This window comes from Chitinophaga varians (assembly GCF_014529945.1).
Lineage (GTDB): Bacteria > Bacteroidota > Bacteroidia > Chitinophagales > Chitinophagaceae > Chitinophaga > Chitinophaga varians.
Map to the genome: position 1 here is coordinate 57,672 of NZ_JACVFB010000005.1, position 57,671 is coordinate 115,342.

Sequence of the window (57,671 nt, forward strand, 5' to 3'; positions counted from 1 at the left end):
GGGCAGATCTGTGTTTTCTGGGCGTCAACGCTATCGACGTACAGGCGGGCCTTACAGACAATGACTGGGAGGTGGTGCAGGTAAAAAAAGCGATGGTGAGCACTGCCAAAAAAGTAGCGGCGCTGTGTATCTCAGAAAAGGTGAATACCGCAGAGCACCTGAAAGTATGTAATATAGAGGACATCGATATATTGATCACCGAGTTGCAGCCAAAATCGAAGAAGCTGCAGCCCTACAGTAGTAAAGGAATTAAGATTTTATAACAATCATTTTTATTATTTAACACGTTTATCAACAAATAGCCCTCCCGGGCTGTTTTTACAGGACAAAAACAAGTTTGAAGAAGCGTTGTGGGAAACGAATTTCGGGAATGGCCGGTGAGGTAGTATGACACCGTTCCGGTCTCTATTTTCAAAAGGCACAAAAAAGAGGATTCAATAAGCAATCAACCATTCAACAGTTGTTATACGGCTGTTTTAAGGGCTACCAACAACAGTAACCAACATTTAAAAATCACTTATGATCACGCGTGTATTTATGCGATTGACAGGGGGTGGCCGTGTGCTGCTTTTACTGTTGATGACCTGCCTGGCCGCCACCGTCAGTGCGCAGGTGAAAATATCCGGTAAGGTAACAGACGAAACCGGAACTCCCTTACCTGGAATTACCGTTACGCTCAAAAACACCAAACTAGGCGCCAATACTACGGTGGACGGGCTTTACAGCTTCGTGGCCAACGTACCGGCAGGCAACTACGTACTGGCTGTTACCGGTGTGGGTTTTACCACGCAGGAAATACCGGTTACGATTGGTACTTCCAACATCACCCGGGATGTGAAAATGGGTGTTTCCGTATCCAAACTGGATGAAATAGTGGTCACCGGTACCTCGCAGGGCACCACCCGCCGCCAGTTAGGTAGTTACATCAGCTCCGTGAAGGCAGAAGACCTTAATAAAGGCGCCACCGGCAACGTGCTGGCAGCGTTGCAGGGTAAAACAGCCGGTGCGCAGATCACGCAGAACTCCGGTGATCCTTCCGGCGGTATTTCCGTAAAACTGAGAGGTATCAGTACGATCGGTGGTTCTTCCGAGCCGTTGTACATCGTGGATGGAGTAATTGTGGATAACTCTACCACCCGTGTTACCAATGCCGATCCCAACTATGGTGTCAGCACGCAGGGAGGCAACAACTTTGTTGGCAATGTTGGTCAGAACCGTATGGCGGACATCAACCCGGACGACATTGAACGGGTGGAAGTGCTGAACGGCGCCGCTGCCGCCGCTATCTATGGCTCCCGCGCCAACTCCGGCGTAGTGCAGATCTTCACCAAAAGAGGCAGTGCGGGCGCGCCGGTGATCAACTTCTCCACCGGTATCTCCATCAACGAGCTGCGGAAAAAACTGGACGTGAACCGTGCTCCCACTAAGTTTGGCGGGAACCCGAACGATTCTACGCAGAACATCCTGACGCCGGCTGTTGTCAGCACCTTCCCGGTACAACGTTACGACTACCAGGATTTTATATTCCGTACAGGCGTGGGCACCGATAATAACATTTCCATTGCCGGTGGAAAAGATAAAACGAAATACTATGCCTCTGCCGGTTACTTCTATAATCAGGGTATTATCAAAAATACTGACTTCAACCGCGTTAGTTTCCGGTTGAACCTGGACCAGGAAGTGACTAAATGGCTGACCATGAACGCAACTGTTAACTATGTTTACAGTAAGTCGAACGAGAAGCCCGATGGTAACACTTTCTATTCTCCGATGAACTCCGTTACCATCCTTGGTAACTACTACGACATACAGAAAAGGGACGCGCTGGGCAACCTGATGAAAGTAGGTAACCTAGGCCGTGTGAACCCGGTGTCCATCATTGATGATTTCCGTCAGCAGCAGCAGGTGGGCCGTGTGATTGCCGGTTTGGGTTTTAAAGCGAATGCTACTAAAAACCTGACACTGGATTATCATGTGGGCATCGACAACTATTATCAGGACGGTACCACCTTCATTCCTCCATTTGCCTATAATGTGAGTACCGGGTTCTTTGGTGGCGGTACTGCGCTGGACCCCAGCCTGAACGGCTACGCCAGTGCCGGTAACAACACGTCCTTCCTGATCAACCATGATGCGAACGCCACCTACAACGCCCGTATCAATGATAATCTCGAATCCGTGACCCAGGTAGGATACTCTGTGCAATACTCCCGGCAGCACTATTCCGTGCAACAGGGAAGAGGCATGCCGCCCTTTGTGCAGACAGCAGATAAAGCTACTACCGCCATTCCCGGCAGTGACCAGCGTTCTGAGTATTCTATCTCCGGTGAATATATCCAGCAGAACTTCAAATACCGCAATCAGTTGTTCCTGACAGGTGCGCTGCGTGTGGATGGCTCTTCTGTATTCGGTAAAAATGAACGTAACCAGCTGTACACTAAACTGAGTGGCAGTTATGTATTGTCCGGCACTGATTTCTGGGCTAAATCGGCTGTCGCCAAATGGTGGACACTGTTTAAGCTGCGTGCTGCCTACGGTGAATCTGGTAATATGACCGGTATCCAACCATACGCCCGCTACAATACTTACCTGGCAAATGCTTTTGTGGGAGCTTCCGGCTTTCAGGGACAACTTATCTATACAGATCCTGATGTAAAACCAGAAAAACAGAAAGAACTGGAATTCGGTACAGACTTGTCTTTCCTGGATGACCGTATCGGACTGAGTGTGAACTACTACCGTAAGAAAGTACAGGACCTGTTGATTGACCGGGCGGTAGCACCTACCAATGGTTATAACTTTATACGGAGCAATATTGGTTCCCTGCGGAACAATGGTATAGAAGTCGTGCTCAATGCGGTGCCGGTGAAGACCAAAAATTTCAGCTGGAACCTTACCGCTATCTTCAACCGTAACCGCAATGAAGCGTTGGACATCGGGCAGTCGCTCGTGCTGCTGAATACAGTAGGTGGAGCACCTGTAGCGATTGCTGCTGGTTATCCGATTGGTTTCTTCTATGGCACCTTCTATGCCCGCGACGCCAACGGCAATATCCTGACTACGCCTGCCGGCATCCCGGTTACAGAAAGAGGTGTCCAGAAAGCGCCGTTCGACTATCAGCCGCAGCGTGATCCGGCTACAGGGTTGCCACTGGCTTCCGCTCCGGCACTCAACAAAAAAATCGGTGATCCTAACCCTGACTGGACCGGTACTTTCACTACCGACTTAAATTATAAAAAACTGGGACTGCATATACAGCTGGACGCCGTGCAGGGGGTGGATGTTTTCAACGCAGATTTCAGGACCCGCCAGGGCGTTGATAACGGTAAGATTGCAGAGCAGGAAGACCTTGGCCAGCTGCCAAGAGGCTGGATCGCCGGTGTGTATAACATCCAGGAATTCAGGATAGACAACGGCAGTTTCGTGAAGCTGCGTGAAGTAGCCTTCAGCTACGATTTCGGAAAAATAGGTAATACGGTGAAGAACCTGACCGTAAGCCTGGGAGGCCGGAACCTTATTTCATGGGACAACTACAAGGGTTATGACCCGGAAGTGAACGCCGCAGGACAAAGTACTGTTTTACGTGGTATAGACTTCGGAGCCGTACCTGTTCCGCGTACTTATAACCTGACCGTCCGCGCCAAATTCTAATCCTAAAAAGACAAATCATGAAACGAACTACTTTCTATACATACATGACCATGGCCACGTTCCTGTTGTCTGCGGCGGCCTGCAAAAAAGATTACCAGGACCCTTCCGGTCCTTCCCAGGACCAGGCTTACAGCTCCCCGCAGGCCATTACTGACGCCGCTGTGGGGTTGCAGGCCAACTATGTGAAGGACAGGACCGGCTTGATTTATACCACCATTACTTCGGGCAGCCTGTTGAGCGGAGAAACATTCGTTACCAACCCGGGCAACGCCGATGAAGGGCAGCTGGGCACCGGTGGCAATACGGTATTGAACAACAACGTAGTGGTGACCGGTATGTGGTCTTATACCAACAAAATCCTTTTTGATGCGGAAAAAGTACTGCGTGCCACCAATACCGTGATTACCGATAAAGGTTATGCCAGTGGCGTGATCGCGTATACTTCTATCTTTAAGGCGCTGGCGCTGGGCGTGCAGGCCAATTACTGGGAGCAGGTACCGGATACCATCGGCAGCCCGGATGCGACCACCCGGGTGGGTTTTATTCCGGGAAAACAAGGTTATGCAAGGGCGGTACGCACCATCGACAATGCGTTGAATGCAATTGCTGCCAACCCGATCAGCCCCTCTATCGCCCCTTTCCTGCCTAAAGGGATCAATGTGGTCAATACGCTGTACGCGCTGAAGGCCCGTTATGCCCTGTATGCCGGCGACTATGCCGCGGCGCTGGACGCTGCCAATAAAGTGGACCTGACCAGTGCAGGCATCAGCACGTTCAACTTCAATCCGCAGGTGGCCAACCCAATCTTTACCCTCGTATCTTCTACGAGCAATATTTACCAGGTAGTGGACTCCACGATGGGACTACCCGTGGCGCTGGCTCCTACGCCGACTGATGCCAGGATACCTTTTTACATGACAAGACAAGCTACCGGATTGAAATTTGTCATGAGCGGATTCTTTAAAAGCAATATCCAGTCTATTCCCGTGTTCCTGCCCGGAGAAGTGACGCTGATCAAGGCAGAATGTTATGCACGGAACAACGACCTGGTATCTGGTCTTACGGAGCTGAACAAGGTGGTGACCAAAAAGCCGTCGGATGATCCTTTCGGAATCGGGGCGAATCTGCCGCCGGTTGCTGCCGCTACCATACCGGACCTGCTGGCGCAGATTTACAAACACCGTCATATTGAAATGTTCATGTCAGGACAGGAGATTGAAGACCAGCGGCGTTTTGGCCGTCCTACAACCGAAAGGAAAAGGAATTTCTTCCCTTATCCTTTTGTGGAAAGAAATGATAATCCAAATACACCAGCCGACCCTACTTTTTAATTTAATAAGTTTTTTATCTTTACTAACGGCAGCCGGAAACTATTCCCGGCTGCCGTTCACATTTACATCCTGTACCCTAAATGTCCTATAGCCATGACAGAAATCGGCGTTGTTGCCCTGGTGATCATTATCCTGAACCTTGTGTTGTCTTACAAGGGATTTAAAGACACCGTTTTTTATGACAAATATGCTTTTGTGGTAGATGAAATACTGGTCCACAAAGGATACTACCGCCTTGTTTCTTCCGGCTTCCTGCATGTGGACTGGATGCACCTGCTTTTTAACATGATGTCGCTCTGTTTCTTCAGTTATGAAGTGGAAGTTGTCTTAGGGATTAAAAATTTCATCCTCATTTATGTGAGCAGTCTGGTGGGCGGTAACCTGTTGTCGCTATTCATCCACCGGCATCACGGCGATTATGGTGCGGTAGGCGCTTCCGGCGCTGTATGCGGTATTATCTTCGCATGTATCGCCCTGTTCCCCGATATGGAACTGGGCTTCTTTGGTATCCCGTTGTACCTGCCTGCATGGATATACGGGGTATTGTACATGTTGTTTACCATCTTCCGGATAAAAAACAATAATGATAACGTAGGGCATGAAGCGCATCTGGGTGGCGCTTTTATCGGGTTGGTTTTTGCCATATGCCTGGAGCCCATGGCGGTGAAGCAGCATTACCTGCCGATACTGGCGATACTATCGCCCTGCCTCGTATTCATGTACCTGTTGATACGTAAGCCGCATATTGTGCTGACCGGCAACACGCCAGGGCCGCAACGTTTCCTGAATATGGAAGACCGCTACAATCAGCAGAAGGCGATACAGCAACAGGAGATAGATGCCATACTTGAAAAGATTCACCAGCAGGGTATCAACAGTCTGTCTGCCGAAGAAAAACAAAAGCTGCAGAATTATGCAGAGCGATGATGTAGCACTATATTACGTAGCAAAATGTAACCCGTATATATGAAACTATCCAGTACTGTACTGTGTTTGGCCGTGTTGAGCCTGACCGCCTGCCGCAAAGATGATTCCGGAAACGATCCGGCATTAAATTACAACCATGTTAAAATCGCGGCCATTTCGGATATCCCTGCTTTTATCTATGAAGGCGACCGGCTGGTGGCCATGGGCAATGAGAAATTTTCCTATGATGATCAGGGCCGCATTGTTGGCAGTCGTATTGAACACAAGGACACGCTGAATAATATCATTACCGGTTATGTTTACAAAACATCTTTCACCTGGGCCAATGGCCTGTGTGCGGGCGGTATTGCGGATTCCCTGTACAGTTATGTTAAAGGCACAGATGGTAGCATCAAAGATGAACGTTTTGCCAGCGGTACCGTTCTCAGCAGTTATGATTATAACCTGTCTGCCGGTCGCCTGAGCGCCATCACCTTTACTCCCGGCAGGTGGAACACGGCCGTATACACTTCGATCAAATTTGAATACGATGGCAAAGGGAATATCATCCGGGCGGTAACCACGCAGCCTAACCTGTTTGGAAGACCCGGTGTGCCCGATCTGGTAGCAACGGTCACCTACCAGTACGACAACCATCCCAACCCCTATTACGCCATGTTTAAAAAATATGGTCTCATACTGCCGGCCCTGCAACGCTTCGCTGATTGTATCTCTCCCAATAACGTGATTAAAATGCAGCTGAAGATTGATAACATGGTGGAGTTGGTACAGCAATACACCTATGAATACAACGCAGCGGGGTATCCGGTAAAAATTACCACCAATGGTGGAAGTGTGACTGGTCAGACCACCTATATTTCCTACCGCTAACAGTCGTGTTGTCTGCACATTTTGCCGTGTTGTCGCTTCTTTGGGGATAAACTGCCCCGGAGCAGCGTGCTTTGCAGTATATTTATATTGTACATGAAAGCCATCCTGACCGCAAAATATATCAACATCACACTGCATGCACTGATCTGGGGCATGCTGTTATTGTTGCCGTATGTCGTATCATCTCCCGAAAATCAGTACAGTATTGGTCCTATTCCCGGCATTTTTTTTACCATTGCCGGTGTGATCCATATGGGTATTTTTTATGGTAATGCTTTTTACCTGTACCCGCGGCTGCTCAATCGCCGCTACTGGTGGCTGTATATCCCGGCAGCATTGCTGCTGTTGTTTATTTCTTTTCAGCTGAAGTATCATATCATGGCTGCCTGGTTTCCCGGGTTGTTGCACAATAAAGCGGCCTACCGCTTTGTTTTCGGGCCTTCTGTGGCGGTACTGGTGATCAGTATTTTATACCGTAAAATACTGGACCGCATATACGAAGAACGCCGGCAGAAAGAAAAACAAGCCGAGCAGCTGTCTACCGAACTGAAATTTCTCCGCTCACAGATCAGCCCGCATTTTTTGTTTAACGTGCTCACCAACATGGTATCGCTGGCACGGAAGAAGTCGGACCAGCTGGAACCGTCGTTGATCATGCTGTCGGAACTGATGCGGTATATGCTGTATAATACCGGCGGCGCAAAAGTATCGCTGCAAAAGGAAGCGGCTTATCTCGACAGCTACATTGCGCTGCAGCGGCTGCGTTTCGGTACTGACGTGGACATTCGCAGTGAGCTGCCTGCGCCTGCCGTTCTGGAAAATTATATGATAGAACCTATGTTGCTGATACCCTTTGTGGAGAATGCTTTTAAGCATGGTACAGGCGTAGAGCAGCCTGTTATCCGTATCCGGCTGTCTGTTCAGGAAGATGTACTTACCTTTGAAGTGGAAAATCATTTCGATCCGGTACAGGACACCAGCAAAGACGACAGTTCAGGCATAGGGCTGGCAAACGTGAAATCCAGGCTGGAGCTGTTATACCATCGGCATTATACGCTTGTGGTCAATACTGAGGGCAACCGGTTCTTTGTTCACCTAACGTTGACGCTTATATGATACGTTGCATAGCAGTAGACGACGAACATCTGGTGCGGGAGCTACTGGAAGACAGCATCCGTCAGGTGCCATTTTTGCAGCTGGTAGCCACCTGCAAAAATGCGATGGAAGCCATGGAAGTAATGCAGCGGGAGCAGATAGACCTGATGTTCCTCGATATACAGATGCCACGCCTCAGTGGCCTGCAGCTGTTACAATCGCTGCAACGCCCGCCGCTGGTAATTCTTGTAACGGCCTATGAAAAATACGCACTGGAAGGCTATGATCTTCAGGTGGTGGATTACCTGCTGAAACCCTTTAGCTTTGAACGTTTCCTGAAGGCCTGCCAACGGGCCAGCGACTTGTTCCGGCTTCAACAACCACCAGCCCCCGCCCGCGCCATCACCGATTTTTTTGTGAACGTGGAATACGCACAGGTGAAAATTGTGGTAGCTGATATTGAATACATCGAAGGATTAAAAGATTATATCAAAATACACCTCTCTTCCTCTCCCCGGCCTGTTCTTACACGCATGACCATGAAAGCCATCGCAGAGAAACTACCTGCCGATGATTTTGTTCGTACCCACAAATCCTATCTGGTGGCGGTGAAGAAGATCACCTCCGTGAAACGTGATCTGGTATGTATCGGTGAAAAAGAAATACCTGTCAGCGATTTCTTCAAAGAGAATGTTACCCGTTTAGTACAAGGCCCTCCACACTGATGTAAACGGACTTCCGCATTTTGTCGTCACAATTGCCTGTGTTGTCTACACCTCAAAATTCCGGTCGTGCTACCTGCTAGTTTTGTGGGTAAATAATACTTCCGGTGATGACCAGATACCTGATATGGATTTTTTTAGCGGCCCTGCCGGGCATTGTTTACGCACAGCAGGTGCCGAAAGACAGTGCTGCAAAAGCGGCGTCCGATACTATTCCCCGGGGCACCCCTAAAAACCTGAAGCAGGTCACCGTCAGCGCCGGCGCTTTTGAAGCCAGCGATAAAGCCAAAGGCGCCTCCCTCACACCGATGGACGCCGTTACCGTTGCGGGCAACAACGGCGACCTGTCGCAGGCGCTGCGTGCATTGCCGGGCGTGCAACAGATCGGGGAAACAGAAGGACTGTTTGTAAGAGGCGGTACCAGCGATGAAACCAAACAATTCATTGACGGTACTTTATTCAAATATCCCAACTATCCTTCTGTGCCGGGTATTTCACAGGGAGCCCGCATCAATCCCTTCCTGTTTAAAGGAATTCTTTTCAGCTCCGGCGGTTACTCCGCGCTGTATGGACAAGCCATGAGCAGCGCGCTGATACTGGAAAGCGTGGACCTTCCGGAGAAATCTTCTGCCAGTGTTTATGTGTTTCCTTCCAATCAGGGCGCCGGTATGCAGCGGCTGGGAAAAGACAACCGCAGCAGTTTCGGAGTGGGGCTCAACTACTCCAATCAGACGTTGTACAATGCCCTGGTGCCACATGTGCCCGATTATTTTCAGGGTCCTTCGTACCTGGAAGGCAATGCCAATTTCCGTATTAAAACAGGCCGTAGCGGTATGTTCAAGGTATACGCCGTATGGAGTAAAAGCTCCGTAGGACTGTACAATCAGGACGTAGACAGTGCCGCGCTGCGTTCCGGTTACCTGGTCAAAGGAAGTAACGTTTATACGAATATGAGTTACCGCACCGCGCTGGGGCAAGACTGGAAAATGGAAACAGGGCTGGCTTACAGCAATAATAAAGACAAACGTGTTGTCAGTCTTGTAGATGCTGCAGAGAAACCTGCTACCCTGCCGGAGGTACCGCTTACCTTAAAGCATAACCGTAGTGATATCCATGCTGATTTTGCGCAGGCCAGGGTGGTGTTTACCCGCTTCCTGTCCGGAGACCAGGCGGTCCGTTTTGGCGCCGAACATTTTTATGCCAAAGATGCCGGTGTGTACCGGGACAGCGCCGTGGCGCAAACTGATCAGCTGTCGGCCCTTTTTGCGGAGAGTGATATTTATCTGACAGGCAGCCTGGCCGCCAAAGTAGGGCTGCGGCTGGAGCATACTTCCCTGCTGGAGCAGTGGTCACTGGCGCCACGGGTCAGTCTTGCCTGGCGGCTGAACGACGAGAGCCAGCTCAACTTCGCCTATGGCCTCTTTTATCAGGAGCCACAAAATGAATTTCTGTATCGCAACCGCGACTTGTCGCTGTCCCGTGCGGCCCACTATGTGGTGAACTATACCAGGAGAGCGCACAACCGTTTCTTCCGGGTAGAAGCCTATTACAAGCAGTATAATGATCTGATACGGCTGTTGCCGCCGGATGCAAAGAGCATATCTACCGGTAACGGCTATGCGAAAGGAGTGGAGTTGTTTTATCGGGATAAAAAGACGTTTAAGAACCTGGACTACTGGATCACCTATACGTACCTGGATACCAAAAGAGATTACCTGAACTATCCGACGGAGCTGCGGCCGCCTTTCGCGGCGCCGCATACCATGACGATCGCCGTGAAGAAATTTTTCCCGGATTGGTCTACCGGTATCAACGTGTCTTACGCGCTGGCTGCGGGAAGGCCTTACTACAACATCCGGTACAGCGATGGCTGGCAGTTGGCCGACGAAGGAACGACCAGGCCCTATAACGTTGTGAACCTGCATATCTCCCATCTGATGACGTTGTTCCCGCGCTGGAAACACAAGGACTTTTCCGGCTTTGCCGTGGGAGTAAATAATGTGCTGGGGACTAAGCAGGTGTTTGGGTACAACTACAGCTATGATGGCCAGCATAAGATGGCCGTGTCATTGCCGGCCAATAGGACTTTTTTCATCGGCTTCTTTATGAGCCTTGGTATCGATCGCACAGATGATTTTATCAATAACAATTTATAAACAACAAACTCGCTCATTATGAAAAAAACAATCCTCTCTTTATGGCTGTTGCTGTCCTGCTCCGTTTTTGCGATGGCACAGTCGCTGGAAGACGCCGTGCACAAGCTCGACGGAGCCGCTTCGGTCAAAGATTATGAAGCGTTGGAAAAAACGTTTGTGACGCTGACAGGCCAGCAGCCTAATAACTGGCTACCCTGGTATTATGCCGCTTACTGCAATGCGAAAATTGGGTTCCTCTATCAGGAAGATGGGGATAAAATTGAACCCTATAGTGTGAAGGGCGAAGAACAGATCGGCCGGGCGCAATCGCTGCTGGACAGCACCAAACAAAAGCAGGAGTTGTCGGAAGTACTGACGGTAGCGAGTATGGTGAACCGCACCAAAGTGTTCATCAATCCGATGACTTATGGCCGTAAATACGGTATGATATCAGAAAAGTACCTGCAACAGGCGCTTCAGCTGGTGCCGGACAATCCGCGGGCTTTATATGTACGGGCATGGGTGAAATATCATACACCTAAAATGTGGGGTGGCGATAAACCATTGGCAAAAGAATTAGCAGAGAAGAGTCTGGGGCTGTTGGCGAAAGATAAAGCAGGAGCAGTTCCTCATTGGGGCAAGGCTGAAGACGAGGCATTGCTGGGCAAGTTCAGGTGATTATTCAACCTTTTAAAAAATCATGTTATGTTTTTTCCTTTTCTTATCCTTTTCAGGATACTGTTTGCGGCGAGTATGGTATTTATTATCGGTTACATCTTTGGTGGTTTTTCCAAAAGACCTGCGTTGGCGCGTGTCTCCAAAGTGGCTGCCATACTTGTTATTGTACTCTTTATCGGTGTAAATATCCTGTTGATGTGGGCCGCCTTCCACCGTGACGGGCACGGAGGATGGCGAGGTTGTGAACAGGTCAAAACAGAAAAGCAGGGCTGACCAACTGGTCAGCCCCTTTTTTGGTGTTATGATTTTATGCTTGCCAGGAATGTAATGCTAGTGACGTCCATGGCCTCCACCACCTCCGAAGTGGCCGCCGCCTCCTCCGAAATGTCCGCCGCCGCCAAAGTGGCCTCCACCACCGCCGTGGAAATTGCCTCCTCTGGAGATAGACGGCTGACGCGTGAAGTTGCCTTGTGAGCGGGCGCCTCTGTCCATGGCCATCGGCCGGTTCATGCCTGCCTGATGATTACCGTTCCAGGCGCTGCGGGAGGCATTCATGGTATTATTTCTGGTGAAATTATCCCGGTTGTTGTTCACCGTGGTATTATTACGGTTGAAGTTATTCCGGTTATTATTGATCACCGTATTGTTATTGTTTCGGGTGATGTTTTCGCGATTGTTATTTACCACATTATTGTTGTTCACCACATTGCGGGTATAACTGGTACGGTTGATATTGTTGTTGACGACGCTTCTGTTGATATAGGTGTTGTGCACTACCGTGGTATTCACACGGGTGATGGCTGTATTGTAATGGAAGGCATTACCTCTCCACATACCGCCGGAGAATCCTGTACCAAAGTAGCCACAACCATAGTTAATACCGCCATAGTAACCGATGTGCGGGCCCCAGTAGCCGGCATGCCAGCGGTAAACACCGCCAATAAAACCCCAATAGCCCGGCGTCCAGAGTGCGCCCACATAAGGCGCCCTTACCCATATGCCCGGCACCCAATAGTAGTGGGTGTTATAAGCCCAATAGCCGGGAACCCACATGTAGCCGTCGCCGGGGCAGGGAGGCTGTGTATAGACCGGTATCGCAGGTGGCGCGATGCCTACAGATACGCCGATGCTTACCTGTGCAGATACCTGCGGTGAGGCTGCAGCAACAGCCAGCAGGGTATATATTATCACGACAAACTTTTTCATGACCTCATGGTTACGTTCACTTCTTTGACGTTCGGGAGGGGGCCAGGTTTAACGCTGGCAGAGGTCGTTGGGAAAGCAGCCACGTCTGCTACCTTATCCCGGTTGAAGTTCTCCGTCAAAAAGCCGCTATCATGAATGGCCAGCCAGAAATGGCCGGCCTTACTCGTACGAAAATTTATTGCTCGTTGTAAGCAAGGGGATGTGGTGTATCCCCAGAATATGAAGGTAACACCTGCTTTGGCCAGGCATTTATTGAATCGGAAAAAAAAATTACGCAATCAGGAAAATCTTAATTCATTATATTTAAAGCAGTTAATCTACCTGTTACATGGAAGCCCATCCTTTAAGAAGCATGGTTTTAAGTGCGGCATTTGCGGCAATGATCAGTAGTGGCGTAATTTCACTGTTATGGTTCGAGACGATTGTATTGTCTGAGGCTGTCCGCAACAGTAATTTGGGTCATGTATTGATCGGTTTTTGCGTTATCTGTATGGCACTGTCTACTGTCACTATCTTTTTAAACAACTTAGCTGTTGTCAGGAACAATGTTATCCTGTCTTTGTTGTCCTTTTTTCTGCTGCCGCTCCTGGTAGCTGTCAGCTTTTGTATAACTGTTTTTGACGGAACTGAACTAGTCTTGTTTTTTTTGATGATCGCGTCTTTTAACCTGCCATTGGCATTTTATTTTGTACGCTACCGCAGGCTGCTGACCATCCTGGACGCCTGACATCCAGCGTATAGGCTGCACAGTTATATATTTTGGAAATCCGCGCCGGTCGGCACTTCCGGTGCATGGCATCAGTGTGTCCAGATCATTCCCTGCGGGTTGATGTTCCAGTGATATTTCTGGGCTTCTGCGAAGTTCAGGAAGTCTTGTTTTTTTCCGAGTACAATTTCTTCGAAAGCGGTGAACATTTGGCGGGCGCAGATAATGGGCTGCATTCGGCCTACCCCCGTGCATAAACCGGGAATGGCCACTGACTGAATCTCCGGATGCCGGTTGGCATGCAGTAAGATCGCTTTCATGGCGAGGTAGGCATTGATCGACGTATCAATGTTAAAGTTGGTGGGGATACGCATGGTAGGCGCCGAAATCAGCCATGGAATGTCGGGGTCGCCGGTTTCCAGTGTGAGCGCAGTGCCGATCAGCAGTTCTCCTTCGGGCAGCTGTTTGATTTGTTGTTGGAGCCGCTTTTCGAGGTCCCAGCCGAGTCTTTCCGAGATGGCATAGTCCAGCGAACCATCCATAAAACCAAAAGAGTTAGCGGGACTTACAAGGGCGTCTACTTTCAGCCGGGTGATGTCTCCTTCGGTAATGTTCACCTCCGGGATATCGGCGAAAAATTCCTGCCAGGCCGTAATGAGCTTGGGATTAGTGTCGGCAAGTATATATTTCATGGTATAAAATTACGGTACAACGGTCGTAAACAGATAAGTGGCCAGGATCACCAGCAGCACAATGCCCTGTAGGATATTGGTGCGGCCGGCATTAAAGGAAATACTGATTGTAAACAGGGATAATATCAGCAACAACGACGATTTGGTGTCTATGCCCAGGGTGACACTGAAGCCGGCAAAGACGGTCACGATAGCCACTGCCGGGATGGTAAGCCCGATACTGGCCAGCGCAGAACCCAGCGCCAGGTTCAGACTTGTCTGCAGCCGGTTGCGTCGTGCCGCCCGTATGGCGGCCAGCCCTTCCGGTAACAGGATCACTGCCGCAATGATAATACCCACCAGGCTTTTAGGCGCTCCCATGCTGATCACCATCGACTCGATCGTGGGCGATAGTTTTTTGGACAGCATGACTACCAATACCAGCGCTATTAGCAGGAACAACATGCTGATGGTGGTGGTCAGGTTGTTGGGCGGTGCGGAATGTGTTTCCCCCTCATCTTCCGGCAGGAAATAATCCCGATGGCGGCCTGTTTGTACGGATACAAAGCCACCATACAGGACGAGGGAAATAATTGCCACAAACAGCAGCTGACTATTGGAATACACCGGTCCGGGGGTAGTGGTGGTATAATTGGGCAGTACCAATGTTAGTATAGAGATGGCCGTTAGGGTGGTAAGAGCCGCGTTGGTGCCTTGTTTGATAAACACTTGTTCTTTGTAGCGATAGCCGCCAAGGAGCAGACAGAGGCCGATAATGCCGGTCAGCAGGATCATGATGGCGGCAAATACGGTGTCTCTGGCCAGCGTGGAGCCTTCGGCCCCTTCACTCAGCATCAGGGAAACGATCAGCGATACTTCAATGACGGTAATAGCCAACGCCAGAATGAGCGTGCCATAAGGCTCTCCCACGCGGTGGGCCACTACTTCGGCATGGTGCACGGCAGACAATACGATACTGATCAGCGACACCGCCATCAGCACGGAGAAAAACGGATTGTCCATGCCGCCGGCCAGCATCAGGATGACAAGTCCGATCAATGGGCTGACGAGGCTCCAGATGGGTAAGGCGATATTCCAGCGTTTGTATAGAATGTGTTTGTATGGCATATACGTAATTACAAAAAAATATTTAATTAGTTCATAAAAAATGCCATTCCACAGCTGACAGATAAAGTTTAACTTACAGCACACATGCTGAAAAATGAGAACGCAACTGATCACACCGCTTCCTGCGTTGGCCCATTATGTAAGCCACATCATGGTGCTGGAAAGTGAGCACCTGCCTTTCGGCACCACCCTGCCGCTGATCGCCAAGGGGTGCCCCAGCGTTGTTTTTCAGCTGACAGCCAGTCATCTTCCTGTAGACCATCTTGTACTATACGGACAGAACATACGGCCCATCTTATTGCCCGTATCCGGGCCCACCATGCTGATCGCGTATTTTCTGTATCCGCATACGCTGAAAGCCTTGTTTGGCTGGAGCGCAAAGGAACTAACAGATCTGAGTGTGGATATCAGCCTGTCTGAACCTGCTCGTGGCATGCGTTTAAAGGAACAGCTGCTGAATGCGCCATCGCCGGCACAGCGACTGACATTAATGAACGACTATTTCTTACAGTTGGTATCCCCTCGTAAACCGGACCTCAGTCAGCCTGTCCTTTTTGCTACGCAGATGATACAGCAGCATAGCGGAGCACTGCCTATGCTGAAAGTGCAGCAGGAGCTATATGTGACGGAGCGTACTTTGCAACGTATGTTCGAGATGCATGTGGGCGTGTCGCCTAAAACATATGGCCGCATTTGTCAGTTTGATGCCGCGTTGCGGCAATTGAGCGCCAACGGCTTTACAGACATGGCCGGTGTAGCCTTCCAGCACGGCTATGCAGATCAGAGCCATCTGATACGGGCGTTCCGGGATTTTACCGGCCTGACGCCGCTGGAATACCTGAAAGCGGCCACAGACTTCCCCTCCTGAAGATTGTCGGGTTTGTTCTATACCACGGACTACCGCCGTCGTTACTTTGTATAAAAAAACAACGTATGAGAAAGTTAATCGTTTCTACCTGGCTGACACTGGATGGTATCTTTGATGCGGAAAGCATGGGACAGTGGTTTAACCCTTACGACAGCCAGGCAAGGCAAGACATTATCCGCGAAGGTATTCTCTCGGCAGACGCCATTGTTTTCGGGCGTAAAACCTACGAAATGCTGGCCCCTTACTGGTCTTCCTTAAAAAATAATGAAATGGGCGTTGCCGCCAAACTGAACAGCGTAGAGAAATATGTGGTGTCTACTACCCTGAAAGAAGCCACCTGGGAGCACTCCACGATCATCCGGGATAATATTGAACAGGAAATAGCCCGGCTGAAGCAGCAACCGGGCAAAGAAATACAGATAGAAGGCAGCGCGGCGCTGGTCCAATCACTGACAAAGGCCGGGCTGATCGATGAATACCAGTTCCTCGTGCATCCGGTGATGATGGGCGGCGGCAAACGTTTCTTCGGAGAGGGTGTGCAGGCAGGCTTACAGCTCACCAACAGCCGCCAGCTGGATAAGGGGGTGATGTGGCTCTGTTATCAGCCGGCGTAACGGTACTGTAATACCACCATGCCGGAGCCATAAGCAGTGGCCTTGACTAATGACAGTCCCAGGATACCCTGCACCTTGTCGAATATGGGCATTCCCCTCCCGATAGCAGCGGGATTGATGATGAGGTGATACTCGTCGATCAGCCCCGCTGCTATCAGCGCGGATACGAAAGATACGCCGCCAAATACGATCAGGTTTTTGCCGGGTTGTTTTTTCAGCGCTTTCACTTCTTCTATAAGATCGCCTTTGGCCAGTACAGTGTTGGGCCAGTTGGACTGTGTCAACGTATGCGTAAACACCACTTTCCGTGCATCCCTGATATGCCCGGCAAATACGGATTGCGGATTAGCGGTATTAGTTGCCATCTTTTCCCAGTGGCCGATGAAACCTTCTTCGGCCATTTTTCTGCTTAACAGTATTTCGTCTGCTGATGCTATCAGCTCAGTATGATAAGCCTGCAGGGCCGGGTCCCAGGTCCAGTCGTCTCCGTAACTCCATACCATCCAGCTGCCGCTCCCATTGGCCGCCGCTGCAAAGCCGTCGATAGACAGCTGCATCTCCAGTATCAGTTTTCTCATGAAAGTTTTATTTTTCAACAAACCTACCCTCATTTTTTTAATGGGAGCAGGGGTGATTGAGACAAATTAGTGGTGAAAAGAGACAACGTGCGAATGATAATTGTTTTATCGTTAGCTTTATAGTAAATAATGTCACATGATACCCCGGGACAACAAGCCGTTGCTATGCCGTATGCTTTTATGAGAATCATGTCTTCGTAAATAATAATTATGATTGTTTAATAAAAAAAACGCTATCCAACTCAAAATCGATTGCTTATGGAAAAATTACAACGGGAAATCCGGTTGTTAAAAGTGTATTCACTTGTGCTCACCACCGTATTAATCGCCTTCTTTTTGATGGCTTTCCGCCATGATTTCGGTAAACAACGTTTTCAGGAGATCGATGTGGAAAGGAAGGTGGCTGGGGCACTGAAAGGCTCTTTGTAGGAAGGACTTTCGATGAAGAAGTCGGTTTGTCCGCGATACCAAAGGTAGCGTCAGGATTAAAAAACCAGACTAAAATAGAAACCTTTGATGAAAAAGGAAATTTGATCACTCAATAATCTAAACGCTACATGGAAAAATTACAACGGGAAGTTCGTTTTTTAAAAGCCTATGCTCTTATTCTCACCACTGTACTGATAGCCTTCTTCTTCATGGCTTTCCGCACTGATTTTGGTAAACAACGTTTTCAGGAAATAGATGTGGAAAGAATCAACGTAGTAGAAAAAGACGGTACCCTGAAAATGGTGATCGCTAATAGTGAAAGGCAACACCCGGGACTGATAGAAGGTAAAGAAATACCCGCAAGGGAGCGGTCGGCCGGGCTTATCTTCTTCAACAGCGCGGGCGACGAATGCGGTGGACTGGTATATGATGCCACCAAAAAAGATGGCGCCGGCATGGTGTATTCTGTGGACCAATACCGCAACGACCAGATCATGCAGCTGCAATATGCGCAGGAGCTGGACGGCAGCAATGCCCGCTCCTACGGCCTGAAAATCTGGGACCGCCCGGATGACTTTACCGGTGCGCGTTTTATGAAAATAATAGATTCTCTGAAGGCCCTGAAGAATGAAAAAATATATGAAGAAGTAACGAACCGACTGGCGTCAGAAGGGAAGTTAGGCACCGAAAGACTCTTCGTAGGCCGCACCTGGAAAGATGAAGTGGGCTTGTTCATCCGTGATCAAAAAGGAAAAGTAAGGATCAAAATTTATGTGGATAAACAAAACCAGACGAAGATAGAGACCTTCGACGAGGAGGGAAAACCGATCAGTAAATAATCATAGAAGAGCCGCTCTTATAAAGCGGCTCTTTTATTTGTATATTTTTTCGACGCTTAAAAAGCATCCGGAACAGATGGCCAGCGTGGAATTACGCTTTTTGATATGGCTGATCAGCCGCTTAACTGGCGCAGGTATCGCGTAATTCTTTTCTTTAAGCATATAAAAGCCAGCTACACCGAAGGCCTGCGTTTCACAATTAAAGCTCCGGAGCATGTCTGTCAATGCTGCTGTATTTTTTTCTTCCACAAGCCGTTTCGTGTATTTGCCTCCCTCGGTCTTTTGCATTCCTTCCCCGCAATAAAACGCATAGAATTCCTGCGTCGATAGCTCCGCAAAAAGCTCGTCTGCCGATTTGGATGATTGATAAAATTTATTCCGCTGATGCAGATAATCGTTTAATCGTGAAGTGTCATAGTTCCTGAAACATATAGCACTATCCGGGCCTGTGATGCAGGAAAGTACAATGGTGTCATTTTTTGTTAACACGTCTATGCAGTAGCCCATTCTGAAAAATCCCGGCTGTAGCCTTATGTGTCGATGTGAAAAATCTACATCCCTATTTAGAAAAACTCTGCCTGATATCAACTTGTTTAGTGTATCCAGTCTGTATTGTAACTGTTTGCAGGAAGTTTCTGTATGAAGGATATGTTTAACAGGTTCAATGGCCGACTGGATTTCCTGCTTTTCCTGTGAGAAAAGTGAGAAGCTGGCAAAGAGATAACATATGGTGATAAGGACCTTCTTCATAAAGACTTTCGTATAGTCTATGAAGGTAGTTAATATTGCTAAATTATAGCCCTTTCTCACTCTGTCTGGATTTTTGTATACTTGCGGACAGAACATTGTTGATTATGACCCGCAGTATGTACTTATGTAACCTGGACCATGTCCCGGCAACGATACAGGAAAAATATCTCCCATTGTCAGCTACGGAAATTGTTTATGCTTATACCCCGATGATGCGTTGGGAGAATGAATTCCCACTGTTGTTCCATCCGCTGTTTGCTGATGATATCGCTGTTGCCCCACCGGCCGATTATGGTACCGGGGGCGGTCTGTATGCCCTGGCGGAAAATGGAATTACCGCACTGCGTGTATTGTATGATTTTATTCAGACACACCAGTCCACGCTGCTGGATGACCCTACAGCTTTCCAGGTAGCCAGGGAGAAGCTTTTCCGGTACCTCGACGAAAGAATGAAACAAAGATTCTTCCGCCTGGCTCCCTGGGGAGAAGCAGTGGACGACGCACTGCCTGTAGATGGACATCTGTCCGAGGCGGTAGTATTGAAAGGCAGCATCGAAGCGAACAATGCCATCATCGTTCGGGCAATAGCAGCCAATGATCCGTCGCTGTTGAATGAATGCCCATTTTTAGGCGAACGGACTTTCCGGCAATATCTGAATGAACGGGTATATGATTATGGCTGGGCATTGATCAGATCATCCGTCAACCCTTTTATACTGGACGTTTTTAGTGAAAACGGACTAAAAGGAATGAAGGATACGCTGGGCGAGGTAATAGTGCCGGCGGAGTATGATACGATCGGTGAGTTTTTTATGACGGAAGCGCTGGCCGTCGTTTCGAAGCAGGGTAAATGGGGATATATGAATCGTCGCGGTGTGGAGGTGGTGCCTTGTGTCTACGATCGCGCTGATGATTTTGAATATGCTTATGGTACGGTTACCCTGGATGGTAAGTTTGGTGTGGTAGATCAAAACGGACAAACAATTATTCCAACGGTGTATGATGATGGTCACCTGCTGGACCATGATTTGTTTGCAGTGAAACAAGGAGATGAATGGGCTATCCTGGATGCTTCCGGCGAAGTGCTGTTACCGTTTCAACCTGCCGGCGATATCATCGCTATCCGCGACACGGAAGGACGCAGTTATTTTCAGGTGGAAAAGGAGCATGGGGAAAAACTGTTTTTTACGCATCGGATGAAACCGTTGCCGGTGGAGGTGACTGATAAGGTAACGGTTGCGGAGGAATATTATATCGTTACCCGCGGAGAGACCACCGCCTTGCTGGACGCCGGGGGCGAAACGTTACTGCCTTTTGCGCAACAAAGGTTCCACTGGATGCATGAACTCTCCGCTTTTGCCGTAACTGTTGCGAGAAAGACGGGCCTTTATGCTCCGAAGCATGGCTGGTTAACAGACACGGTTTACAGCAATATAGCATCGTTGTATACCCCGGAACACAGTGAGCGGTATGCAGTAGTCTACCATGGCATGAAAGCAGGGTTGCTCGCCGTGAAAGAGCAACCCCACTGGGTCCTTCCGGTGGCATATTCCCGTTGCTGTTATCTGAAAAAAGGTTTCATCGGCTATAGTACTGCTGAGACCAGTTGGGGCATAGTGCGTGCAGACGGAACAATTGTTACAGATACTATTTTTGAATACCTGGATGGGAAAATGGGGAATATTCCCGACGGAGTGGCCATTGGTCTGAAAGATGGTGAGATGGTGACGATCGCGGAAGACGGAACTACCACGCCTATGTCGCCGCAGGCGGTAGTGGCAGCACTGGAAGGTGTCACCAATATCGCATTGCTCAAAGTGCTCCGGGCCGCGAAGAAGGCCATTGCACCACACCAGGAACAACAAAACCCAAACAAAAGTTAATGTTTAGATAATATCGCTGCTATTTTTTTGCCCTTATGTTTGCGACTGGAAAAATTGGAAGGAACATATGAGCGAAGCTCTACACGACTTATCAGATTATTCACTGTTGGAACAATGCAGGCTTGATAATGTGAAGGCGTTTGAAGTGTTGTTCGACCGGTATTCCAGAAGGTTGTATAACTATGCCCTGAATTATCTCCAGGACAAAGGTATTGCGGAAGAAACAATGATGGACCTGATGCTGTGGGTTTGGGAGAAAAGACAACAGCTGGACCCGGACGTGCAACTGGCGCCGTATTTATTCCGTGCCATTAAAAACGCCGTTATCAAAGCCATGACGAAAAAGTCACTGGCTATACTGCCTTTAGAGCAGGCCTATGACGATGAAACCCTGTTGACCCCGGCGGCAGACAATCTTATGAACTGTCATGAATTAACACAGGTGTATCTCGATAAATTGGATGAGCTGAGCCCACAGCGGCAGCGGGTATTTAAGATGAGCCGACATGAACACCGCTCCCATGCTGAAATTGCCAAAGAACTGAACCTCTCTCTGTTTACCGTAAAAAATCATATTAAAGCTTCCCTGAGCCATTTCCGGTATCACCTGAAAGACTATACGGATGTTACCATGGTAGTCATATTTTATTGGTGGATGCCCTGACATCACCCACCAATGTTATGTAATTGTTACCTGTACTACCTCCATTAGCCCCTCCTCTTTTTTTTCTGCCCTATATAAGTGAACGGACCATCGTTCACCACAATCAACATGGTAAATACGATCACGAAAGCATTAATGAACAGATACCTGGATAATCGCTGTACGCCGGAAGAAAAGGTACGGGTGGCGGCTTTTATCCAGCAGCCGGAAGGACAGCAGTTACTGGACGACGTGTTAACGGAACGGTTGACAGCAGACATGTTGCTGATGGAACAGATCAGAGTGGACGACCAGCAGGCAGCCGAGTGGAAAACAACCCTACGCCAACGTATAGCCGCCATGCAGGCAGAGCAGGAGCCTGTGATGCCACGACCGGTGAAGCGGCTCTCTTTCCTGCGCCGCGCTGCCATATGGACCATCCTGGTGTCAGCACTGGGAACAATTGGGGTGCATCAATACCGTAAGCACAGTAAAACCACCGCCACGGCGCTGGCCAATCTGGAAAAGCGCAATCCTAAAGGGCAGCGTGCCGTGATCACGCTGGCAGACGGATCGGTGATACATCTGGGCGCAGACAGCAGGCTGGAATATCCGGAAGCGTTTAGTGGTCCTACCAGGGAGATTACGCTCACCGGCGAGGCTTTCTTTGAGATCAGTGAAGATCCGGCGCATCCATTTATTGTGCATACCGGCACTGTGCAAACACGGGTATTGGGGACCTCTTTTAAGATCAATGCTTTTAAAGGAACGCCGCTGACAGTAGCGGTAGCTACCGGGAAGGTGCAGGTGGAGCATGCTAATAACGGACATGAATATACGTCGGCGGTAGCGGTGCTGACGCCTGGTCAACAGGTAACCTGGGACCCGATTGCCCAACACCCCGCCATCGCGGAAATGCCGGTAGCAGATATCGCCGGCTGGAAGAACGCCCGGCTGGCATTTAACAACAGCACTTTAAGAGAAGTGGCAGACGTATTGGAGCGCTGGTATAATGTGAGCATCAGCTTTAAACAATCCACTACCGCACAAAAGCGGATCACTGTTACACTGTCAGCCAACAGGCCATTGGAGGAGACGCTCCGTGTATTGAGCGCCGGCAGCAGATTTACCTACAAAATAAATAACCGGCAGGTCACTATTCATTAACGCGCAAAACAAACATATGCACTAACAGTACACTACTAAAAAAACGTTCCCGGTATCTGACAAATACACGGGAACGCCTTAAAATGATTTCATCATGCCTGATAAGTTTTGGACGACGAACAGGCACATGAAAGAAGATACCAGATTTCCCGGAAAACCGGGATTAACCAGTAACATTCAAAAGTATGGAAAAAGGATTAAAAAGAAATCCTTTAAGATTTAGCATGCAACCCACCTTCGCCTGCCAACGGGCCTGCCCGGAGCATACACAGCCCGGTGCGCTGTTGGGAAAAAGGGAAGGATTAAGGCCCATAATTTATTTCCTGATGAGATGTTCATTTATTGTGCTGGTATTGCAACTCACCGCAGCGGGGTTGCTTTTGGCCGCAAATGTAAATAGCCAGGATCTGACCCGGAAAATAAACCTGCAATTGAATAAGGTAGCCCTGAAGGAGGCTTTGCTCGCGATCGAAAAGCAGAGCGAAGTTAAATTTATGTTACCGGAAGAATTGCTGGAGAAAACCCATAAAAAGGTGACCATCAGCGGCGCCGATATCCGTATTCAGGACGCCTTACACGGCATGCTGGAAAATACCGGCCTGGAATATAAGCTGGTAGAAGGTTACGTGGTGATCGCTCAACAGCCGGTGCCCGTAAAGATCAGCGGGAAAGTGATCGACAGCAAAACCAAAGAAGCCATCCCTGGTGTTTCCGTACGCGTGAAAGGCACTGCCACCGGAGCTTCCACCGATATGAACGGGGTATTTCATCTCACCGTTACGCAAAGCAGCGTGACACTGGTCGTTAGCTATATCGGCTACGAATCAAGGGAAGTGAAAGCCAGCGCGGCAGGCACCATGATCATCGCGCTGACCGTTTCCAGTAAACAACTCAGCGAAGTGACCGTCAACGCACGCCGCAAACTCAATACAGACATCGCGGTGCTACAGGACCGGAAAAACGCGGCCATCGTACAGGACGCAATATCTGCCGCACAGATAGAACGTACCGGCAGTATCACCACCACACAGGCGTTGCAGAAAGTATCCGGCGTAACCATCACCGATGATAAGTATGTCGCGATCCGCGGTCTTGGTGACCGCAGCGTCATCGGACAGCTGAACGGCGTACGCCTGGCCTCTTCCGATCCGGACAGAAGCGCTATCCCGCTGGACCTCGTGCCGGCTTCCCTCCTCGATAATATTACCATCTTCAAAACAGTTACACCCGACAAGCCCGCTGATGCGGCCGCCGGTATCGTGGAACTGAAAACGAAATCCGTTCCGGACAGCGCCATCTTCACGGTCATCGCACAAACCGGTTTTAATTCCAACATCGGTCCCAATGGAAAAGTGAACAGTTTCTACAACAGCGACATGGGATTCTTCGGTACCAAAGTGAATAAAAAAGACCTGACTTCCGAGTTCCTGAACCTGTCTAAACAATATCCCGGCGGATTATCACAGATACAAAAACTGATCGCTAACAGCCCTAACAGTCCGGCTTTGCAGCAGGAAGCTACCCGCATCAATAATCTGATGCACAGCTTCGATCCGGTGCTTACCACTCATTACCGCAAGGCGCCGCTGAACCAGCTTTTTTCTGCTACCTATGGCAATAGCTTCAAACTATTTGGAAAACATACTTTGGGTGTTATCGCCGGTGCCAACTACTACAGCCGTACTTCCGATATCTATGGCGGAGATCTTACCCAGTATAGTGTTTACCAGGGCGTGATCACTGGTAACAAAGATGTCTACAGTCCGCGGAACATACCCAACTACATTACCCCGAACAACCTGTTCATGGGTAAATATCAAACCTATAAAGAGAACACAGGAACACAAACAATCAACTATGGAGCATTGACGGGGTTGACGTACAAGTTCAACCCCCGTCATGAAATCAGTATGCAGTACCTGGGTAGCTGGGGCAGTGAGGCACAGGCCGTCAACATGTATGGTCAGTACCAGTATTCCGGTTTGCCGGGTGATGTAAGCAGCCATATCTATTCACTGAAGCAGACATTCCGCACGCTGCATACTTTCAACCTGCAGGGAGAGCATAAGTTCACAAAAGGCGAATACAGCCCGCGCCTGAGCTATAATGTGGCTACTTCCAACTCCTCACAGAATGATCCGGACTATCGTTTTGTTACGCTGACGGATTATACGCCACGCAAGGGAGGATACTATTATAAACCCGATGTCAGCACGTTTCCCAATTCAGGTAGTCTGGTGTACACTGATCACCTGTATGCACTCAACTCCGGTTATGTGAACGGATATGGCACCTACGGTATCATACAGGCAGAGCCCAACGGCCGCCGCTGGCGCAGACTGAAGGAAACGAACTACAACTATAAAGCCGACGTAGCGCTGCCTTTCCCATTGTTTGGCAGGAAGCAGGAATTTAAAACCGGTGTCAACTATCTGAATCGTGACCGTAGTTTCCGGGAAAATATGTTTTTCCTGCCCGGCTCTAATTTCTCCACCTTCGGCGCCTATCCGCTGTATGCGGTGGAAGGTAACCTGAACCGTCTCGTAGGCCCGGAAATGATCGGGATCAAGATTCCTGGAGGCAATACCGGTGAAGGCGCTCATCCAATAGGCGGCTTCCTGTATAATAGCCAGAAATCTCCCAATAACTATACTGGTTTCTTTGAGACCAATGCCTTCTATGGTATGATGGACCTGCGTTTGCCGGGGGATCTGCGTCTTACCGGCGGTGTGCGTTTTGAGAAAACCAACATCCAGTCCGCCGTAGACACTTCCGATGTATATCTTGATCCGGCGCTGACAGCCGTAGATGGCGAAGGTACTAAAGTACCGGTGGTGCTGATCAATCCTAACACGCGTTATCAGACAGGCTATAAACCCTTTTATTCTGTCAACCTCACCTATACGCCGCTGGAAAGCATGAATTTCCGCGTAGGCTACAACACTACGCTGGCAAGGCCGGAGCTGCGTGAAATCACCAACGTGTTTGAGTTCGACGCCTTTCAGATGGGCCTCGTGGTAGGTAACCCTAACCTGGTGAACCAGCATACCGAAAACCTCGATTTCAGATGGGAATGGTTCCCTCATCCCGGAGAGGTGCTGTCCGTATCGTTGTTCGGTAAAAGAATACAGAACCAGCTGGTGAAAGTATTCAGCCTGAAAACAGAGGGACTTGCTGCCAAATATCCGGAATATCCCACCATTCAGTTCCAGAACGATCCTAACGAAGGTAAAGTATGGGGCGTAGAGCTGGAGGTGGTAAAAGACCTGGGGCGGTTGTACGCGCCGCTGAAGAATTTCAACGTCGGTTCCAACCTGTTGCTGGCACAGAGCCTCATTAAGAAATCAACGGAAAGATATAAGGCCAACAAATCCCTCGACCGTCATACGCCGGAGTACAGCCCGCTGTTTGAACAGGCGCCTTATTCCGTGAATGCCTGGCTGAACTATAAGAACGGCAAGTCCGGTACTGACCTGACCGCCACTTTCAACATGGTGGGTGAGCGCCTGGTGCAGATCAACCTGACCGGTGAGCCTGATCTCTATACCCGTCCTGTACCGGTGCTGGATTTCATCTTCACCCAGCGTGTTACCAAACGTTTGCTGTTTAAAGGATATGCGAAGAACATCCTGAACCCGGCGATAGAGACCGTATATGCAGCGCCGGGCACCGGCGGCCTGTGGTACGGTAATAAATACACGAACCGCAGCTTTAAGCGTGGCAGTGAAATCATGCTGGGCTTTACTTATAATCTGTTCTAACGGTAACGGTTATCCGGAATAAAAAAAAGAAAATGAAACATATTTCCATTATAGCAGGTGTGTTGCTGGCAGGAGCCGGTTTGATGGCGTCCTGCAACAAAGATAAAATGGACCATCAGTATGACAACAGGATCGTTCAGGATGCCCGGGCCGGTTCCGGCGTCCGGATCGTGAACCTGGGGCCTTACAGCCAGGTAATCGCCAATAATGATACGCTGACCAATTTCGTATTGCTGCCGTACAATTCAGGCAAGTACGAGTATCCGACTACTAAATTTTTCCCGGACAAAGGCCGCCTCGGTACCACCTGGACGGTGCCTCGTGAGTTTTTTCAAAATAACGGCACCGCGCATCTGAGAATAGAATCAAAAGAACTGGTGGACAATGATCAGCCGGTGGAAGTGAACGCCAAGGACGATTACAACCCTGCTGATTATTATATTATCCGTGGCCCTTTTCTGCTGACCGGCGATATACCGCAGGTCAACAAGATACCACGTTCCGTGGAAGCGCCTTCCCGCCCGGACCATTTCAAGATCCGGATCGTGAACCTGGCCTCGGGCATCAAGCGGCCTGAAAGTGTCCAGGAGCTGATCAACGGGCCATTATCACTGGCATTTGCTGATGGCACGATAGTGAACGCTGCCACTTCGAATATAGCTCCCGGCAGCTGGTCTGAATATGTGGAAGTGCCTTATGGAACCTATCAGTTCAAAGTGCTGACAGCCGCCGGTACACAGGTCACTGCGATCGGTGGCCCCAGAGAAGAAAATGCAGCGATGGTGGACCGTGCCACTTCCACGATTACCACCGGTACGCTCCGTCCTGTATCTACCAGGCTGACTTTTGCGCCGATACGGACTTATCAGCCGGGTGGTATATATACGATTGTTATCTCACCACAGCAGTTGCTTTATGATGTTCCGGGTGGTACAGATGAATCCAGTTTTACGCAGAATGCCTTTCAGATCATCGCCGATATTGCTGATCCGGCGAATGTTACCTATGGGCGTGTACAGGTAGTAAATGCCTTGTCCGGCGCGGCGGCTATCGGCCTGAAAGTAAATGGCGGACAGGTGAGCAGCAACATTGCATATGGTAACGCCAGCGAATATACGAATGTGGTGTCCGCGATGACGACCCTCGAAGCAACGGATGCTTCCGGTAAAATACTGGCTACTGTTAATAAGATGATGAGGCCGGGAGGTAATTACACCGCCTGGGTATACGCAGATGCCAAAGGCTCGCCACAGATAGCCGTAGTGGCCAATAACCTCAGCGCAGGCGTGTATCTTCCCGGTGGTGATGGCCAGGATGGCTCTTTCTCCCGTCTTCAGTACAAATTCCCTTTTCACTTCCGCTTCTATAATTTCTGCCCGGACATCCCTAACGTGAATTTCACCTCCCCTAACGGACAGGAGTTCGGCAGGTATGGCGTTACCCGCGGGCTACAGCCAGGCGTTATTCCCGAGGATGGTACTAATACCGTGGCATTCATGGCAGACAACCCTTACCAGATCATGGCCTTCCAGTCAAACCCCGGGGTGTTTCCCGGTACATGGCTCACACAGGTGCCGGTAGTGAAAAGCACTGAGCTGATAGCACGAAAAGAATTGTATGTCCGTGGTGGTATACCTGACCAGGAGCCTGGATTCTATACCATTGCGCTGATAGGAAGAAATGCTACCGCTGCGCCCGAGGCGTCTAAAGCGAAGATGATCATTGTTAAACATAACCGGTAGCCCTAAACTGTTAAACGTATGAAGCAAAAATTTTCAATAATCATAGCAGGTCTGGTGTCGGCTTTATGTAGCTGCGCCAAGATAGAACATAAGAAGATCGATGATCCGGCCTACCTGCGTGTGTTCAATAACCTGAACTACACCGTAGCGCTGGAAAATAAAGACGAAGAACAGCCGTTTCTGACAATGCTCATCGATCCGGTGACAGATGCTTCCGGTATGCCCACCAGTGCAGCTATTATTGGTGATTTCCTGGACCAGCGCAATTCCTATGCACCGCCATACCCTTCTCACGTGGGCACCAGTATCTCTTTCCGTAATCCGGAGTATCCCGGTAAAGAAGATGTGCTGGTAGGACCCGTACTCAATGGTTTTGACCTCTCCAGCTGGGCGCAGATACCTTCCGGGCAGCACCGGGTAATGTTCATGTACCGCCCCGTGAGCGGTATCCCGTTCTTTAGCCTGGAAGACCGGCTGAAAAAGAAAGTGTTACTGGATACAGTTCTACAGCTGGACAGCCGCGAAGTATATACGCTGCACATCCTGCAGAAAAATTTCAGGACCAGGGAAAACGGGATGCTGTTACGCCGTGAAATTTTTCACAAACTGTCACTGTCTGACTCCCTGGTATATGTCAATTTCTATAACATGAGCGCAGAAGGGTATGAAGAAGCCGACAAATCAAAGAAGAAAAGAAATGCAGATGCCGGCATGCTTCAATATGGGATAAAGGATGAAGCGAATATCTGGATGAGTCTCTATACAGCTGACGCATTAACCAAGCCGGTGCCAGGATATAATTTCAGGTTCCTGACCACACTGCGCCGCAATAATACGTCCAATGCGGTGAGCAGCTATTTCAGCTTCCCCTTGTTTGCCGACAATGCCGCTGATGGCATCCGTACCACGGCCTGGCAGCGATTCAGCCTGATGGGGCCAGGCCTGGACCCGCTCAGCAACCCTTACAACGACAATGACGGTGAAGTGGTGAATGGCAATTATGCAGTGATCTCCTGCTATGGAAATGGTTCCCGTGCAAACTTTGAGCGCTACATCTGCAGCCGGCCCAATATGATCGTCAATATTCACTCCGGTACCAACAACCCGCAGTCGTTTGCCACCGTGAATACCATCGAAATTGTGAACGGTACCGCTTATTTAACTACCGTACAACGCAAATATCCGACGCCGATCTACTAAGCGGTGACTCTAAAATCATCAATTATGAAGCATTACATTATCATATTCTTAGCGGCATTCGGGATCATGTTTACTTCCTGTAAACATGATAAACTGGATTTTGAACAGGAGATGAAAAACTATCGCCCTGCTGCGGACTTCATCCGGAACAACTATGACCTGAGCCTTTTCTACGCAGCCATCGAAAGGGCTGGTATGACGGCTGAACTGAATGGCCCCGGACCGTTTACCATACTGGCGCCCAACAACAAAGCATTTAATGAGATGGGCATCCTGAGCGCAGCCGATCTGGCCAAAATGCCGGTGGAAAAAGTGAAGGAGCTGATACAGCTGCATGTGTTGCCCGGTACGGTACGGGAATCTAACCTGGCGTCAAATTCAGTGGACGTACGCTTTAAAACCATCGGTCCACGGGAGCTACTGGTAACAATGTCTACCAACCCTTTCGGCTCAGCGGCCAACCGTAATGCCATCTACTTCCATGGTTGTCTGGTGGATGTGAAGGACGTGGTGGTCACCAATGGCGTATTGCAGGTGCTCCAGCAGGTAATAAAAGATCAGCCGGGGACCGTGCAGGACCTGCTTTCGCAACATGAAGAATTCAGTCTGTTCGTTGGCGCCCTGAAACGTTTCGGCTTCTGGGACCAGCTGAAAAGCGGCGGCCCCTGGACTATCCTGGCGCCCAGCAATGCCGTGCTCAAAGCCAACGGCCTTGATGAACAGGCGATCGCTGCATTAAACCCGGATAAGTACATCATAGCCCGGCTGTTTGGAAGCTACATCATACATCAGCAGCACTATTTCTTCTCTGATATCCGTGCCTTTAAAACTATGACTGGTGGCTCAGACCCACTGAGGCTTAAAATTAAGGACGATACCTATCTGCTGGAGATCAGCAGCGGGGATGTTACAGAAAATGGAGTTCCCAAAATCCGGTATAGCTGTTCCGTCCGGCAAGACAGGGACCATCAACCGCTGAATGCTATACCGGTTGAACGGAAAGGCATCGTGGATTATAATACTGACAACGGTGTGGTGCATCAACTGGATGGCTTGCTGCTGAAACCCGAACAGGCCGGAAAATAAGGTCAACAGTTAACGACATAATCATCATGAAAAATAAAATATACAAAACGATACAGGCGACTATCCTCTGCGGGGCGTTCTTTGGCATGGGGTTGTTGCAAACCGGTTGCAGAAAGGAAATGTTCATGCCGGAACCGGAAGGCGAAACTGTTCCCTATAAAGACAGTGCCAGCGCCGATATCCAGACAGTCCTGAAATCGACTCCTTATAAGCTGTTTTATGCTGCCTGGCAACGTAGCAATATAGATAAAGACCTGGTGGCATTAGGCGCCAGGGCGTCCGTTACGGTGCTGGCGGTAGATGATGTTTCCATGAAGGCTGCGGGGCTGGATGAAACAGAAATCGGCAAACGTTCTCCGGAAGAGCTGAATCAACTGATGAGATATCACATGCTCAATGAAAAACTGGAACCGTTGACCATTCAGACGCAGAAACTGAGTTCTCCCAGAATGACGATGCTTGATAACCCGAATTTGCAGGAGTCCCGCAATGGTGCAGGGTCAGGGGTGTCCCGTCCTTACACCTACACGTACCGTCACTTTATGGCCATGGCGAAAGACAGCCAGTTGATCATCGATGGCCAGCTTTGCGGAAACTATAAACCCGTAGCAGCGAGGAATGGTATCATCTGGCCGGTGAACAGGCTGTTGCAAAAGCCCGAAAAACATGTCCGGGAGATACTGGAGGAAGATGGCCGTTTTACCATGCTGCTGGCCATCAACGATATGAATGATGCCAGCTGGATGGAATATACCTTCGGGTCTTTTGCGCGCTATGGTGGTATGTTTTGGGGGATAGAACCTGCTTCCAATTCAGTTTTTTTTAACTCCTATCTGGCCCCTACCGATGACGCTTTCCATCAGGCAGGCATTCAGGATATAGAGCAGATGATGGAAATTAACAGCCGCTTCACCCCTGAGCTGGACTGGGAGTCGTACACCATGTCTGGTTTAATTCCTACCGACAGTATCCTCGACTATCACAACTGGGGCAGGTCATACGCTCCCACCAGCAGCGTTGGTTATATCCCTTCGGCAAAGACGGTGTTTTACTCCAATGACCTGGATGATAAACTGCTCGGAGATTACTGGATAACGATGCCCACGTCAACTACAGCCGGGTATAAAATGCCACTACAGTTTATCCGAGAAGGCAATACCATCAAGGTAAAGCTGAGAAACGCCAGTACGCCCGCAGCTACTATCATCGCAAGAGACATCAACACCTTCGAAGGGCCGCTGCATATCGTGGACCGGCTTTTCCTGCCGGATAATTTCAAGGTGAACTAACTGTTGATCCGTTAAAGATTCATGATGATGACTACAAACACAACAATATTATCCAAACGATATTTTTCCTGCCGGTTGCTGGTAGTGGGTTTGTCTTTGCTGATGGCCAGCGCCTGTAAAAAAGATGATACCAGTCCGCAGAACGGTAACGACCGCCTCATGGAAGTGGTGATGGACAACTTTAACCTGAGTAAGTTCAAGGCAGCAGTTGACCGCAGCGACATGCGGCCGGTACTCACCAGCACAGGGCCGCTCACGGTACTGGCGCCCTCTGATGGCGCATTTACCAACGCGGGGTACAAAACGCCCGTTGACGTGGCTACCACCAGCATTCCGCTGATGATAAAGCTCACGGGGTACCACCTGCTTATTGGTAACTATGACCTGAATAAAATGCCCTTTCTTTTCAACCAGGAAATACGGACCTACAACGGTGGCAAACTATATGTGACCCGTTGGGTGAAAGACAACGACACCGTACTGACAGTGAACGGCAGCCGTGTATTGGCAACAGGCATCAAAGCCAGCAACGGCAGCTTACAGGTAATTGACCGGGTGCTCGAACCTTACCTCTTCGAAACGCTGGGAGAAGCGCTCACTGCGGACGCCAGCCTGAGCCTCTTCACACATGCCATGCAACGTTCCGGTTTATTCGATTTGCTGAAAGGCAAAGGTCCCTATACCGTATATGCGGCTAACAATGCTGCCATGACAACCTATGGCTACAGTACGCTGGAGCAGATAGAGGCAGCAGATCCGGCGGTGCTGGCCGCGCTGATGCGTTATCACGTAGCGGCCGACCGTCGTTTTGTATACGACTATATCCTTACCGCCGGTAAATCAGCGATCATCACCCAGACCATGCTGGACGATAACAATGTGAAGATTCAGCTGGTGCCGGATCCAACAAGCCCGGGCCTTTACAACGGTATCACCCTGCAGGGACCGGGTAACTCATCACCCGCTACACTGCTGAAACAGAATATCATCACCGGTAACGGTGTACTGCATATCACCAACCAGGTATTGAAAATAACACGGTAATCAGTTACAATCAAAAGTGATGAACACAAAAAAGATCATTATAACGATATATTCTTTCCTGGCGTTACTGCTGGCAGCTGTTGCCAGTACAGCCCAGGAAACCTCCGGCGGCCTTACCGGAAAGGTACAGGACGGCCAGGGACAGGCCTTGCCCGGCGCCACTATCATCGCGGTGCATGAACCTTCCGGTACCCGCTATCCCGCTATTTCAGATCCCGGTGGCCGCTATCACCTGTTGGGCATGCGCATTGGCGGTCCTTATACCGTCACCGTTACCATGATGGGCATGGCGCCGCAGAAATACCAGAACGTCACCGTACGGCTGGGAGAACCGCAGCAACTGAACGTAGTACTGGGCGACGACCGCAAACAACTTTCTGAAGTAGTGGTGAAAGGCGCGAAAACAGGACCTAAAGCCAATAACTACGGAGCTGGTCAAAATATCAATCGCAGCCAGATCAACAACATGCCGACAGTGAGCCGCAGCATTCAGGACATTACCCGCATGGTGCCACAAGGCAGCAAAGACAATAGTTTCGGCGGTTCCAACTTCCGCTACAACAACGTCACCATCGACGGCGCCATCAACAATGATGCGATCGGCTTCAGCCCTTCCATGGGCGGACAAAGCGGTACTTCCGGTCAGCCCGGCAGCAGTACCCGCACCAATCCCGTTTCCCTCGATGCGATCGAAGACATGCAGGTATATCTCGCCCCCTTCGATGTGAAGATCGGTAACTTCACCGGCGGCAGTGTGAACGCCGTCACCCGCAGCGGTACCAATACCTTCAGCGGCTCCGTGTACGGCTTTGGTCGTACCGCAGCGATGATCGGTAAAAACAAAGCCGGCAACGGCGATAAAATGAACAGTGACTTCAAAGACTATCAGGCCGGTATTCGCCTGGGTTTCCCCCTTATCAAAAACAAACTGTTCTTTTTTACCAATGAAGAAATCACCCGCAGAACAGACCCTGCGCAGCTTTTGGCCGGTAAAGAAGAAACGGCCCGCATCTTCAGCGAGAAAGATGCCGACGATATCCGCCATGCAACCATCCAACGTTACGGCGATATCTTCGATCCGGGTACGGCTGGGATGTACAACTCCTCTTCCGAGTCCAATAAATTCTTTAACCGTATAGATTGGAACATCAACGATAAACATCAGCTGTCTGTCCGCAATAACACCATTACTTCCAGCGCCATCAGCCTGGACCGCGACCAGCAGGATTTCCGTTTCGGCAGCATGGCATTCAAACAAACGAATAACCAGAGCAGCACCGTTGCGGAACTGAAAAGCCGTTTCAATAACACCTGGTCCAATAGTTTTGTCGCCGGTTTTACTACCGTGCATGATTATCGTGATCCGCTCAGCGATCCCACGCTGCCACAGGTACAGATCATGGGCCGCACACCAGGAACTACCATCTATCTGGGTACCGACAGGGAAGCGTCTATCTTCAACATGAAACAACGTACCATCGAGATCACCAATAACCTCACCTGGACAAAAGGCAAACACACCGTGTTAATGGGTACGCACAATGAGCTGTATCATATCAACTACGGTTTTGTGAACGCCTGGAACGGCCGCGTAGACTATCTGAGCATCGATGACTACCTGCGGAATTCACCTTACCGCGTAAGAGGAAGTTATAACTATACCAACAACAGCCGTGACTATATCCTGAACAATCCCGGCGCTGTATTCAACGTAAACCTCTACAGCCTGTACATACAGGATGCGATACGCGTAACCGACAAACTGACCGTTACGCCAGGATTACGTGCGGATTATACACATCTGCCTGCGAAGCCGGAGCTGAGCGATAAAGTGACCAACGCCATCGCTGATCCGTACTTCGGGACCACCTATCACTATACACCGCTGAACCGCATCGAAAACCGCTATTTCGGAAAAGTACAGATATCTCCGCGCCTCGGTTTCCGTTATGACTGGCTGGGAGATCAAAGCCTGATCATTCGTGGCGGCGTAGGTATGTTTACCGGCCGTATTCCTTTCGCATGGCTGGCTTACGCATATTATAATAACGGCGTGAACTACGGTTCTTTCGACCAGAAAGCGGACCAGAAACCATTCACCCCCGGCAGCGATGCCATCAAGCCCGGCAAAAATGGTATTGCTGATTTTATTGAGAAGAATGGTACTGTGATCAATAATCCGAATGCTGGTAAAACGCAGGTAGACCTGATCGATAATAATTTTGTGATGCCGAAGATTTTGCGCGCCAGTCTCGCTATCGACCGGACCACCGCCAGCCAGTGGAAGTTGGGTATAGAAGGTATGGTGACCAAGAGCATTAAAGAAGTATTTTTCCAACAGGTGAATATTACGGACAACCCTAAATATTATGCTTACGATAAAAACCGTCAACAGCCTATCTATTCGGGTAATATTGATCCGCATTTTTCCAATGCTTATATGTTGACCAACACCAATAAAGGTTTCCGTTACAGCCTCACGGGTACGGCCAGCAAAACCTTTACCAATGGCTTGTTCCTGTCCGGCGCTTATACCTATGGACAGAGTAAAGACGCGTTCAACGGTATTCGTAATTCTATGGAATCCAACTGGCAGCTGAATCAGGCGCTGAGCCCGAATAATGCACCGCTGGCTTATTCCAACTTCGATATCCGCCACCGTTTTGTGGTGAATGCCAGCTATCGCAAAGCATGGAATGAGACATGGGTGAGTACCCTTAGCCTGTTTTTCAGTGCGCAGTCCGGCAGTCCGTTTACCTATGGCATTGTAAATAACAGCATACAGGGATTACCGCAGCAGGTAAGCCTGGCTTATATTCCGCAAACAGAAGAGGCTATCCGTTTCTTTAAGGATTATACCAGCAATGGACAGCAGGTGACTGCTGCCGAACAGGCAGAGGCGTTTAACCGCTTTATTGATGGCAACACATATCTCAGCAGCAGAAGAGGCGATTTTACAGAGCGGAATATGGGGCGTACGCCGTGGAATGTGCAGGCAGACCTGCATTTTGCACAGGAGTTCCATCTGCGTAAACTGAAAACGCACTTTATCACTTTTACGGCGGATGTAGTAAATCTGACGAACCTGTTGAACCGTAACTGGGGCATCAGCTACTTTTCTCCCAATACCTTTAACTCTACTGCCAGCGTTGGTTTGACGCCTACCTTGTTCCCGCCGGAACAAAATAAAGGGGGTATACCTGTGTATACTTTCTCTGATCCTGGTACGCCTTACTCCATTGACTATTTTGGTTCCCGTTACCAGGTACAGCTGGGACTGCGTTACACCTTCTAAACAACAGATCATATGCAAAAGCTAACAACATATTTATTGGCCGGGTTACTGTTATCCCTGATGGGTATTATACAGGCCTGTAAGAAAGATAAAGTAGCGACGGTGGTGCCGTTTGAGGTCAGGAGCTATTATCCCAACAGCGGTGGCGCCGGTACACTGGTCACCATTTCCGGTAGCGGTTTCCTGGATGGAAAAGCCAGTGTGGTTTTCAACGGCACAGATGCGGAAGTGCTGAGCAATACTGATTCGGTAGTGGTGGTACGTGCTCCGGAGAAAGGACAAAGTGGTACCATCACTTTCTCCAACGGTACTAAATCACTGACTGTAGGGGAATACACTTACCAGAAACTAAGTGTGCAGAAAGTATATCCGTCTAACGGTCCCGCCGGTACGCAGATACGTATCAGCGGCGCCGGCTTCAGCAGCCTGAAGTCGCCGGCGGAAGTGCTGATCAATGGAAAAAACGCTACGGTGGTAAGTGCCAGCGATACGGTGCTGGTGGCTACTGTGCCGGACGCGGTAGGCAGCGGTCCTGTAACCGTGAAAGTAGATGGGATGGTGTCTGTTGGCCAGCCTTTTCAGTATCAGGCAGTCAGTGGTATTAAACCTGTCAGTGGTGGAAAGGGCACCCGTGTTACCATCAGCGGTGAAGGGTTTACGGCCAACAATGTGGTGGATTTTAATGGTACCAGGGCGGAAGTAGCAGAAGTATCGGGTAACAAACTGGTGGTGATTGCGCCGGAGGGTGTGACCAGTGGCCCGTTGGCAGTAAACATCAACGGACAGAAGATCGTTGGCCCCGCATTTACGGTAGTGCCGCCTCCTGTTATCCGGCTGGTGAGCCCGCTCAGCGGCCCTGCCGGCGCTGAAATGACCATCGATGGAAAGGACTTCAGCACAATAGCAGATGAAAACGTGGTAACGATCAATAATATACCGGCGGTGGTGAAAGCGGCTACAGCCGTCCGTCTTACGGTAGTGTTGCCGATTGGCATGGGTAAAGGACCGGTGATGCTCAGCGTGAATGATCAGCCGGTGAAAGGGCCGGAATTTACGGAACAGAGCCTCGGTATTCAGAAGCTCGAACCATCCAATGGCCTGGCAGGCATTAAAGTCGTGATCACAGGTACCGGCTTCAGTGTAAACCCGGCAGAAAACGAAGTGACCTTCAATGGTGTAGTGGCGCAGATACTCAGGGCAACGGAAACGACCCTGGAAGTAATGACGCCGGCCAACCTGACAACCGGCCCGGTAAAAGTGAGAAGAGCCACATTGGTCGCTGAAAGCCCAACTACGTTTAACCGTGCAGGTATGGCTACCCTCTCCAATCAAATGGGAGCCTTTATCGGCGCCATTGTGGTGGATAACCAGGGTAATGTGTTTGTGTCCAATACCCGTGAGAACTATATCTCCAAAGTTACGCCTGCCGGCGACGTATCCATCTTTGCCGGAGAACCTAATGCAAATGGTTTCGTTAATGGCAACGGCAGAAATGCCCGGTTTGGATCTATTTATGGGTTGACAATAGATGAAGTCAATAACATATACGTTTCAGAGGTAGGTGCCGGCGGTGGCACTATCCGTAAGGTTACGCCTCAGGGGGATGTGACGACGGTCAAAAGTGGTCTGCCCAACGATGTAGGGTCGATCACGAGAGATAAAAAAGGCAACCTCTATTATACGCAGCTTTACAAAGGCGTTTTCCGGTTGTATCCCGATGGTATGCTGGAGAATGTGTTCGGTCGGACAGCCGAGGATTTACGAATTGCTATTAGTAACAATAATGATCTGTTTATAGTAGGGGACAAATATGAGCCTACTTTCTACTGGCAGCAGCTCAACAGTGCGAAGTTGACCTGGGTGGGTTCGTCCAGCGGGTATCAGGACGGGCCGGTATCTTCTGCCCTGTTTGGCGGTACCATCAGTTCATTGCTGATGGACAATGAACAAAACCTGCTGATTGCGGACATGCACAACTACGCCTTGCGTAAGCTGGACCTGTCTACCGGTCAGGTCAGCACGGCCGTTAAACTGTCGAGAGGTTATGCAGATGGTAGTTTGGACCAGGCGAAGATGGGCTTTGTCGCAGATATAGCTATTGATAAAGAAGGAAGTATTTATATCTCTGATCCCAACAACAGGGCTATCAGAAAGATTGTGCTTAAGTGATAGTGCTTGCAATTGAAAGGGTGGGCTGTTCCGAAAGGGGCAGCCCTTTTTGCTGTTATCAGGGAGTTTTACAGGTGGACTTCTAAACAAAGCGAAATCGGACGTTTGAACAAAGTCGGTGGAGGCAGGGTGTTCTACTTTTGTTTCAACAAAAACAATAACAATATGGAACACACAAATTATCAGGGAGCACTGCAAACTCCGTTGGGTTCAGGCTTTCATGCGAAATCCACTACAGGTGAAGTCATCAAAGGCATCGATCTTGCCGGCAAAATTGCCATCGTCACCGGAGGCAATACGGGCATTGGCCTGGAGACCACCAAAACGCTTGCCGCTGCGGGCGCTACAGTGATTGTGCCTGCCCGCGATATCGACAAGGCAAGGAAAAACTTACAAGGCATTGCCAATGTGGAAGTGGCTCCCATGGACCTGATAAACCCCGCTTCCGTAGATGCCTTTGCTACCAGCTTCCTCGCCTCCGGAAGATCTTTGCATATGCTCATCAATAATGCCGGTATTATGTGGGTACCACTACGCCGGGACCAGCGTGGTTTTGAATCGCAACTGGTTACCAATTATCTGTCCCTGTTTCAACTGACGGCCCGGTTATGGCCTGCATTACAGAAAGCAAACGGCGCCAGGGTGGTCAATCTCTCTTCCGGCGGACATCAGTTTGGTGCTTTCGATTTTGAAGACCCCAATTTCCTGTACCGGGAATACGAAACGCTACTGGGATATGGACAATCCAAAACGGCTGTTAACCTGTTTTCCCTCGAAATGGACAACCGTGCTAAATTCTCAAAAGTCAGGGTGTATGCGGTGAACCCCGGCTCCATAGGAGGAACGGAGTTGGGCCGGGAAGCGCCACCGGAACTGTTTCAGAAGATGGGGTTTTGTGATGCCGAGGGCAACTTGTTGCCTGAAGTGGCAGCATCCTTAAAAACGATACCACAGGGCGCCGCTACCACCGTCTGGTGCGCCACCAGTCCATTGCTAAACAATATAGGCGGTGTGTATTGTGAAGATGGAGATGTGGCGGCAGCTGCTGCCGTAAAATCATACTCCCAGGATGAAACCAATGCAAAGCGGTTGTGGACACTAAGTGAAGAGATGACAGGCATTACATTTAATATCCAATAAAACAAAGACCATGTTTAAAGATAAAACAGTGCTCATTACGGGCGGCAACAGCGGTATCGGCTATGCCACCGCAAAACAATTACAGGAAAGTGGCGCCAATGTGATCATCACCGGCAGACGAAACGATGCTGTAATGCAAGCGGCATCGGAACTAAACGTGACCGGCCTGGTGGCCGATCAGTCCAGTCTTCCGGCTATTGAAAGGCTTGCCGCGGAGGTGACCGCACAATATGGGAAAATTGATTTGTTGCTTATCAATGCAGGTATTACCCAGCTCGCACCCATTGAATCGATGACAGAAAAGCTGTTTGATGAAATGATGAACGTAAACTTTAAAGGGGCGTATTTTACCCTGAGCAGGTTTGTTCCGGTGCTGAATGATGGAGCATCTGTGGTGTTATTATCCTCTACGTCAGCGATCATTTCTCCTCCGGGCGCATCTGTATATGCGGCCAGTAAAGCCGCCATCAATGCGGTAGTGAAAATCGCCGCGCTGGAACTGGCCTCCCGGAAAATACGGGTGAACGCGGTAAGTCCGGGGCCTGTAGCCACGGAGATCATGCATAAAATCGGACTGAATAATGACATGGAGGCTCGGATGGTCAACAGTATCCCCATGGGAAGATTCGGTCAACCATCTGAAGTGGCGGACCTGATCACTTATTTGTTGAGTGACAAGGCGGCTTTTATCACCGGCTCAAATTTCCTGATCGATGGTGGGCAGGCCATCTAACAGCAACGGTATCAAATGGTTATTTTTAGTTGGCGAAAGTGGGAGATACGGGTTATTTTTACACAGGCGATTTTCTTTTCAGATCATGAAATACACAGCCCAATATATTACGGAAGATATAAAGCTCTCCTGCTATGAGGACAGCTTTTTTAAGTCAGACATCATGTTTGACCAGCATATGCTGGTGTGGTTCATCTCCGGAGAAACAAAGATCGTACAGGCAGAAACTACTTATCTTTTTAAACAAGGAGATATCTTTTTAATTCCCCGTAACCAGCTGGCCACAATTATCAATTATCCCAAAGATGGCCTGCCACACAAAACAGTGGTGATGCACCTTTCGACAGCCAGATTAAGAGATTACTATGAAAAACTGGCAATGCAACCGCTGGTCCCTTCAGCACAGAAAATTCTCTGCTACAATCATCACCCTTTGCTGGAGAGCTGTCTTTCTTCGCTGGTTCCCTATTTTGATATGAAGGAGCTCCCGCCGGACATAGCGTCATTAAAGATAACGGAGGCCATTAGTATTCTCAGGGCCATTGATAAAGGGATTGATAATGTCCTGGCGAATTTCGATGAGCCAGGGAAAATAGAGCTGACCGGATTTATGGAAAAAAATTTTATGTTCAATTTACCGCTGGAAAAATTTGGTTATCTCACAGGACGTAGTCTGACAACATTTAAGCGGGATTTTCAGAAAGCGTATCAGATAACTCCTCAACGGTGGTTGACACAGAAAAGACTGGAACTGGCCCATTATCATTTTGTGGAAAAGCATGCCAGGCCAGTGGATGTTTGTTATGAAGTAGGTTTTGAAAACCTGTCCCATTTTTCTTTTGCTTTTAAGAAGCAGTTTGGCTATACACCGACAGAACTGTTGAACAGGCAGTAGGGTTATCGTCAATAAGATATTTGCAGGAGATCAACAATACCAAAGGTCCCGGCCTTTGATATTGTTGATCTTTTTCATTACAGCGTACAATTATCTACTGTTCTGCGACAGCCAGGGCAGGTAGTCTGGTCAAAGGATGTCAGACAAATAAAGCCCTGTTTGGGAGTGACATTCAGCGCAGCAATTTGCACTTTCGCGAGCTGCAGTTTTTTGGGAAATGTGTTCTTTTTCATAAAGGTGGATTTACATTAAATAAATAGTCCTCTCCTGTCTTTAGCCGGCAAGCAATGCCCTGGAGCGGATGTTCAGCATAAGAGGTGGAACGCTAATAATATGTATAGAAGGGAAATGTGTGCAAGTGGGTGTTCGCAAGCATAGGTGAATGCATTTTGAGAGAAATAATTCTTTCTAATTTAAATGAAATTTCTTCAATGTGGTAGTCTTAACGGTTTTTGTTGGTGAAAAAAGTTTAGCAAAAAACAGGCTGACTCCTTTGAGCCAGCCTTAAGTATGTGCATACAGTATTGTCTGTTATACGCAAAGAATGGTTTCGATGCAGCCACGGCAAGTGGTTTCAGCAAAAGATGTCTGACAGATGAATTCTTTTTGTTTAGCTTGATTGATGGTCAGCTCGGCGATTTTTACTTTCGCCAGTTGCAGTTTTTTAGGAGAGATTTTCTTTTTCATAATAGCGTTCATTAAATAAGCAGTCCGCTCCTGTCTTTAGCTGCGGAGCAATGCCATGGAGCGGTTGTTCAGCATGTGAGACAGAAAATAAGTCGGGTTTAGTCCGTCCTGAATTTACCTTTTACAGGCAGATGATGGTTTCGTAGCAGCCACGGCAGGTGGTTTCAGCATACGATGTTTCGCAGATGAAATTTTTCTGTTTGGGTTGGATGGCATTCAGGTCAGCGATTTTTACTTTTGCCAGCTGCAGTTTTTTTGGAAAAGTGTTCTTTTTCATAAATAGTGAATTACATTAGTTGTCCTCTCCTGTCTTTAGCCTGGAGGCAATGCCATGGAGTGGTTGTTCGGCATATAAAATTGGAATATGGGTGATGTCTGGTGTGGAAGACGTTAGCAAGCGGGCTTTGCACAGGTTAAACATGTTGAGGGAAATTAAAAGAAATTGGACGTTCTTTCTAATTTAAGGAAATGGAGGTATTTGGAGCAATTTTGACGGTTTTTGTTTATAAAAAATAATTGGTCCTATTACATGAAAGAGAGATTAATACATAAATACGTGAACATGGCGATAGCAGCCGTGTGGATAATAAATGGTTTATACTGTAAAGTCTATAACGGGGTACCCCGGCATCAGCAGATTGTGGCCCGTATCCTGGGAGCCGATTACGCCGGAATATTGACTCGTACCATCGGTTGGCTGGAAGTCTTAATGGCGGTGTGGGTATTGTCAAACATAAAATCCCGTTGGTGCGCTGTTTCACAAATTTTTCTGGTATTCGCGATGAACGTCATTGAATTTTTGGTAGTGCCGGATTTACTGTTGTTTGGAAGAATGAATATTGTCGTGGCTACTTTTTTTATCTTTATTATATACTGGAATCAGTTTGGTTTTTATCGTACCAATACAAATTGTTGATGTTGACGTTACTTAAAAATCACCCTTTTGCTGTAGAAGCATATTTCGAAAGCTCTTTGGTGCTGACTTATGCCGTTCCTGAAGCGATGTTACGTCCGCTGGTGCCGGCCAAACTGGAGTTGGAGCTGTTCGATCATCAATGGGCATTTATAGCAGTGGCGGTAGTGCAAACCCGTCATCTGCGTCCGAAAGGGTTTCCGGAATTTATGGGCCATGACTTTGTGCTGACTGGTTACCGTGTTTTTGTACGATATACGAATAGCCAGGGGAAGAAGCTGCGGGGATTGTATATTTTGAAATCGGAAACAGATAAAAGGAAGATGGAGATGCTTGGCAACCTGTTTACGCGTTACCGTTATACCACTACCGATATTGAGGTGGAAAATGGGGCGGATTTTATCCATGTAACATCCGTTAAATCCGGTATGGATGTCGCTGTGGACCTGACCGATCCGGATGCAGCACTCCCTGCGGGCTCACCTTTTAATAACTGGAAAGAGGCCCGTCGTTTTGCCGGTCCTTTGCCATTTACATTTACCTGTAATGATATGTCAGATAAGGTGTTGATCATTGAAGGCGTACGGGAAAACTGGACACCCAGGCCCGTCGCCGTGGTGGCCGCGAAGGTAGACTTTATGAATCGGCCGGAATGGAAGGATGCTGTGTTGGCGAATGCCTTTTTGATTCAGCATATTCCTTATTACTGGAAAAAGGGCAAAGTCGATATATGGAAAGGGTAAAGCGGAAGGCCTTTCAGGGCGTTATGAATATTATCCGGTTCAACTGGCATTTCTACGTGCTATCGGTAGCATTGTTGATAACTGGTTTGTTTTTTCGTCACCTTGTTCCTGTGCAGGTGTTGTTGTGGCTGCTGACGGCCAGCGTGGTGTTGTCTTTGAGCGTTTCCTGGTATGTCTACGATGCTTCCCGGCTATATCAGTTGCATTGGCTGGATGGTTTAAACATGCGCACTAACGGACGGATTGTTAATATTAATGCTGGTTTTGACGAAACCAGTCACCTGCTGGCTCAAAAATATCCCGCCGCACAGCTCCGTGTCTTTGATTTCTACGACCCCCTAAAACATACCGAAGTATCTATTGAGCGGGCGAGAAAAGTATATCCTCCTTATCCGGGAACGGAAATAGTCAGCACCTCAGCAATCCCTTTGGATACCGCATCTACAGACGTTATCTTTCTGTTGATGGCCGCTCATGAAATAAGAGATTTCCGGGAGCGCAGCATTTTCTTTGGGCAGCTATGCGATAGCCTGCATGAAAATGGACGGCTGATAGTGCTGGAGCATTTAAGAGACCCGCTTAATTTTATAGCCTATAATATTGGCTGCTTCCACTTTTTTTCCGGAAAGTCCTGGCGGCGGGTGTTTGCTTTGTCCCGATTAACTGTTGAAGAAGAACGCAGGATTACCCCTTTCTTATCAGCCTTTATACTTTGTAAAAATGGAACTACATCTTAAGATTACCGGCTATGTGCTGTTGCTGTTATCGCTATTACATGTTTTCTTCCCAAAGTATTTTAACTGGAAGAAAGAGTTTGCCCAGGTAAGCCTGTTAAGCAGACAGGTGATGTACGTACATACTTTTTTTATTGGCCTGATTGTATTCCTGATGGGACTTTGTTGCATCTATGCAACAGAAGAGATATTGCATACCCGGCTGGGTCATTTGCTGGGTATGGGCCTTTTTGTTTTCTGGGCTTGCCGTTTATTCTTTCAGTTTTTCGTGTATTCTTCCGCATTATGGAAAGGGAAGCGTTTTGAGACGACGGTGCATGTATTGTTCTCGTTGCTTTGGGGATACTTCAGTGTGGTGTTTTTGCTGGTGTGGTATCACTAACTAACTAACTAACTAACTAACTAACTAACTAAAAAGCAACTGCCTCAAAGTACTTTTGAGGCAGTTGCTTTTTTGCGTTTATATAACTACAATGAATACACGAGCATGAGAATACAGTGTGACGTAATATATTCGTTTGTTACTGTATTAGCATTCCCTGGTCCGGTGAAATGCCGGTTGGTAGTACGTTCTATATTTCGTAGGTGATCACCAGTTTCGGACGGCCGGCTACATTTGTATTACGAGGACCTGTGAAGATCAGGCTGCGGTAGTAGGCTTCTGTTTGCAGTTGCATGCTAAAGCCGTTATTCTGCCCGCTGTTGATGAGGTCCTGTACCAGGGAGGTAACGTTAAGGGTTACACTGTAATTCCACTGAGAAGTAGAGGCCGGAATGGCTACCTGATTGGTGGTAGTAGTCGCCGGTTGGTTATTCCAGGTAATGGTGCTGGCAGTCCAGGATCCGGTTACACGTTTGATCCAGGCAGGGTTAGTGCCGGAAGAATTGTACGGAGAACCTGGGTAGTAGGAGTTGCCCTGTGGCGCTGCGGCGCTGCTGGTCACACCGGTAAAGGTAAGTGTGGCAGAAACGATGGTAGTGCCAGCCGGAATGGTGCTAAGGCCATTGAATCTGAAGAACTGACGGCCGGTGCCAGGTGTGCCCTGGAAGGTCCATGAAAGCGCCAGGAAATCGGTCTCAGAACTGAAGTTGCGGTTCACCCAGTCCGGATGATTGTAAACAGCCGCGTCGTCCTGGGTACCAGCGCCTTTAGCGAGAGGATCGCCGATGCCGAGGGTAATGGTTTTTTTGCCGTCTTTAATCTGAGCATTGAAGGCCTGATCATGCTGCTGTGGAGTTGGATCTATTGCCAGGTCTTTACGACAGCTGGTTATCATTACCGTTGATGCTAAGATAAGGGTAACAAAGACGTTAGAGATTTTCATACATTAAAGGTTAAGTGAGTAATAAAAAATGGATAAACGCAAAGAGGTATGAATGCCTTATGAAAGCATCATTATTATTGGCACAAGAAAATAGCATGTTAACAAATTAATAGGGCATTTTCACAAAGGTCCGGGTTGATAGTGGTTCAGTTATTTTGAGTTTTCAGGATGGGGGATTTACGATACCATCTATACAAAGATAGGTATTCAGTTTTCATAAAATTGAAAAATAAAAACTAGATAGTTTTACAGGAATGCTAATAGAGCGGATGTAGGAGTAGCTTAGTGCTGGTGTAATAAAAAAGCCTTCAGGTTCTTAAACTTGAAGGCCTGTGCCTTGTCAACTTTATAGCGGCTATTTAGTTAACCGTCGCGCTGACGAAGGTGCTTGTTATGACGCCGGATGCATGCATGTTGTAGCGTGCGTCATAGATGTAATAACTCTGACCGATGTTGGCCTGTACGCCAATGCCCCCTACCGTAATATTTCCCGCAAATGCACCATCGATATAGAGTGTGGCATTAGGAACGAGATCTCCATTGATGTATGTAACGAAAAAGAAAACATAATCAGTTCTTTCGTTGGCAACTGGAGTCGAATGGGCGTTTGAATGAGTAACATTGATGAAGCTTAATGAAAAAAGAGCCAGGGTTAATAGAACTATTTTTTTCATAAAATTTGGGTTTCCGTAAAGGTCTGCAATCTCTGCGCGAGGCATCGGCAGTTGATACCGTAATTTTTCTTTTCCCGTAAAAAAATCTGCTATATTTGGGGCCCCTTAACCTCGTTACCTTGAAAACACAGCCCTTACGCCAACAACAAAATTGTCTGAATTGCGGGAATGATGTACCAAACAGATTCTGCGGCTATTGCGGACAGGAAAATACTGTTCCTCACGAAACCTTTGGCCATCTTGTAAAACACTTCGTAGCAGATATTTTCCACTATGATTCCCAGTTTTTATTGACATTAAAATATCTGTTTACCAAACCTGGTTTTCTTTCCCGCCAATTGCCCTTATCAGCGGATCAAAAGGGAGCATCATGATATCATTGATATCGTCCGGTATAACTACAAAACCTACGGCGGGGGAATTATTCCGCGCCTGCTGAAAGGGGCTGTGGCCGAGGTGAGCTTCTACGGAACTGATTGGGAGACCGGCCTACCAGTAAAGATTCGCCCGGACTATTTCAACATTGAGGAAAACATCGGCGTCAACGCTATTATTTCCTTCAAGACCACCTCTGCGCAGAGCCTTAGCAAATTCCTCTACGATTCTGCTAAATACCAGTATTAGCTTTCTGAGGGAATGTATTTACAGGTGCCGTCAGAGATTAGCGGCAGGCAGTTTAAGGCAGTCTTTACCATCATGCTGCAGACCGTTCCTCCTTATCTGGTGGCAGTGTTTTTCTGGAGCCCAGAGGATCTGGCCAATGGTAAGTATAAATACCGTACTGCATTGATTACTGTCAAGGAGTGTGGGGAGAAATTGAGCTGGCCTGGCTTTGATGCAAATGCTGAAAACGGAGATTGTGGCATCATTCATATGAAACAACCGGAGTGGAGCTTCAAGGAGCTGCACTCGGTAGACATTGACGAATAAAACACATAGCATGAACAGAAATATCAAGCAGATCAGCGCTATTGGTACTATTATTCAGCTCTGTCTGGAAATCCAGAACAAAGGTATGGGGACAGCTTTTGTGGAGTTCACCGGTCATACCGGTACTCTCTTTGGCAGATTCTTTATTCCGGAGTGGAAGGGTGGTGCACACGCTGAATACGCCTTCCAGGTACAATTTGACCAGAAGCACTACGAACCGGAAAAAGCAATCATGCTGATCACCAATCTGCAGGATGTTATCTATACCGGTGTATTCCCGAAAGATTTTAACCATGTCTCCGGAACCGTGTCTGCTGGCTGACGCCTTGTCTGTGTTCTACCAGGACAAAACACCTTTATGCTACGGTAGGACCGGTGATCGTATCCGGATAATCTCTGAGCACGGCGCCGTCCCGATCGTAGAAGATAAAAAGAGTAATCGGCGGCTTTGCGGAGAACTCGGAAGCCTTCCTGGCACGCCAAGAGCATTCGAGAGGAGTACCACTACCAGAAAGAATCCAGCGCATGACCAATGGAAAAACTGGCCAACTCAACCCCCGGTTTGTTCTGGAGATGATGGGTTTCCCTCCGGACTGGACGGAATTACCTTTTCTGAATGGCGAACAGAAAGCATAAAAGCTGCTGGAAATGACGTTGTTCTAAATGTCGTGCTTCAAATTTTTAAATCCATAGAGGCATACAGGCACGTAACCGGATTGGGTTGTGCGTAGATAAAAAAACGGCTGAATTACAATCTATGTATCAAAGGTGTTTTATCATGGTTTGGGCGAAGTGAGTAACCACAGGAGCCTCTGTAGGTTTGGGTTTTATAGTGTAAACATTAAAGCATTGCATTGGACCGAGTGGCTGCCATCCTTCTCTTATGTGATTCTTAACGTAAACTACTAATTGGTTTGTCTCGGTGGCGTCCAAAACTATATAGTCGGTGATCATAAAAATTGCTGGTTTGAATATTAAAAGGCACCACCGCAAACTCGGAAGCGGTGGTGCTGTGATGGTTGTTAGTTTGGGCTTGTAAGCAAAATTTGGAATAAGGTGATTAATGCTTCATGCTGATCCCATGACCAAGCAATGCTGCCTTCATTAGTCTTTGTATGGATTTCGTCCGAAAAAATTATTTCTTCTGAATCCTTACCTGGGATTAGTATTTCGAGGCGTACTGATTTTTCAGAGAGCCTGTGTACTAAAACCTGGTTTCCGCGTGCTGTTCTAAAGCTGTTAGGTATTTTATTCATTTTATAAAAGTTTGTAAATAAGATCAACAATATTTAGTTCACATAGTGGTATAAGGAAATCGGATATATTTTTTGCTAATACTTCACCCTCAATTTTTGTTGTCCACATATAAAGTGATTTTAAAATGAACCTGAAAAAATTTGATTCCGTCAATACTGTGGCTACAGGCCGCGGTAAAATGACAATTTCGTTTAACCATTCCGGTGTTATCGCAATCTCTGGTAAAGCTTGCGAGGCAATGGGTGTAGAGAGTACAGTCTGTCTCTATAAAGATGAGGATTCGGAAAGGGACTGGTATGTAATGCCTGACGGTCCCGACGGGTTTCACCTGAGAAAAAACACCACGAAAGGGTCCGGCAGCGCTTTCAACTCAACGCCCCTTGCCCGGCAGGTACTGCTCGATCTCGATTGGAATGAAAAAAAGGCAGCTATCTGTCGTATCGTGCCAAACCCTGTGGAGGTGAAAGGAGTCGGAAGACTATACCCTATTTTGATTTCATCGGCCCGGAAACCGGAGTTATAGCCCATTTAAATTAGACCTATGGCAAAAGATCCAACTTTTCCGTTTTACGCACAGGACTAATTGGTGGATACCATCAGGTGGTCTCGTGGCATGAAAAGTCTTCATGTCGACCTGCTTGCTGAAAGCTGGATTAACGGAGGGCTCATTGATGAAGGTGATCACCCTTTAGGATTGGAGGGTGAGGACCTGGAGCTTTGGGGCCGGATAAAACATAAGTGGGAAAAAAGGCTTGGGTTTTGGGTAAATCCCAAATTGGAGGAAACCCGCGCGCGGCGTGAAAGTTTCCGCGAAAAGCAAAAAGAGTCCGGTAAAAAAGGGGGCGTCCGAAAAAGGCCACAGTGGTTGAGTCTGATGGAACTGAAAAAGCCAACCCTTTTTTTCTCAAAACCCAAATGAAACCCCTTTAGAAAAGGAAAATGAAAAAGAGAAAGAAATTGAAAAAAAGGAAGGGGTTGCAGGGGAAACCATACTGACCAGGTACCTGATTCCGGAGATGCTGTCCGTGTGGAAAAAACATTCCCCCAGCTATCCAGAAGACCGGGTAAAAGATTTCGAGGCGCTGGGAGGTCTGGCAGAATTCCTGTGTAAACGCCTTAGCGTGCCGTATAATCCCCGTGACAGTGGCGTGGCGGATAGTGTGCTCGCAGAATGGGAGAAGGTGTCGGAATTCGCCTGTAAACACGTTTTTTTTAAAAACTACAGCTTGCAGCAGGTAAACACGCATTCACAAAACATTTTTCAATCGTTGTATAATGGAGCAAGAAGAAAAACGAACCAACCGAACCAACCGAACCTTCAGCCTGGAGGATTTGCTATACCAGCTGGTCCCCGTAAATACGGAAAGCTTTGAGCTGACCCCGGAGGAGGCGGAAGCAGCTCTCCGTGATGCGCAGTGCCGTAAGGGGGACCGGATAAAGTACAAGCTGGACAAAGAGCGCCGTCTGTTATGGGAGACGGAGCTCCTCCGCCCATGGACACCGACGGAAATGATGGCGTTCGTGGAGTGGAAAGCCACCCAGCGCGGCTTGACCTGGTGATGGATGCCAACAACCACGCTGTGTTTAAAGCACTATGTCACTATTTCACCCGGTCGGATAAATTTTGTTCAGCTGGGGAGGGTTTCTCTCTCAACAAAGGGATTATGTTGTGCGGCCCGGTCGGTACTGGTAAAACCACGATTATGGAACTGTTCCAGGCCAATCATTATCGGTCTTATCGTGTGGTTAGCTGTCGTACCATTGCAGATGCCTTTAAAACAGACGGGGAGTACGCATTACACATCTTTTCCCGACCATTCCCGGCGCCGTCACATGCTTCCACCTTCTTTCACGATACATTAGGCCTGTGTTTGGATGATCTGAGTACAGAGGGCATAAAGCGAAACTTTGGGGACCAGGTCAACACCATTGCGGAAATCATTTTGAACCGGTACGATAAAAAACTACCTCATTACCTCACCCATCTGACCACCAACTTAACGGCGGGGGAGATTGAACAGTGTTATTCGGAGAGGGCGCGAAGCAGGATGCGGGAGATGTTCAATATGCTCATTTTAGGCGGTGGTGACCGCAGAAAATAATGAAATGTAAAGAGTTATGAATTTTCCTTTCAGCTATGTTAACAAAGGTGTTGATAAATAAAAGCTCAAAAAAGCTAAAAAAGTTCGTTGTGATGAAAACTTTTATATTTTTGAGTTGTCTTTAAAACAAAAAACGCTGAAATATTTTAATATTTCAGCGTTTTGGGAAAAACATTTACAGATGTAAAAGACCTAATTCCCTCGCGTAATAGGCGATTGAGGAAATTTGAGCCAAGATCATTAGAATCTTGTTCAACGTGTCCAGAGCGTAGCTAAAATTTTGCTTTGGCATTTTGGTTTGATTATAAGATTAATTAATGACCGGACTGTTCCAGAGTCCGGTTTTTTTATGTCATTACAAATGTAAGCTACTGTCAATGCGGCATAAGTTTTAGTTTTCAACAGGTGTGGAAAAAGAAAGTGAAAAGCGTTGAAATGTATTGTGGTATTATGTTTCACAGGCGTGTGGAAATATTGTAATGCTAATATTTTTATATTTTTTACATCAAAGTGCTAACTATTTTTTCATTCTTTGCCCGTTCCAAACTGGTTATAAAAAATAGAGTGATGGCTGTTTTGCCGGTCTTGCGGGAGCTAGTGTTCCTTCTTCAAAAGTTGTCTGTATCAGCTGTAGAGATTTACATTTTTTTGTTTTTCTGTAATTTGTTGATATTTAGTGTTTTAAGCTGGCCTTTTGTGTTTCCCAGTTTGTCGGAAAGACAGAAAGTTCTGTGCGGTAACAGCCATTTAAAAGCAGCGTCTTCTCTTTTGCTTTTCTTTTTTTCATTTGTAGCAATTTGAAAGGTTAACTGTTAGAGGCAATTGTTAGAGGTTGCCTGTTTTTGCTACAAATATTTCAGTGAAGAAGAAACTAAAGCCTGTATGGTGGCAGGCTTTAGTCTTGTGACCCTGTAGGGACTCGAACCCTAGGCCCGCTGATTAAGAGTCAGCTGCTCTACCAACTGAGCTACAGAGTCATTGATAGCTCACCCAAAACGGGTATCGACAAATTTAACGGTTCTCTCGCATATTTGTGTCCTTAATTTAATTAAATTTGGTAACAAGGTAAAAATGTGGATAAATGTCCATGATGTTGATAATCTAACCGTTAGCTCATTAAAATTATTTTTTCATGCAAGAAGCGTATATAGTAGCCGGCTACCGCACTGCGGTAGGTAAGTCCAAAAGGGGAGGATTTCGTTTTTACAGGCCCGATGATCTGGCTGTAGATGTGATTACCGGATTGCTGCAATCTGTGCCACAGCTGGACCCTAAAAGGGTAGATGATCTGATTGTTGGTAATGCTGTTCCGGAAGCGGAACAGGGACTGCAAATCGGTCGCATGATCTCCGTTCGTGCTTTAGGAATTGATGTGCCGGGAATGACGGTCAACCGCTATTGCGCTTCGGGGTTGGAAACAATCGCTATTGCAACCGCTAAAATACAGACAGGGATGGCCGACTGTATCATCGCTGGTGGTACAGAAAGTATGAGCCTGGTGCCGGTGGCCGGCTGGAAAACCGTGCCCAACTACACCGTGGCCAGCACCACCCCTGACTACTATATCGGCATGGGACTCACCGCTGAAGCAGTGGCCAATGAATTTAAAGTGAGCCGCCAGGACCAGGATGAGTTCTCTTTTAAATCCCATCAGAAAGCATTAAATGCGATCAAAGAAGGGTACTTTAAATCCGGTATACTGCCTATCAATGTTGATGAAGTATATGTGGATGAAAAAGGTAAAAAACAAAAACGCACCTTTACCGTTGACACCGACGAAGGACCACGCGGAGACACCTCCCTCGAAGCACTGGGCAAACTGAAACCTGTTTTCGCTGCCGGAGGCTCCGTTACCGCAGGCAATTCCTCACAGACTTCCGACGGCGCTGCCTTCGTCATCGTGATGAGCGAAAGAATGGTCAACGAGCTGGGACTGAAACCTATCGGCCGTTTGGTGGCCTGCGTTTCTGCCGGCGTGCATCCCCGCATCATGGGGGTAGGACCGGTAGCTGCTGTACCGAAAGTGCTGCAGAGAGCTGGTAAAACGCTGCAAGACATCGATCTGGTAGAGCTGAACGAAGCTTTCGCTTCCCAGTCCATCGCAGTGATCCGTGAATTAGGCATCAACCCGGATATCGTGAATATCAACGGTGGCGCCATCGCCCTCGGCCATCCGCTGGGCTGCACCGGCGCTAAGCTCACCGTGCAAATCCTCAACGATATGAAGCGGCTGAATAAGAAGTACGGCATCGTGACTGCCTGCGTAGGTGGTGGTCAGGGTATCGCCGGTATCATCGAAAATATTACCTGATTTTTTTCGTAATACATTATAGCTCAAAGCCGCAGGAAGATTTTCCTGCGGCTTTTGTTTTATATCCCACCAGGTTTTATGATAATTTAATCCTGTTGAATTAAATTTTTTATTAATTTGGCGGAATTAAAGGCCATCCCGCTATCTCAACCATATCGCTTTATGGATCGCAGACAATTCCTGACCTTATCGCCTGCCCGCAATGCGCGGAACAGCAAAGCTGTTGCCCGTACGGCAACCGGGCTTACTCCCTACACTGGTGCCTGGGGTATCCAGCAACTCATTCACCTGCTTAAACGAACAACTTTCGGCGCTACGCCGGACAATATCAATGCCCTGAAAGGCCTTGGTATGCAGCAGGTAGTGGACATACTGCTTACAGCGCAGGCTGACCCTACCCCTCCGGTGAATAATTATGGCAGCGACAGCACTGGCGTGGCTCCCGGCGCCAGCTGGGTGAGAGCTGCCCAGGGCGACGAAATGCTGGAACGCAAAAGAATTGATTCCTACAAAGCCTGGTGGGTAGGGCAGATGCTCAACCAACAGGCAAGCATACACGAGAAAATGGTGCTCTTCTGGCATAATCACTTTGTGACAGAAACCACCATGGTCAACGACAGCCGCTTTATCTACCAGTATAATCTCACCTTACGGCATTATGCAATGGGTAATTTTAAGGCGCTGACCAAAGCCGTAACGCTGGATCCCTGCATGCTCGTGTATCTCAACGGTTACCTGAATTCCAAAGGCGCTGCCGACGAGAACTATGCCCGTGAATTACATGAGCTCTTTACCGTTGGAAAAGGACCTGATTCCCACTATACGGAAGACGATGTAAGAGCCACTGCGCGTGTGCTGACAGGCTTCCGGGTAGATCGTACCGCGATCGTTAGCACGTTTAACACCACGCAACACGATATCACCAACAAACAATTCTCCGGTTTCTACGGCAACAAAGTCATTTCCGGTCAAACCGGCCCTGATGGCGCTGCTGAAGTGGACTCCCTCCTGGATATCATTTTTGCACAACCGGAAGTCGCTAAGTTCATCTGCCGTAAACTCTACCGCTTTTTTGTATACTACGATATAGACCAGGCTACTGAGGCAAATGTCATCCTGCCGTTGGCAGACATTTTCCGTAGCAGCGGCTACGATATTAAAGTCACGCTCAACGCGCTGTTTACCAGCGAGCATTTCTTCGATCCTCTCAACATGGCCTGCCTGATTAAAAGTCCTGTGGATTTCTGTATCGGGATGTGCCGTGAGTTCGGCGTAACGTTCCCCACTGACTATACCACCCAGTACCAACGCTGGGGCGATTTGCACAATGCGATGGCGGTTATGCTGCAAAACCTGGGCGATCCGCCGCTGGTAGCCGGTTGGGAGGCCTACTACCAGGAACCGGCTTATCACGAGCTCTGGATCAATACCGCCACATTGCCCAGAAGGAACCAGTTGAGCGATGGCATGATCACTGCCGGCTACAAAAACGTAAAAATCGATCCGCTGGCGTTTGCAGACAAACTGTCCAACCCCGGCGACCCGGTGGCGTTAGTCAATGATTCACTGGATATCCTGTATCGTGTAGGCGTCTCCGATAATGTGAAGACATTCCTGAAAGACACCATCCTGCTGGCCGGACAAAGTACCAATGGCTACTGGACCAGCGCCTGGAACACCTACAAATCCAATCCCGGCGACGCAGCCAATACGAAAGAGGTGACCAATCACCTGCAAGCCCTGTACAAATACATCATGAACCTTTCAGAATATCAATTGTCCTGAAAAACCTTTCTATGAAAAGAAGAGATTTCCTGAAATATACAGCCCCGGCCGCGATATTGCCCACCATTATCAACGGCTTTTCTATCAAGGCTTTTGGAAGCTCGCCTATGCTGGCTGCATTAAGCGGCGCCGCTGCCGACAATGACCACGTACTGGTGATGATTCAGCTTACCGGAGGAAATGATGGGCTCAACATGGTCATCCCTCTGGATATCTATGGAAAATATCAGTCAGCCAGGACGAATATTGCTATTCCCGAAGGAAAGGTACTGCGGCTCGACAATTATCTTAAATCAGGCCTGCACCCCGCCATGAAAGGTGTGCAGCAATTATATAACGAAGGCAAAGCCAGCATCATCCAAAGCGTTGGTTATCCTTCACCCAATTTCTCGCACTTCCGCGCTACCGATATCTGGCTCACCGGATCAGACTCCAATGAGATACTGACTTCCGGCTGGGGAGGCCGTTATCTCGATACTAAATACCCGGGACCGCAGGACAGTTATCCTAACGCTGATAACCCCGATCCACTGGCCATACAGATCGGCTCTATTGTGTCCCCGGCTTTTCAGGGCGCAGATGCCAGCAGAGGCATGGCCATTACCAGCGCAACAGATTTCTATAACCTCATCGATGGGGTGATGGACCCTGTGCCCAATACCAAAGCTGGCAAGGAGCTGGAATATATCCGGATGATCGCCAAACAGACCAACAGCTATGAAAAGGCAATCAAAGCTGCCGCCAGCAAAGTAACTTCTCAGGGACCATATCCTGCTAATAATAATCTGGCCGATCAGCTGAAGATTGTGGCCCGTTTAGTGGCAGGTGGACTTAAAACCCGCATGTACATGGTGAGCACGGGCGGTTTCGACACCCATGCCAGCCAGACAGAATCCGGTGACACCACCACAGGAGGCCACGCTAAATTACTCGGCGGCGTATCCGATGCCATCAAAGCCTTTATGGACGACCTGAAGGGGCTGAAAGCTTCCCGTAGGGTAGTAGGCATGACGTTTTCTGAGTTTGGTCGCCGTATCAAATCCAACTTCAGTATGGGTACAGACCACGGCGCGGCGGCACCTATGATCGTTTTCGGTGATTATGTGAACCAGGGCGTGCTGGGTAACTCGCCGGCCATCCCCGACAATACCAGCGTTGCGGATAACGTGCCCATGCAGTACGATTTCCGCTCTGTATATGCCTCCATCCTGGAGCAATGGTTCTGCGTGGACCAGACCGACCTGAACAAAATCTTACAGAAAGATTACCAGCGGCTGCCACTGATCAGCGGTGTGGCCTGTGGCGTTATTACCGGTCTGCCTGATTTGAATACCGATGATAAAAAGCTGATCATCAACAGTCCCAATCCTTTTACCAGCGCTACTACCATCACCTATATCACAGGCAACGGCAATACCATGATACAAATATTTGATACTATGGGACGGCTGGTGAGCGTGCCTGTCAATAAGATACACACGCCCGGCACCTATACCTTCACGTTCGATGCGGAATACCTGCCTAACGGGGTCTATTATGCCCGCTTCCAGAATGGCGCCGTTCAGCAGGTGAGACCGATGCTGAAGGTGAAATAGTGCAATATAAATGCATCGTTGTTGCAAATGAGTAAAGTTTATTACCTTTGCTCCGGTGTATAAACATTTTCAAAAAATATTAGCGATCATCCTGCTGGGCGTATTCACCCTGAATACGGTCCCACGGGAGTTTATACACCTGTTCGCCGGTCACCACGATACGCAGGATGCACACACGCCTGTAGGCGGAACAGCAATTTCGGAGCAACACCGTCACTGCGATTTTCTGCAGATAGGGGTGGAGCCGTTCGATCAATACACTACTGCCTATATCTCGCCGGTACGTCCGGTGATATGGGTGTTTCAACCGCGGCCGTTGCCGGAAACCAGCTACGTTACCTATCGTGACCTCTCTCCCAGGGCGCCACCAGCTGAGGCTGCCTGACTTTAACTTCACATCACACATAGCTGTTATTGCCTGAAGGCAATAGACGGTTAGGGGTATCTACTGATTTCTTATTTCTTATTATTTACATATGCATTATTTGCGTGTATTCATACTCGGATTAATGGCGGCATTGCTGTCGCTGCATCCTACTGCCCAGGCTGGAACTCCTGAAGATGGCACTTTCTCTAACGTGCTCACCGGAAAAGTAACGGATAAAGTTACCCATGCCATTATTCCCGGCGCTACTGTTTATCTGCCAGACCTGCATGTTGGCGCAGCTGCCGACGCACAGGGAAATTATACTATCAAAAACCTGCCGAAGGGAAAATATATAGTGGAAGTGCATTCCATGGGATATGCCGCTTATACGGAAACGGTTAGTGTGAATGGCACTACCACCAAAGATTTTGAACTGACCGAAACACTGATCGAAAAAAATGAAGTGGTGATCACCGGTGCCAACCTGGCTACCTCTGTGAAAAAAACACCTACGCCTATCAGTATCATTCGCCGGGATGTGCTGGACCAGAGCATCTCTACCAATATCATCGATGCGATCGCCAAAGTGCCCGGCGTTAGTCAGCTTTCCACCGGTCCGGCTATCTCCAAACCTTTCATCCGCGGCCTCGGCTACAATCGTGTCGTGGTTGTCAGTGATGGTGTTCGTCAGGAAGGCCAGCAATGGGGCGATGAACACGGTATCGAAGTAGACGACTACAATGTCAGCAAAATAGAAATACTGAAGGGGCCCGCTTCTCTGGTATATGGCTCCGATGCATTGGCCGGTGTGGTAAACATCGTGCCGCCGGCGCCACTGCCGCAAGGCAAAATCAAAGGTAACGTGGAAGCCAACTATCAGACCAACAATGGCCTGATGGCGTATCATGCTGATATCGCCGGTAACAACAACGGCTTCAGCTGGGGCGCCTACATCACGCAGAAACAGGCCCACGACTACAAAAATAAATACGATAGTTATGTG

General features: G+C 48.5%; 56 protein-coding genes and 1 tRNA gene (2 of these 57 cut by a window edge). 44 read left to right on the top strand and 13 right to left on the bottom strand.

The window, feature by feature from the left end; translation table 11 throughout:
- From ICL55_RS23705 to ICL55_RS23750, 10 genes are all read left to right on the top strand, one after another.
- Positions 1–263 carry the 3' portion of a DeoR/GlpR family DNA-binding transcription regulator gene (locus ICL55_RS23705; RefSeq protein ID WP_188102108.1) on the top strand. It extends 484 nt beyond the left edge of the window, so only the last 263 of its 747 coding nucleotides appear in the window; its start codon lies off the left edge, out of view; the stop codon is at positions 261–263.
- Between the two features lie 256 nt (positions 264–519).
- Entirely contained in the window at positions 520–3,651 is a 3,132-nt protein-coding gene (locus tag ICL55_RS23710) for a SusC/RagA family TonB-linked outer membrane protein (protein WP_188102110.1), read from the top strand.
- Between the two features lie 17 nt (positions 3,652–3,668).
- Positions 3,669–4,982 carry a RagB/SusD family nutrient uptake outer membrane protein gene (locus tag ICL55_RS23715; RefSeq protein WP_188102113.1) on the top strand — a complete coding sequence of 438 codons (1,314 nt, stop codon included), beginning with the start codon at positions 3,669–3,671 and terminating at the stop codon, positions 4,980–4,982.
- Between the two features lie 93 nt (positions 4,983–5,075).
- On the top strand, positions 5,076–5,909 hold the full coding sequence (locus ICL55_RS23720; protein ID WP_188102115.1) for a rhomboid family protein: 834 nt from the start codon (positions 5,076–5,078) through the stop codon (positions 5,907–5,909).
- Positions 5,910–5,948: 39 nt separating this feature from the next.
- Positions 5,949–6,779 carry a hypothetical protein gene (locus ICL55_RS23725; RefSeq protein WP_188102122.1) on the top strand — a complete coding sequence of 277 codons (831 nt, stop codon included), beginning with the start codon at positions 5,949–5,951 and terminating at the stop codon, positions 6,777–6,779.
- 93 nt (positions 6,780–6,872) lie between these two features.
- Positions 6,873–7,895: a sensor histidine kinase gene (locus ICL55_RS23730; RefSeq protein WP_188102124.1), complete on the top strand. Its 1,023-nt coding sequence runs from the start codon at positions 6,873–6,875 to the stop codon at positions 7,893–7,895.
- Entirely contained in the window at positions 7,892–8,599 is a 708-nt protein-coding gene (locus ICL55_RS23735; RefSeq protein ID WP_188102127.1) for a LytR/AlgR family response regulator transcription factor, read from the top strand. The genes ICL55_RS23730 and ICL55_RS23735 overlap by 4 nt, the downstream gene beginning before the upstream one ends.
- Positions 8,600–8,706: 107 nt before the next feature.
- Complete coding sequence (locus ICL55_RS23740) at positions 8,707–10,752, top strand: TonB-dependent receptor plug domain-containing protein (protein ID WP_188102129.1); 2,046 nt, start codon at positions 8,707–8,709, stop codon at positions 10,750–10,752.
- A gap of 18 nt (positions 10,753–10,770) precedes the next feature.
- On the top strand, positions 10,771–11,409 hold the full coding sequence (locus tag ICL55_RS23745; RefSeq protein ID WP_188102131.1) for a hypothetical protein: 639 nt from the start codon (positions 10,771–10,773) through the stop codon (positions 11,407–11,409).
- Positions 11,410–11,436: 27 nt separating this feature from the next.
- Entirely contained in the window at positions 11,437–11,682 is a 246-nt protein-coding gene (locus ICL55_RS23750) for a hypothetical protein (protein ID WP_188102133.1), read from the top strand.
- Between the two features lie 57 nt (positions 11,683–11,739).
- Here the strand turns inward: ICL55_RS23750 and ICL55_RS23755 are convergent, their stop codons facing one another.
- Positions 11,740–12,615: a YXWGXW repeat-containing protein gene (locus tag ICL55_RS23755; protein WP_188102135.1), complete on the bottom strand. Its 876-nt coding sequence runs from the start codon at positions 12,613–12,615 to the stop codon at positions 11,740–11,742.
- Between the two features lie 328 nt (positions 12,616–12,943).
- Between ICL55_RS23755 and ICL55_RS35115 the strand changes: the two genes are divergently transcribed.
- Positions 12,944–13,342, top strand: coding sequence for a hypothetical protein (locus ICL55_RS35115; RefSeq protein ID WP_223151575.1), 399 nt, complete (start codon positions 12,944–12,946; stop codon positions 13,340–13,342).
- Between the two features lie 71 nt (positions 13,343–13,413).
- Here the strand turns inward: ICL55_RS35115 and ICL55_RS23760 are convergent, their stop codons facing one another.
- Together ICL55_RS23760 and ICL55_RS23765 are read right to left on the bottom strand one after the other, a co-directional pair.
- Positions 13,414–14,013, bottom strand: a complete 600-nt coding sequence (locus ICL55_RS23760) for a macro domain-containing protein (protein WP_188102137.1) — start codon at positions 14,011–14,013, stop codon at positions 13,414–13,416.
- A 9-nt stretch (positions 14,014–14,022) separates the two neighbouring features.
- A complete protein-coding gene (locus ICL55_RS23765; protein ID WP_188102139.1) occupies positions 14,023–15,120 on the bottom strand; it encodes a calcium:cation antiporter in 1,098 nt (365 codons plus the stop codon).
- Between the two features lie 94 nt (positions 15,121–15,214).
- Between ICL55_RS23765 and ICL55_RS23770 the strand changes: the two genes are divergently transcribed.
- Positions 15,215–15,988, top strand: coding sequence for a helix-turn-helix domain-containing protein (locus ICL55_RS23770; protein WP_188102141.1), 774 nt, complete (start codon positions 15,215–15,217; stop codon positions 15,986–15,988).
- A gap of 65 nt (positions 15,989–16,053) precedes the next feature.
- The gene (locus tag ICL55_RS23775; protein ID WP_188102143.1) at positions 16,054–16,602 is read left to right on the top strand and encodes a dihydrofolate reductase family protein; all 549 of its coding nucleotides are present in this window, start codon (positions 16,054–16,056) and stop codon (positions 16,600–16,602) included.
- On the opposite strand, the gene ICL55_RS23780 is transcribed toward ICL55_RS23775, so the two are convergent.
- The gene (locus ICL55_RS23780) at positions 16,590–17,180 is read right to left on the bottom strand and encodes a dihydrofolate reductase family protein (RefSeq protein ID WP_188102145.1); all 591 of its coding nucleotides are present in this window, start codon (positions 17,178–17,180) and stop codon (positions 16,590–16,592) included. The genes ICL55_RS23775 and ICL55_RS23780 overlap by 13 nt on opposite strands.
- Before the next feature lie 258 nt (positions 17,181–17,438).
- Here ICL55_RS23780 and ICL55_RS23785 point away from each other — a divergent pair, with 258 nt between their 5' ends.
- A complete protein-coding gene (locus ICL55_RS23785; protein WP_188102147.1) occupies positions 17,439–17,609 on the top strand; it encodes a hypothetical protein in 171 nt (56 codons plus the stop codon).
- 128 nt (positions 17,610–17,737) lie between these two features.
- Complete coding sequence (locus ICL55_RS23790) at positions 17,738–18,448, top strand: hypothetical protein (RefSeq protein WP_188102149.1); 711 nt, start codon at positions 17,738–17,740, stop codon at positions 18,446–18,448.
- A 33-nt stretch (positions 18,449–18,481) separates the two neighbouring features.
- Here ICL55_RS23790 and ICL55_RS23795 read toward each other — a convergent pair whose 3' ends face one another.
- A complete protein-coding gene (locus ICL55_RS23795; protein WP_188102151.1) occupies positions 18,482–19,198 on the bottom strand; it encodes a hypothetical protein in 717 nt (238 codons plus the stop codon).
- Between the two features lie 116 nt (positions 19,199–19,314).
- Here ICL55_RS23795 and ICL55_RS23800 point away from each other — a divergent pair, with 116 nt between their 5' ends.
- From ICL55_RS23800 to ICL55_RS23865, 14 genes are all read left to right on the top strand, one after another.
- The gene (locus tag ICL55_RS23800) at positions 19,315–21,081 is read left to right on the top strand and encodes a WG repeat-containing protein (RefSeq protein WP_188102154.1); all 1,767 of its coding nucleotides are present in this window, start codon (positions 19,315–19,317) and stop codon (positions 21,079–21,081) included.
- 67 nt (positions 21,082–21,148) lie between these two features.
- Complete coding sequence (locus ICL55_RS23805; protein WP_188102156.1) at positions 21,149–21,745, top strand: RNA polymerase sigma-70 factor; 597 nt, start codon at positions 21,149–21,151, stop codon at positions 21,743–21,745.
- A 108-nt stretch (positions 21,746–21,853) separates the two neighbouring features.
- Positions 21,854–22,891 (top strand): FecR family protein, encoded by a 1,038-nt coding sequence (locus tag ICL55_RS23810; RefSeq protein ID WP_188102158.1) that lies wholly within the window; start codon positions 21,854–21,856, stop codon positions 22,889–22,891.
- Positions 22,892–23,217: 326 nt separating this feature from the next.
- On the top strand, positions 23,218–26,652 hold the full coding sequence (locus tag ICL55_RS23815; protein WP_188102161.1) for a TonB-dependent receptor: 3,435 nt from the start codon (positions 23,218–23,220) through the stop codon (positions 26,650–26,652).
- A gap of 32 nt (positions 26,653–26,684) precedes the next feature.
- On the top strand, positions 26,685–28,394 hold the full coding sequence (locus tag ICL55_RS23820; RefSeq protein WP_188102163.1) for a DUF4397 domain-containing protein: 1,710 nt from the start codon (positions 26,685–26,687) through the stop codon (positions 28,392–28,394).
- Between the two features lie 18 nt (positions 28,395–28,412).
- On the top strand, positions 28,413–29,594 hold the full coding sequence (locus tag ICL55_RS23825) for a hypothetical protein (RefSeq protein ID WP_188102165.1): 1,182 nt from the start codon (positions 28,413–28,415) through the stop codon (positions 29,592–29,594).
- A gap of 24 nt (positions 29,595–29,618) precedes the next feature.
- Positions 29,619–30,680, top strand: a complete 1,062-nt coding sequence (locus tag ICL55_RS23830) for a fasciclin domain-containing protein (protein WP_188102167.1) — start codon at positions 29,619–29,621, stop codon at positions 30,678–30,680.
- Positions 30,681–30,706: 26 nt separating this feature from the next.
- Complete coding sequence (locus tag ICL55_RS23835; protein ID WP_188102169.1) at positions 30,707–31,969, top strand: fasciclin domain-containing protein; 1,263 nt, start codon at positions 30,707–30,709, stop codon at positions 31,967–31,969.
- 24 nt (positions 31,970–31,993) lie between these two features.
- The gene (locus ICL55_RS23840) at positions 31,994–33,013 is read left to right on the top strand and encodes a fasciclin domain-containing protein (RefSeq protein WP_223151576.1); all 1,020 of its coding nucleotides are present in this window, start codon (positions 31,994–31,996) and stop codon (positions 33,011–33,013) included.
- 19 nt (positions 33,014–33,032) lie between these two features.
- Positions 33,033–36,308 (top strand): TonB-dependent receptor, encoded by a 3,276-nt coding sequence (locus tag ICL55_RS23845; RefSeq protein ID WP_188102171.1) that lies wholly within the window; start codon positions 33,033–33,035, stop codon positions 36,306–36,308.
- A gap of 12 nt (positions 36,309–36,320) precedes the next feature.
- Complete coding sequence (locus ICL55_RS23850) at positions 36,321–38,477, top strand: IPT/TIG domain-containing protein (protein ID WP_188102173.1); 2,157 nt, start codon at positions 36,321–36,323, stop codon at positions 38,475–38,477.
- Positions 38,478–38,642: 165 nt separating this feature from the next.
- Positions 38,643–39,617 carry an SDR family NAD(P)-dependent oxidoreductase gene (locus ICL55_RS23855; RefSeq protein ID WP_188102175.1) on the top strand — a complete coding sequence of 325 codons (975 nt, stop codon included), beginning with the start codon at positions 38,643–38,645 and terminating at the stop codon, positions 39,615–39,617.
- 10 nt (positions 39,618–39,627) lie between these two features.
- The gene (locus ICL55_RS23860; protein WP_188102177.1) at positions 39,628–40,350 is read left to right on the top strand and encodes an SDR family NAD(P)-dependent oxidoreductase; all 723 of its coding nucleotides are present in this window, start codon (positions 39,628–39,630) and stop codon (positions 40,348–40,350) included.
- A gap of 85 nt (positions 40,351–40,435) precedes the next feature.
- A complete protein-coding gene (locus tag ICL55_RS23865; protein WP_188102179.1) occupies positions 40,436–41,245 on the top strand; it encodes a helix-turn-helix domain-containing protein in 810 nt (269 codons plus the stop codon).
- A gap of 77 nt (positions 41,246–41,322) precedes the next feature.
- Here ICL55_RS23865 and ICL55_RS23870 read toward each other — a convergent pair whose 3' ends face one another.
- The 4 genes from ICL55_RS23870 to ICL55_RS35475 all read right to left on the bottom strand — a co-directional run bounded on the left by ICL55_RS23870 (position 41,323) and on the right by ICL55_RS35475 (position 42,353).
- On the bottom strand, positions 41,323–41,478 hold the full coding sequence (locus ICL55_RS23870; protein ID WP_188102181.1) for a class I lanthipeptide: 156 nt from the start codon (positions 41,476–41,478) through the stop codon (positions 41,323–41,325).
- Positions 41,479–41,776: 298 nt separating this feature from the next.
- Positions 41,777–41,932 carry a class I lanthipeptide gene (locus ICL55_RS23875; RefSeq protein WP_188102183.1) on the bottom strand — a complete coding sequence of 52 codons (156 nt, stop codon included), beginning with the start codon at positions 41,930–41,932 and terminating at the stop codon, positions 41,777–41,779.
- 121 nt (positions 41,933–42,053) lie between these two features.
- Positions 42,054–42,209 carry a class I lanthipeptide gene (locus tag ICL55_RS23880; protein WP_168870142.1) on the bottom strand — a complete coding sequence of 52 codons (156 nt, stop codon included), beginning with the start codon at positions 42,207–42,209 and terminating at the stop codon, positions 42,054–42,056.
- Between the two features lie 15 nt (positions 42,210–42,224).
- Positions 42,225–42,353, bottom strand: a complete 129-nt coding sequence (locus ICL55_RS35475) for a hypothetical protein (protein WP_281392597.1) — start codon at positions 42,351–42,353, stop codon at positions 42,225–42,227.
- Positions 42,354–42,494: 141 nt separating this feature from the next.
- Here ICL55_RS35475 and ICL55_RS23885 point away from each other — a divergent pair, with 141 nt between their 5' ends.
- The 4 genes from ICL55_RS23885 to ICL55_RS23900 are packed head-to-tail and all read left to right on the top strand — an operon-like array spanning position 42,495 to position 44,704.
- Positions 42,495–42,848, top strand: a complete 354-nt coding sequence (locus ICL55_RS23885; RefSeq protein WP_246496541.1) for a DoxX-like family protein — start codon at positions 42,495–42,497, stop codon at positions 42,846–42,848.
- Complete coding sequence (locus tag ICL55_RS23890; protein WP_188102187.1) at positions 42,848–43,588, top strand: DUF2071 domain-containing protein; 741 nt, start codon at positions 42,848–42,850, stop codon at positions 43,586–43,588. The genes ICL55_RS23885 and ICL55_RS23890 overlap by 1 nt, the downstream gene beginning before the upstream one ends.
- Positions 43,576–44,325 carry a class I SAM-dependent methyltransferase gene (locus tag ICL55_RS23895; protein WP_188102189.1) on the top strand — a complete coding sequence of 250 codons (750 nt, stop codon included), beginning with the start codon at positions 43,576–43,578 and terminating at the stop codon, positions 44,323–44,325. Before ICL55_RS23890 ends, ICL55_RS23895 begins: the two co-directional genes overlap by 13 nt.
- Positions 44,309–44,704 carry a hypothetical protein gene (locus ICL55_RS23900; protein ID WP_188102191.1) on the top strand — a complete coding sequence of 132 codons (396 nt, stop codon included), beginning with the start codon at positions 44,309–44,311 and terminating at the stop codon, positions 44,702–44,704. Before ICL55_RS23895 ends, ICL55_RS23900 begins: the two co-directional genes overlap by 17 nt.
- A 190-nt stretch (positions 44,705–44,894) precedes the next feature.
- On the opposite strand, the gene ICL55_RS23905 is transcribed toward ICL55_RS23900, so the two are convergent.
- Both ICL55_RS23905 and ICL55_RS23910 read right to left on the bottom strand, forming a co-directional pair.
- Positions 44,895–45,647, bottom strand: coding sequence for a DNRLRE domain-containing protein (locus ICL55_RS23905; protein ID WP_188102194.1), 753 nt, complete (start codon positions 45,645–45,647; stop codon positions 44,895–44,897).
- A 359-nt stretch (positions 45,648–46,006) separates the two neighbouring features.
- A complete protein-coding gene (locus ICL55_RS23910; RefSeq protein WP_188102196.1) occupies positions 46,007–46,321 on the bottom strand; it encodes a hypothetical protein in 315 nt (104 codons plus the stop codon).
- 636 nt (positions 46,322–46,957) lie between these two features.
- Between ICL55_RS23910 and ICL55_RS23915 the strand changes: the two genes are divergently transcribed.
- Positions 46,958–47,251: a hypothetical protein gene (locus tag ICL55_RS23915; protein WP_188102198.1), complete on the top strand. Its 294-nt coding sequence runs from the start codon at positions 46,958–46,960 to the stop codon at positions 47,249–47,251.
- A gap of 10 nt (positions 47,252–47,261) precedes the next feature.
- Positions 47,262–47,573, top strand: coding sequence for a hypothetical protein (locus ICL55_RS23920; protein ID WP_188102200.1), 312 nt, complete (start codon positions 47,262–47,264; stop codon positions 47,571–47,573).
- A 700-nt stretch (positions 47,574–48,273) separates the two neighbouring features.
- On the opposite strand, the gene ICL55_RS23930 is transcribed toward ICL55_RS23920, so the two are convergent.
- The gene (locus tag ICL55_RS23930) at positions 48,274–48,507 is read right to left on the bottom strand and encodes a hypothetical protein (protein WP_188102204.1); all 234 of its coding nucleotides are present in this window, start codon (positions 48,505–48,507) and stop codon (positions 48,274–48,276) included.
- Between the two features lie 125 nt (positions 48,508–48,632).
- On the opposite strand from ICL55_RS23930, the gene ICL55_RS23935 reads away from it, so the two are divergent.
- The 4 genes from ICL55_RS23935 (at position 48,633) to ICL55_RS23950 (ending at position 50,610) form a co-directional block, all read left to right on the top strand.
- Positions 48,633–49,031, top strand: coding sequence for a hypothetical protein (locus ICL55_RS23935; protein WP_188102206.1), 399 nt, complete (start codon positions 48,633–48,635; stop codon positions 49,029–49,031).
- A gap of 90 nt (positions 49,032–49,121) precedes the next feature.
- Positions 49,122–49,427: a hypothetical protein gene (locus tag ICL55_RS23940; protein ID WP_188102208.1), complete on the top strand. Its 306-nt coding sequence runs from the start codon at positions 49,122–49,124 to the stop codon at positions 49,425–49,427.
- 356 nt (positions 49,428–49,783) lie between these two features.
- Positions 49,784–50,068, top strand: a complete 285-nt coding sequence (locus ICL55_RS23945) for a hypothetical protein (RefSeq protein WP_188102209.1) — start codon at positions 49,784–49,786, stop codon at positions 50,066–50,068.
- Positions 50,069–50,211: 143 nt separating this feature from the next.
- Positions 50,212–50,610 carry a P-loop NTPase family protein gene (locus tag ICL55_RS23950; protein WP_223151577.1) on the top strand — a complete coding sequence of 133 codons (399 nt, stop codon included), beginning with the start codon at positions 50,212–50,214 and terminating at the stop codon, positions 50,608–50,610.
- A 904-nt stretch (positions 50,611–51,514) separates the two neighbouring features.
- Here ICL55_RS23950 and ICL55_RS23955 read toward each other — a convergent pair.
- Positions 51,515–51,587 (bottom strand) — tRNA-Lys (locus tag ICL55_RS23955).
- A gap of 155 nt (positions 51,588–51,742) precedes the next feature.
- Between ICL55_RS23955 and ICL55_RS23960 the strand changes: the two genes are divergently transcribed.
- The 5 genes from ICL55_RS23960 to ICL55_RS23980 all read left to right on the top strand — a co-directional run.
- Positions 51,743–52,921, top strand: a complete 1,179-nt coding sequence (locus tag ICL55_RS23960) for a thiolase family protein (RefSeq protein WP_078668947.1) — start codon at positions 51,743–51,745, stop codon at positions 52,919–52,921.
- A 162-nt stretch (positions 52,922–53,083) separates the two neighbouring features.
- Positions 53,084–54,706 carry a DUF1800 domain-containing protein gene (locus tag ICL55_RS23965; RefSeq protein WP_188102214.1) on the top strand — a complete coding sequence of 541 codons (1,623 nt, stop codon included), beginning with the start codon at positions 53,084–53,086 and terminating at the stop codon, positions 54,704–54,706.
- Between the two features lie 11 nt (positions 54,707–54,717).
- Positions 54,718–56,301, top strand: coding sequence for a DUF1501 domain-containing protein (locus ICL55_RS23970; protein ID WP_188102217.1), 1,584 nt, complete (start codon positions 54,718–54,720; stop codon positions 56,299–56,301).
- A 55-nt stretch (positions 56,302–56,356) separates the two neighbouring features.
- Positions 56,357–56,686, top strand: coding sequence for a hypothetical protein (locus tag ICL55_RS23975; protein ID WP_188102219.1), 330 nt, complete (start codon positions 56,357–56,359; stop codon positions 56,684–56,686).
- A gap of 100 nt (positions 56,687–56,786) precedes the next feature.
- A protein-coding gene (locus tag ICL55_RS23980) for a TonB-dependent receptor (RefSeq protein ID WP_246496543.1) crosses the window boundary here: on the top strand, positions 56,787–57,671 show its 5' portion. The gene runs 1,557 nt beyond the window's last position; 885 of the gene's 2,442 nt are visible here — the first part of the coding sequence; it begins with the start codon at positions 56,787–56,789; its stop codon lies beyond the right edge, outside the window.

What these genes read in the sequence shown, in the direction of transcription:
- ICL55_RS23715 (WP_188102113.1), top strand. Translation starts at nt 3,669, where the DNA reads ATGAAACGAACTACTTTCTATACATACATGACCATGGCCACGTTCCTG.
- ICL55_RS23815 (WP_188102161.1), top strand. Translation starts at nt 23,218, where the DNA reads ATGAGATGTTCATTTATTGTGCTGGTATTGCAACTCACCGCAGCGGGG.
- ICL55_RS23880 (WP_168870142.1), bottom strand. Translation starts at nt 42,209, where the DNA reads ATGAAAAAGAACACTTTTCCAAAAAAACTGCAGCTGGCAAAAGTAAAA.
- ICL55_RS23765 (WP_188102139.1), bottom strand. Translation starts at nt 15,120, where the DNA reads ATGCCATACAAACACATTCTATACAAACGCTGGAATATCGCCTTACCC.
- ICL55_RS23710 (WP_188102110.1), top strand. Translation starts at nt 520, where the DNA reads ATGATCACGCGTGTATTTATGCGATTGACAGGGGGTGGCCGTGTGCTG.
- ICL55_RS23830 (WP_188102167.1), top strand. Translation starts at nt 29,619, where the DNA reads ATGAAGCATTACATTATCATATTCTTAGCGGCATTCGGGATCATGTTT.
- ICL55_RS23930 (WP_188102204.1), bottom strand. Translation starts at nt 48,507, where the DNA reads ATGAATAAAATACCTAACAGCTTTAGAACAGCACGCGGAAACCAGGTT.
- ICL55_RS23810 (WP_188102158.1), top strand. Translation starts at nt 21,854, where the DNA reads ATGGTAAATACGATCACGAAAGCATTAATGAACAGATACCTGGATAAT.
- ICL55_RS23875 (WP_188102183.1), bottom strand. Translation starts at nt 41,932, where the DNA reads ATGAAAAAGAAAATCTCTCCTAAAAAACTGCAACTGGCGAAAGTAAAA.
- ICL55_RS23785 (WP_188102147.1), top strand. Translation starts at nt 17,439, where the DNA reads ATGGAAAAATTACAACGGGAAATCCGGTTGTTAAAAGTGTATTCACTT.
- ICL55_RS23915 (WP_188102198.1), top strand. Translation starts at nt 46,958, where the DNA reads ATGTATTTACAGGTGCCGTCAGAGATTAGCGGCAGGCAGTTTAAGGCA.
- ICL55_RS23950 (WP_223151577.1), top strand. Translation starts at nt 50,212, where the DNA reads ATGGAACTGTTCCAGGCCAATCATTATCGGTCTTATCGTGTGGTTAGC.
- ICL55_RS23890 (WP_188102187.1), top strand. Translation starts at nt 42,848, where the DNA reads ATGTTGACGTTACTTAAAAATCACCCTTTTGCTGTAGAAGCATATTTC.
- ICL55_RS23760 (WP_188102137.1), bottom strand. Translation starts at nt 14,013, where the DNA reads ATGAAATATATACTTGCCGACACTAATCCCAAGCTCATTACGGCCTGG.
- ICL55_RS23740 (WP_188102129.1), top strand. Translation starts at nt 8,707, where the DNA reads ATGACCAGATACCTGATATGGATTTTTTTAGCGGCCCTGCCGGGCATT.
- ICL55_RS23725 (WP_188102122.1), top strand. Translation starts at nt 5,949, where the DNA reads ATGAAACTATCCAGTACTGTACTGTGTTTGGCCGTGTTGAGCCTGACC.
- ICL55_RS23960 (WP_078668947.1), top strand. Translation starts at nt 51,743, where the DNA reads ATGCAAGAAGCGTATATAGTAGCCGGCTACCGCACTGCGGTAGGTAAG.
- ICL55_RS23755 (WP_188102135.1), bottom strand. Translation starts at nt 12,615, where the DNA reads ATGAAAAAGTTTGTCGTGATAATATATACCCTGCTGGCTGTTGCTGCA.
- ICL55_RS23870 (WP_188102181.1), bottom strand. Translation starts at nt 41,478, where the DNA reads ATGAAAAAGAACACATTTCCCAAAAAACTGCAGCTCGCGAAAGTGCAA.
- ICL55_RS23745 (WP_188102131.1), top strand. Translation starts at nt 10,771, where the DNA reads ATGAAAAAAACAATCCTCTCTTTATGGCTGTTGCTGTCCTGCTCCGTT.
- ICL55_RS23735 (WP_188102127.1), top strand. Translation starts at nt 7,892, where the DNA reads ATGATACGTTGCATAGCAGTAGACGACGAACATCTGGTGCGGGAGCTA.
- ICL55_RS23805 (WP_188102156.1), top strand. Translation starts at nt 21,149, where the DNA reads ATGAGCGAAGCTCTACACGACTTATCAGATTATTCACTGTTGGAACAA.
- ICL55_RS23790 (WP_188102149.1), top strand. Translation starts at nt 17,738, where the DNA reads ATGGAAAAATTACAACGGGAAGTTCGTTTTTTAAAAGCCTATGCTCTT.
- ICL55_RS23845 (WP_188102171.1), top strand. Translation starts at nt 33,033, where the DNA reads ATGAACACAAAAAAGATCATTATAACGATATATTCTTTCCTGGCGTTA.
- ICL55_RS23865 (WP_188102179.1), top strand. Translation starts at nt 40,436, where the DNA reads ATGAAATACACAGCCCAATATATTACGGAAGATATAAAGCTCTCCTGC.
- ICL55_RS23910 (WP_188102196.1), bottom strand. Translation starts at nt 46,321, where the DNA reads ATGAAAAAAATAGTTCTATTAACCCTGGCTCTTTTTTCATTAAGCTTC.
- ICL55_RS23895 (WP_188102189.1), top strand. Translation starts at nt 43,576, where the DNA reads ATGGAAAGGGTAAAGCGGAAGGCCTTTCAGGGCGTTATGAATATTATC.
- ICL55_RS35115 (WP_223151575.1), top strand. Translation starts at nt 12,944, where the DNA reads ATGGAAGCCCATCCTTTAAGAAGCATGGTTTTAAGTGCGGCATTTGCG.
- ICL55_RS23850 (WP_188102173.1), top strand. Translation starts at nt 36,321, where the DNA reads ATGCAAAAGCTAACAACATATTTATTGGCCGGGTTACTGTTATCCCTG.
- ICL55_RS23965 (WP_188102214.1), top strand. Translation starts at nt 53,084, where the DNA reads ATGGATCGCAGACAATTCCTGACCTTATCGCCTGCCCGCAATGCGCGG.
- ICL55_RS23730 (WP_188102124.1), top strand. Translation starts at nt 6,873, where the DNA reads ATGAAAGCCATCCTGACCGCAAAATATATCAACATCACACTGCATGCA.
- ICL55_RS23835 (WP_188102169.1), top strand. Translation starts at nt 30,707, where the DNA reads ATGAAAAATAAAATATACAAAACGATACAGGCGACTATCCTCTGCGGG.
- ICL55_RS23770 (WP_188102141.1), top strand. Translation starts at nt 15,215, where the DNA reads ATGAGAACGCAACTGATCACACCGCTTCCTGCGTTGGCCCATTATGTA.
- ICL55_RS23905 (WP_188102194.1), bottom strand. Translation starts at nt 45,647, where the DNA reads ATGAAAATCTCTAACGTCTTTGTTACCCTTATCTTAGCATCAACGGTA.
- ICL55_RS23885 (WP_246496541.1), top strand. Translation starts at nt 42,495, where the DNA reads ATGGCGATAGCAGCCGTGTGGATAATAAATGGTTTATACTGTAAAGTC.
- ICL55_RS23795 (WP_188102151.1), bottom strand. Translation starts at nt 19,198, where the DNA reads ATGAAGAAGGTCCTTATCACCATATGTTATCTCTTTGCCAGCTTCTCA.
- ICL55_RS23860 (WP_188102177.1), top strand. Translation starts at nt 39,628, where the DNA reads ATGTTTAAAGATAAAACAGTGCTCATTACGGGCGGCAACAGCGGTATC.
- ICL55_RS23840 (WP_223151576.1), top strand. Translation starts at nt 31,994, where the DNA reads ATGATGACTACAAACACAACAATATTATCCAAACGATATTTTTCCTGC.
- ICL55_RS23970 (WP_188102217.1), top strand. Translation starts at nt 54,718, where the DNA reads ATGAAAAGAAGAGATTTCCTGAAATATACAGCCCCGGCCGCGATATTG.
- ICL55_RS23825 (WP_188102165.1), top strand. Translation starts at nt 28,413, where the DNA reads ATGAAGCAAAAATTTTCAATAATCATAGCAGGTCTGGTGTCGGCTTTA.
- ICL55_RS23920 (WP_188102200.1), top strand. Translation starts at nt 47,262, where the DNA reads ATGAACAGAAATATCAAGCAGATCAGCGCTATTGGTACTATTATTCAG.
- ICL55_RS23945 (WP_188102209.1), top strand. Translation starts at nt 49,784, where the DNA reads ATGGAGCAAGAAGAAAAACGAACCAACCGAACCAACCGAACCTTCAGC.
- ICL55_RS23820 (WP_188102163.1), top strand. Translation starts at nt 26,685, where the DNA reads ATGAAACATATTTCCATTATAGCAGGTGTGTTGCTGGCAGGAGCCGGT.
- ICL55_RS23780 (WP_188102145.1), bottom strand. Translation starts at nt 17,180, where the DNA reads ATGAGAAAACTGATACTGGAGATGCAGCTGTCTATCGACGGCTTTGCA.
- ICL55_RS23750 (WP_188102133.1), top strand. Translation starts at nt 11,437, where the DNA reads ATGTTTTTTCCTTTTCTTATCCTTTTCAGGATACTGTTTGCGGCGAGT.
- ICL55_RS35475 (WP_281392597.1), bottom strand. Translation starts at nt 42,353, where the DNA reads ATGTTTAACCTGTGCAAAGCCCGCTTGCTAACGTCTTCCACACCAGAC.
- ICL55_RS23900 (WP_188102191.1), top strand. Translation starts at nt 44,309, where the DNA reads ATGGAACTACATCTTAAGATTACCGGCTATGTGCTGTTGCTGTTATCG.
- ICL55_RS23775 (WP_188102143.1), top strand. Translation starts at nt 16,054, where the DNA reads ATGAGAAAGTTAATCGTTTCTACCTGGCTGACACTGGATGGTATCTTT.
- ICL55_RS23935 (WP_188102206.1), top strand. Translation starts at nt 48,633, where the DNA reads ATGAACCTGAAAAAATTTGATTCCGTCAATACTGTGGCTACAGGCCGC.
- ICL55_RS23720 (WP_188102115.1), top strand. Translation starts at nt 5,076, where the DNA reads ATGACAGAAATCGGCGTTGTTGCCCTGGTGATCATTATCCTGAACCTT.
- ICL55_RS23855 (WP_188102175.1), top strand. Translation starts at nt 38,643, where the DNA reads ATGGAACACACAAATTATCAGGGAGCACTGCAAACTCCGTTGGGTTCA.
- ICL55_RS23800 (WP_188102154.1), top strand. Translation starts at nt 19,315, where the DNA reads ATGTACTTATGTAACCTGGACCATGTCCCGGCAACGATACAGGAAAAA.
- ICL55_RS23940 (WP_188102208.1), top strand. Translation starts at nt 49,122, where the DNA reads ATGAAAAGTCTTCATGTCGACCTGCTTGCTGAAAGCTGGATTAACGGA.